We start from the raw sequence: 57671 nt of genomic DNA on the forward strand, positions 1-57671 counted from the left end.
TTATTACTGTTTGCGCAACTGAATGAAACCGAAAGTCTACGTGCTATTAGTGACACGCTATTATCAGACGACTTACAAAAAGCAACGTATTTAGAGTCCATCAGCTTTTCGCAGTTAGGTCGGCGATTAACCCAAGTGCCAACTGAGTTTTTCCAACGAATTTTTCTAGACTTAGTCGAGCAAATTCATGAGAAAATGAATTTTGAGCATAGGCGAAAAACCACAACACCACTGAAAATCATTGATTCCAGCACAATGCCATTAAACTTAAACAACCATAGATGGGCTGAATTCCGTAAAACAAAATCAGGTGTGAAGTTACATTTGCGCCTTGTTTACCTAGAAAAAGGTTGTTCCTACCCTGATAAAGCGGTGTTGACGAATGCGAAAGAACATGATCGTGGTCAGCTTGAAATTCTCATTGATGACACGGAGTGCATGTACGTGTTTGACCGAGGTTACTTAGATTATGAGCGCTTTGATCGCATGACAGATGACGGATTTTTCTTTGTCTCACGCTTACGAAAAAACGCTGTAACACGTGTGGTTGAATCATTTGAAGTACCTGAACAGTCATCGGTGTTATCGGATGAAATGATTCTGATTGGCAACACGCAAAATCGCGCTGAAAATGTATTTCGCCGTATCGAAGTACTGGATCCAAACGGTAAAGAACTACATCTGATGACGAATCGTTTTGATTTAAGTGCAGATGAGATCGCTGAACTGTATAAGTCACGCTGGGCAATCGAACTGTTTTTCAAATGGATGAAACAGCATCTGAACATTAAAAAGTTCTACGGGCAAAGCGAGCAAGCTGTGCATAATCAGGTATACATCGCAATGATCGTTTACTGCTTAAACGTGCTAGCAAAGCTTCACACAAACAGTTCACGGACATATTTACAAATTAGTAGGTACTTAAAAGCAACACTATGGAAACCAGCACGTATTTGGCTTCGAAAAATCGAAGGAAATACGGTACCCTAAGGATTTTGAACTGCAGTTGCCCTAGTCAAAGGTTATAGTAAAAAAATGGATGTTTACTATCTCTACTTAAGCGTCTTTCATTTTCTTCAAAAACGGAAGAATTAGAAAACAGAAAATTCAGTTAAAATTCATGCGACGTTAGTGACCATAAATATCAAAAATCAAACCTACAAATACCGATATACCTTCTAGTAATATACCCCAGAAATAAGTTAATACACTATGCGACAATCGATACAAAAAACTAAAAATGGGTGAATTGATTGTGAATTCGTCATTATTTTTTTAGCATCAATATAGTTCCAGTGTTAACAGTCTGCATTTTTTTATACATTATACTATCAATATTGCCTTGCGTCCGGAGGTTTTAAGGACTCCTGTACCTGTCGCTACGCCTTCGGTACAAAAGACATTTGTAACTGCCGTTTCACTTACGTTACATAAAAACACTTGCTGAAAGAAGTTAAATGTAAGCCATTATTAAGCATTAAAAGTGTTTTATTCTCCGTCTCCTTGTAATAACAAGAACAAGAGAGGTAGAATATACATACTAAAATATCGTATGAAAGCAGGGTCTGTATGAAAAAAGCCATTTTATTATTAATGTCTGTTCAATTCCTCGTCTATCTAGGATTTGGAATTATTATTCCTGTCTTACCAGAGGTTGTTGTTCAACAAAACTGGAATGATATACACGTTGGTGGTTTACTAACTGTGTACTCACTTGCAAGCTTCTTCACTGCACCACTTTGGGGCATGCTATCCGATAAAGTAGGACGGAAGCAACTAATTTTAATGGGCTTAGTTGGTTTTAGTCTAAGCTTTGTTATTTTCTCATTATTTATAGATAATCTAGCCATTTTATATGTCTCACGTGTTGTGGGTGGTTTATTCTCGGGTGCACTGTATACAGCTGTAACAGGCTTTATAGGTGATATGTCGAGTGAGGAGGATCGCAATAAATACATGGGTCTCATGGGCATGTCCATCGGGCTTGGTTTTATTTTCGGTCCAGCAATTGGTGGTATGCTCGGACACTATAGCCTGCAACTACCATTTATCGCTTCAGCAATACTAATTGCACTATTATTTATTTATGCAAGTTTCGTCTTAAAAGAACCTGAAAAACGAAAAGATACAAATAAACGTGCAATTGTGCCAAAAGGTGCTGGAACAATGCTGCAATACCGTGTACGTTACTTATTTATGTTCTCATTTTTAGTTACTTTTATGCTGGCGGGAGTAGAAGCTACATTCCAGTTGTTCCAAATTGAAAAAATTCAAATTACACCACTACAAATTGGTTATTTATTTATGTTTAGCGGCTTTGTAGATGCAGCTATTCAAGGTGGCGTTGTAAGACGCATTAAAAACGGAAGCGAAACAAATTGGTTAATAGGTGCACAAATTTTGACAGCTACCGGTATGCTTTTATTCACATTAACAACTAACTTATTTACGGCAGGCCTTGCCCTATGTGTCTTTACAGCGGGTAATGCACTTGCTAGAACATGTGTCGTTTCTCTTTCATCAAAAGAGTCAGGTGGCCAATATGGGACTGCTGCAGGCCTTTCTTATTCTATGGATAATTTAGGGCGCATCCTTGGTCCACTATTTTTCACATGGTTATTTACAGTTCAAGCTAATATCGGTTACTATACTTCGGCAGCAATAGCCATTGTTTCAATAAGTTTAATTTTTATCTATAAAGCTTCAAAAAAATCTTTACGACTTGAATAATTTGTGGATAAAAAGCCGTTACTTAATAGTAATTTAAAGTATATAGTACACTTCAAGGAATATTTAACTTCTTAAAGCGGAATATCGGAGGGCCTGTATGAACAAAACAACAAATCTTTTACTTCCCAAAGAGCTAGAATCGTTTCGTTTTGAAATTGAAGATACACTTCTTTCGGCGATGATTATCACACCATACAAACGTTCAACTACGTTAACGGAAAGTAAATTTGCTGGGGAACCTTATTTACCCTATTACCAGGCATATCCGAAAGATATTACAGGTGAGCCCATGCGGCTATTAGCTCAAATTAACTTTGCAGAAATGCCACCATTAAAGGATTTCCCATCTCAAGGGATTCTGCAATTTTTTATTTCATCCAATATTTTCGTGAACGCTGATCATTATCATGAGGATATTTTCCAGCAATTTTATAAAATACGTTTTTACCCTACCATAAATTCCGAAGCGGAAGTTCCAAGACAGGAATTTTTAGCACAAGCAGCAGATGATTGGTTCCCTATACATCAGGAGTTAGCTTTACAATTCCAACCAATCCAAGAACCTGTTTCTGCTTTAGATTATCGTGCGATATACTATTTACCAAACTTAATCCCTCCACAAGAAGACGTTGATTTACAGGAGATTTATCTACAATATTTTTTAGGAGCAGGAGCTAAAATTGGTGGCTATGCCTATTTTTTAGAGGAAGATATTCGCCACCAATCGCAACTCCTCCAACGATATGATGTGCTATTGCTCCAAATCGATTCTCATGATGAAATCGGTATTATGTGGGCAGATAGTGGAGTTGGGAAATTTTTCATCAATCGTAATAAGCTACTTCAAAAAGATTTCTCTGATATTTTGTTTCAATGGGAGCATTACTAAAAGGATTACCTCGCTTAGTTTTCGAGGTAATCCTTTTCAATGCTTATTACAAATTTCATATCTTCTTTCCATCTGTAAAGTAAGTTATACTAAATATATTGCAAAAATATAGTTAAGGCAGGTGTAGGAATGAGCATTTTTACAGATTTTGGATATACAATACCTTTAATTATGTTTATAAATATTTTAGCAGCAATGGTCATAATTTTTTTAGAACGTAAAGATGCTACTTCTACATGGGCATGGATTCTCGTATTATTTTTCATTCCAGTAGGTGGGTTTGTTTTATACTTACTGCTCGGGCGACAACTACGAAAAAAGCATTTGTTCCGTTGGGAAGGACGCAAGGATATTGGGATTGATAGCCTCATTAGCTATCAGACGGAAGCGATTCGAGATGATACATTCGAGTTTCGTATCGAAAATGCGGAAAACTATAAAGAAATGATTTATATGCATCTTAAAACAAATAATGCGGTGTTAACGCAAGACAACCACATTGAAATTTTTGATGATGGTGCTGATAAATTTGAGCAACTTCTTAAAGATATCGAGGCAGCGAAGGATCATATTCACATTCAATATTATATTTTCCGTCTAGATAATTTAGGTACACGCATTGTTGATAAACTTACTAAGAAAGCAAAGCAAGGAGTAAAGGTTCGGCTCTTGTATGATGAAATGGGCTCACGTAATGTTAAAAAACGCCATTTCAAGGAATTACTTAATGCAGGTGGTGAAGTTGAAGTATTTTTCCCATCCATTTTCCCACTGCTTAATCCTCGTTTAAATTTTAGAAATCACCGAAAAATCGTTGTGATTGATGGCCGTATTGGCTATATCGGTGGCTTTAATGTTGGAGATGAGTATCTTGGGCTACAGAAGAAGTTTGGTTATTGGAGAGATACACATTTACGTATTGAGGGTAGTGCCGTACATCCATTACAAACACGCTTTTTACTTGATTGGAATCAAGCATCCGATCAACAGAAAATGGGTTACTCAGATCGTTACTTCCCTGCCATTCCCCAAAAAGGCGATGTGGGCTTACAAATCGTTTCAAGTGGACCCGATTCTGACTGGGAACAAATTAAAATTGGTTATTTAAAGCTTATTAACATGGCAAAAAAATACATTTATATCCAAACGCCATATTTTATTCCTGATGTTAGTTTTTTAGATGCTATTAAAATTGCGACGCTATCAGGCATTGATGTAAGAATCATGATTCCAAATAAGCCTGATCATATGTTTGTTTATTGGGCTACCTACTCATACGTTGGAAAATTATTGAATGCAGGGGCAAAAGTTTATATTTACGAAAAGGGCTTTATCCATGCTAAAGCCATTATTATTGACGATGAAGCATCTTCAGTCGGAACTGCAAACCTTGATGTGCGAAGTTTCAGCTTAAACTTCGAAGTTAATGCCTTTATTTATGACTCAAAGGTTTCACATCAGCTTGCCGAGCTGTTTGAGAAGGATATTTTCGATTGTACTGAATTAACTTGGGAAATGTACCAAAATCGTTCTTCACTTATTAAATTTAAAGAATCAATTTCACGTTTACTAACACCTATTTTGTAGAACATAGAAAAAGGAAGAGAGCTGGCTCTCTTCCCTTTTTTATTTCACACCTAAATACTCTTCTAACGTTATATTTTGTTTTTTAATTTCTTTTGCCTTGTCACTGCCAACATAACGGTAATGCCATGACTCATACATATAACCTGTGATGTCCTCTTTATCTTTTGGGAATCGTAAAATAAAGCCGAAATCCTGAGCATGTGTCATTAACCATTGTCCCGCTGGTGTTTCGCCGAACTCCTCAGTCAACCATAAATCTTCCTTGCCACGCTCCCCAATATCAAAGGCCAAGCCAGTTTGATGTTCTGAGTATCCTGGGCGTGCACTATAACGATCAGCGGCAGCCTGTCCATCACGATTAACATAGTTATTATATAACTTTGTTTGATAATCAAAAGATCGATAGCCACTGAATGCTACTAAATCAAATCCTTGTTGTTTTGCAGCAGCCAACATTTGATCTAGGGCTTGGCGTGCCTCAGGATTCTCGCCTGGCGCAAAGGTAGATGGTAGCGGATATATCTTATTGGCTAGTAAGATACCATTAATATATGTCGGTTCAGTTGGTAACGTTTGATTTGGTAAATAGCCATTCTCATCCGGCTGTTGCTCAGGTTTCACAGGATTTTCGGTTGTTTTTTTCGGTTCTTCCATTGTAGGCGAGTCTTTTTCAGCTTGTTCTGTTGTAAGTTTTTGCTCATCTGATGCATTACTTTTTTGGTTATTTTTATAGTTATAAACTACAAAAATAGATACAATTAGTGCCACTGAAATCAAAGCCCCAAGGATAAGTGGTAGACGTTTGTTTTTCACTATTTTGACCCCTTTTATAGTTATCAAGTACTACAGTTTAGTTCTTAGTTCTTTATTTGTTAAAAAAAGAAGAACAAACCTACAGTAAGTACTGATTACAGTTTTACTTTATTGGTATAGTTTCATTTTAGCACTGTTCACAATTTAAAGTGTACGTTTTCACCGTAGATTTTAAAATTAGTCGGTTAGCCTGTGACAATGGTAATAAACACTGCTATAGAAGCAACCGTGAAAAAGATTGCCATGTATTTCATCCATTTTGCCTCTTTTATATAACCTTGCTCTTTAAAACTTTTGGCTCTAAAACCATTCGATAGGGCAAACATAATAGTCATAGCAAATACTGCAAAATTAAAATTACCCATGATCATAAATACAATAGCTGCAATACTAAAAAACGCGACTAGAATAGATGATAGCCACTTTTTATTCATCTTGCTGTCCTCCTAAAAAAATCGAGGCTACGCAGGCGCCTCGACATAAATTAATTTATGATTTTACTTTTTCCGGATGCTCCGAATAGAATTTTCGACCGATATATGTTTGAAGTATCAATAATGCACCGCCGACAGACCAGTAAAGTGGTAGAGCTGCCATAGATGTCATTGAGATAAAGACAATCATAATTGGTGAAATATAAATAAACATTTTCATTTGTGCTTTTTGTTGCTCTGGCACTGTCCATAATGACACACGTGCTTGGATTAAATATACAATACCCGCAATAATTGTCATAGCGGTATCAGGTGAACCTAAGCTAAACCATAAAAACTCATGTGATTTCACATCTGTAGAATATAAAATAGAGAAATAAAGACCCATGATAATCGGCATTTGAATTAACATTGGTAAACAACCCATATTGAGTGGATTGATGCCATGTTTTTGATATAATGCCATCATTTCTTGTTGATGCTGCATTTGTTCTTCTTTTGTCTTTGCTTCCTTCATTTTTTTCTGAACAGCTTCCATTTCAGGCTTAAACGCATCCATCTTCGATTTCATCAATTGTTGCTGACGATAATTTTTTAACATAATCGGCATTAAAATTAATCGAATAAGGACCGTAATTGCGATGATCGCTAAACCATAGTTACCTGAAAAAATAGTGTTACCGAAAAATTCCAGTAAAAATTCCATAGGTTTTACAAAAAGACCATAGAAAAAACCTTCTTTGTCTTGCACAGCTTGACAGCCACTAAGAACAAAAACGACAAGTCCAAGCATTGAAAATAGCTTCAATTTTTTCATTTTTCCACCTACTATTATTTATCAACTAAAGTGAAGTATACATTATAAGATCTATCTTTATCAAATAGCAAGTGCTACTAATTATTATTATCGCCCTACGTTGTCAGCATAAAAAAGATGCGAGAGCTTTAGCATTGCTAATACGTCCGCATCCTATTTATTCATCATATGTCCCTCTTTTCAGAGGATCTTTGAACACCCGCTGAAAAAAAATAGCTAAATGTTTTGAAGCTCAGACTCTGTCATCTCAAAACGATAAAATTCATGATGTAGCTCATCTCGGAAATGTTTGGGTGTTACCCCAGTATACTTTTTAAAGATGCGGGTGAAATAGCTTTGGTTACAGAAATGGAATTGGTCTGAAATAGAAGTAATACTTTTATTTGTGTGCCTTAGATAGTATTGAGATTCCTCTACTCGACGAACATTTAAATATTCAACTAGTGTAATCCCAACATGTTCTCTAAAAATACGTGATAAGTGACTAGTACTTATATGAAAATTATTTGCGATGCTTTCCACTGTTAAGTCATTTTCCAATTCATCATTTATATACATTATCACTTTATTAACGGTCTGATGACGAAAAGTCGGTTGCTTGCGATCTGCAATAAAATAGACAAAGAAATCTATTAAATCATCAGCGAATTGTAAAAATTCCGCGTCTTTCATCTGATTTTCGATCATATCATTACAAGCAACGTTAAAAGCAAACGCTTTCTTCGAAGGTACTTGGTTGTCTAGCAATTTACGAGCAACAATTGACGACAAAACAGAAAAATAGCTTCGAACAATTTTAATGACTTGTTTGCCAAAACGTATTGAAAGAATATCAATTAACTCATGCAAAGATTTCTTAGCCTTTGCAGATTCTAAATGGTAAATTTCAAATATTAATTTCGACTCAATATTAAAAAATTCTTCAACACCGATGTATTGGTTAATGCTATCGATTTCTTGGAAGTATCTTTTTGATATCGTTTCTGACATAGAATGTTGATGTAGTTGCATAATCTTCCCCATCTTTCCTCAGATTGCTCGAATCACTTTTACAAATTTTGACACCGAACTACAATAAGAAAATAGTTTTCCTTATTGACAATATAAACTGAGTCCTATTTCACAATTATATATGGCATATAACTTAAAAATAACCCAACTAAACCATCAGTTTACAATAAAAATAGACTATACAGTGAATTTTACCATATTCTGCGATTTTCTTTCAACCACATTTTGTCTTTCTCTCTAGTGCTAATTTATCATATATATATAGTAGAAACCTCGTAAACTTATGTTGCACAATTAGATTTTACCATATACATATCAAAATAAATTAGTAATTATTTAAATTTTGTTACAAATTATGTAAGGTTATAACACCTATATATTTCATTAATCGACATTTCTCTTTTTTATTCCGAAATCTTCTCTATATAATTTATACGAATATGTAGTAAAATAGATGATAATACTATTTTTAAAAGTTTAGACGAGGTGTTAATAGTGGATCCAAAACAGATAGAAGAAATTATGGAGATTATTAAGGAATTCTTCCCTGAGAATACTTCCATCGCAATTTCCGATACAAACGAATACTTGTATTACCAACCGAGCAAGAAAGTTGATTTAAAAATCAAGCCTGGCGATCCAATTAAAGAAGGTTCAGCAGCTCACAAAGCATTAAGCTATGGGCAAAAGATAAGCTCTTATATTGAACCTGATGTATTTGGCATTGCATATTACGGCATGAGTATTCCTTTAATGGAGGAAGGCGAAACTAAGGGTGCTATTACTGCTATCTTCCCACAAAAGCCATCAGCATTTTTAACGAACTACATTACAATTAAAATTGATGATTGCTGGTACCCAATCAAGCATGATCAAGTCATTTATCTTGAAACACAGCTCCGAAAAACATTTGTTAAAACAATGAGTCGTGAAGGTTATCACCGCTTAAACCTAAGTGATCTTGAGCTATTTTTAGCACCTGACTCATTTATACGTTGTCACCGCTCATATATTGTTAATATTGACTACATTGATGAAATTCAACCAGATTCACATTCAACGTTTTTATTAATCATGAAAGATGGTACTCGTATTCCTGTTAGCCAACGCTACGCAAGTTACTTCCGTCGTTCTTTAGGTTTCTAATCTTTTATAAGTACAGCGAACATTTTCTTATTGAAATTGTTCGCTGTACTTTTTTGCTCACTAAAACAAGCTTATAAGTGCTCATTACTTATATTAGTTGATTGGAGTGAGACTGGGCGACTCCTCGGGGATTAGCGATAGAGCGCCCAGTAGGAACAGAAATCAACCACACGTTATGGTGATGAGCCAAGGAATTCACAAAAAAATAATACAGCTCTACATTAAAACGTTTTCTCTGTCGAAAATTCAATTTTATGCTCATTTTTCCTGTTTTTACTCATTTTAATGCTATTTCTAAAGTTTTTGTGACAATTTGGTGATAGTATTATTCAAATGGTTGGAGTCATACTACAACCGAATAAACAGAAAATTCTTACAGAACTTTTTCTAGTTTTGTAACCGGTTTCCATCAATACTTTTTAGGGGAGGATTTTTTAATGGATGCAAATGTTCAAAAACGCCTAGGCTTAAAAGAACTTGAAAGTAAAATTGTTACTGCTGAAGAAGCTGCAGCGCTTATCTCTAACGGTGATGTAGTTGGTATGAGTGGATTTACTCGTGCGGGGGACGCGAAAGTTGTTCCTATGGCTTTAGTAGAGCGCGCTAAAAACGAAAAATTCAAAATTGATGTATATACAGGAGCTTCTTTAGGACCTGAAGTTGATAAATACCTAGCTGAAGCTGGTGCTATCCGCAAACGTGGACCATTCCAAGGTGATGCTGGTATCCGTAATTTAATTAACTCTGGGGATGTCCTTTATGTAGATGCTCATCTTTCACATAACGCTGAATTAGTTCGCCAAGGAATTATTGGACCAATTAAATATTTAATTCTTGAAGCTGTTGCTATTACAGAAGATGGACTTATTATCCCAACAAACTCAGTAGGTAACTCACCTATCTTCGCAGAATATGCTGAGAATATTATTGTCGAATTAAATATCTCTCACCCAGAAGCTTTAATAGGTATCCACGATATCTATGTACCAGCTGAGCAAGGTCAACGTGAAGCGATTCCAATGACTGATGCTATGCAACGCATTGGTGACATCGGTATTAAAGTAGACCCTGCTAAAATTAAAGCGATTGTTATTTCTGAAGAGCCAGATGCTCCTTCATTAATCGTTCCGCCAGATGAAGAAACACAAACAATGGCGAACATTTTATTAGACTTCTTCCGCGATGAAATTAAGGCTGGTCGCTTAACAAAACAATTAATGCCATTACAATCTGGTGTAGGTTCTGTTGCAAACGCTGTACTTGACGGCTTCGCAAATTCAGAATTTGAAGATTTAGTTGTTGCTTCTGAAGTACTTCAAGATGCAGTATTCAACTTAATTGATGCTGGTAAAGTTAAATTTGCAGCAGCTACTTCAATTACACTAACTGAAGAATTACAGAAAAAAGTATACGGCAATTTAGAAAAATATGCTGATAAAATTTGCTTACGTTCACAAGAAATTTCTAACCACCCAGAGCTTATCCGTCGTTTGGGTCTAATCTCAATCAACACTGCTCTTGAATTAGATATCTATGGCAACGTAAACTCAACACACGTATCTGGTACTCGTATGATGAACGGTATCGGTGGTTCAGGTGACTTTGCACGTAACGCACGTCTAGGTATTTTCGTTACTAAATCATACGCAAAAGGCGGCGCTATCTCTTCAATCGTGCCAATGGTTTCTCACGTAGACCACACTGAACATGATGTTGATGTAATCGTAACTGAGCAAGGTATTGCTGATTTACGTGGTCTTGCACCACAAGAGCGTGTACCTTTAATTATCGAAAACTGTGCACACCCAGATTACAAAGAACAACTTTGGGATTACTATAACCGTGCTCTAGAAGCAACTGGCGGCCATCAAACACCTCATATTTTAGAGGAAGCACTTTCTTGGCACGTAAATCTTGCTAAAAACAAAACAATGAAAAAAGAAGTTGCTAAAGCTTAATAACCCAAAGAACGCCTACTAAGTCAAATCTTATTAGGCGTTCTTTTTTGTCGAAAATGGTATAATAAAGTGATAGTTTTAAATTTGGCTTTCTCAGTAGTCAAATATTAAATGTCACCAAATACGTAATTTCCCGTCGGAGGAACTATGAAGAAATTTATATATTTAATTATATTCTTTTCATTTTTTGACCTATTTACCCAGCTTCCTGTCATGAGTACATATGCTGAATCCTTAGGAGCATCAGCCTTCTTAACTGGTCTAGCAGTAGGCATGTATTCTCTGTCCAATACAATCGGTAATATTATTTCTGGCTTTTTAACAGATCGTAAAGGTCCCTTTGTTATTTTAATCCTAGGACTATTAACGACAGGGCTATCATTATCACTATATAATTTAGTAGACGATCCTATTATTCTATTAATAGTCCGTTTTGTACATGGATTAGTTGCTGGTCTAACCATCCCTGCTGCATTCACATTTTTAGCAAATGCAACTGAGCAAGAAAAACGAGGTAAGGGTAGTGCTATTTCCGGAGCGTTCGTCGGCATTGCTGCCATAATCGGTCCTGCATTTAGTGGTATTTTAGCAAGTCGTACTAGTGTACCATTTGTCTTTAATATAACAGCAAGCTTTATGATTTTGTTAGGTATCCTTGCCTTTTTCTTACTAAAATCCAATCAAATAAAAAAACAACAATCTGAACCAAGTACAAACATTCCTATCAGTGTATTTTTTAAAAATACACTTACATTAAAGGCATTCTTAGGGGCATTCTTTTTAATGTTTTCTCAAGGCGTCATCGCCTATTTACTTCCTCTAAAAGTGCAATCTTTAGGCTTCGATTCACGTTTAAGCGGGACATTGATGAGTACCTTTGGAATTATTGCTGTACTTGTATTTATTTTGCCTACTAATCGTATTTTCGATAAGGTTGCTCCAATTAAAACTTTAGCACTTGGTATTGCTTTAATGGGAGTAAGTCAATTATTAATTAGTCAAGCAGATTCAAGTACATTACTTTATATTGCAATGGCTTGCTACGGTATCGGGTTTGGCTTCTTATTCCCGTCAGTTAATTCACTTTTAATCGACTCAACAACTGCTGAGATTCGCGGAAAAGCCTATGGTTATTTTTATGCATTCTTCTCACTAGGAGTTGTCTTAGGTTCCTCCTTGCTCGGATGGCTCTCACTAGGAATTGTCAGTGGCTTTATATTTACTGGCGTTGTCTTGTTAGTATTTGCAGCTATTATTATAATCACACACAAAAAACCTTCTCACGTTTGATATGCTCCCCTTTAGGTAGACAGATTAAAAAATAAAAATCTGTTTATCTAGGGGGCATTTTTTTATGGCTCGAAGTAACCACTCAAAAGATGAAAAATTAGCGGTTCTAAGACTTCTTCACAAAGGACAAAAGACAATTTCAGAATTAGCTACTATATTTCAGGTTTCTTATAAAACCATTGAAGAATGGAACTACAAATATGAAATAGATGGAGAAATTGGCCTTGAAGAGTCCACTTCTTGGAATTCTTACTCGAAAGAGCTAAAGTTAGCAGCTGTACAAGACTATTTATCTGGACAATATTCTTTAAAAGAAGTTACAAGAAAATACAAGATTTCTGACAAATCCGTTTTGAGAAATTGGATTCAAAAGTATAATAGTCATAGAGAATTAAAGGATACCGGTAAAGGAATGACAAACTCTATGACTAATAAAAGAACAACGACGTTAGAAGAAAGAATACAGATTGTAAATTACTGTCTAGAACATCAGAAAAACTATCAGCTCGCTGCAGAAACCTATGAAGTGTCTTATCAACAGGTGTATCAATGGGTCAAAAAATTCGAAGTAAATGGTGAAGAGGCTCTGCAGGATAAACGTGGTCGCAAGAAAGAAGAACAGGAATTAACAGCTGAAGAAAAATTTAAGCTAGAAATGAAACGTTTAGAACGTGAAAATGAACGATTACGCGCAGAAAATGCCTTTTTAAAAAAGTTGGAAGAACTCGAAAGGAGGAATCGTTAACAAGCGTTCGTTTACAAAATAAATATAGAGCGATTCAAGAGTTACATGCGAAAGAAAATCTGCCAGTAATCCTTTTATGTGATATTGCCGGTTTATCTCGTGCTGCCTATTATAAATGGCTACAACGTACACCAACAGATAGAGAGCTAGAGAATAAAGCGATTCTTCAGGATATCCAAGCTATTTTTCGACAAGTCGAAGGAATTTATGGATATCGAAGAATGACTTTAAATATCAATCGTAAATACAATAAAAAGTTCAATCACAAACGTATTTATCGATTAATGCAAATCAGTGGTTTACAATCCGTGATTCGCCGAAAAAGAAAGCGATATGTTTCTTCACCTGCACAACATGTCGCTGAAAATCGATTAAATCGTGAATTTACTGCAAGCAAACCCAACGAAAAATGGGTAACAGATGTGACGGAGTTCAAATTAGGAAATGGAAAGAAAGCTTATTTAAGCGCTATTCTAGATCTTTACGATGGCTCTATTATCAGTTATGTATTGGGGCATTCAAATAATAATGAATTGGTATTTAAGACGTTTGATTTAGCAATGCTTACTTTAAAAGATGGAGAACAACCGTTACTTCATAGTGATCGTGGCTATCAGTACACATCACATGGATTTAAAAGAAGAATAGATGGAGCAGAGATGATTCATAGCATGTCCCGTGTAGGCAAATGTATAGATAACGGACCAATGGAATCATTTTGGGGAACATTGAAATGTGAAAAGTATTATTTACATAAGTACCAAACATTTGAAGCGTTACAACAAGCGATTGAGGATTATATCCAGTTTTACAATAACGATAGATACCAAGAACGATTAAACGGCTTAAGCCCATTAGAATATAGGGCTAAAGCCGCTTAAAAGCTTTTTATTATTTCCACTGTCTACTTGACAGGGAGCAGTTCAGTTTAAATGAGAAGGTTTTTTATTTATTTCTTTTTTTCATGAATTTCTTCATGATAATAATGAATACCTGTATGTCCTCCACCTTCAGCAACCATTTCGTTTGAAGCTATTTTCGTTGGGGATGTTCCAGCTTCTGTCGCGACTTCAGTAGTTATACGTTCTGAAATGTTTGTGTGCATGTCCATATTCGTTGTATTCAGATAAGATCCCAATTTAGATTTTGCACCATTGAACATACTTAATGCTTTATCTCGGTTTTCTTTTTTACTTAAATAAGATGCTGCTAATCCAGCTAACCCTGCAATCACAACACCTGTTCCTTTACGTTTTGCCATTATAAATCCCTCCCAAAATAGTGGCTCGTATTATATCTTTTCCTTATTTTTATTAGACTAAACATAATTTTTATTTATGTTATAGCATATATAAGGTGAGAATTCTCTATCCCTTTCGTTTCTGTTAGATCGTTATAGTGAGGATCCTAATTTTGTAATTATTTATGATTATAAAGGATGAATAAAGGTAATTAATGTATTAATACTAGCAACAGGAGAGTGGTTATTATGAAAGATCTAGACTTAGTATATGATTGGGTAGATTTGGCTTCATTAATAGGTGGAGCGAGTCTCTTAACTGCACTAATTTATAGTATCCTTTTACTGTGAGGAGCATCTTGGATATTTTTCCACAGGAATCAATTATGCATTCATCTCACCACCTATAGAGCGGACGACTTCTGTACCTGCCACTTCGCTTTCGGTACAAAAAACTTTTGCTAAAAAAGTTAAAAGGCAATCTGCATACTTAACAATTGCAGATCGCCTTATTTTTTATTGTTTTACATCATCATAAGCATTAGATTTTTCAAATGCTGCAACTACATAGGAACAAACAGCTTCCATTTTATAGCCATTTCCACGGGCGTATGCCGCTGCATATTCTAATAATTTTTTGGCCACACCTTGTCCACGGAGCTTATCTGATACATATGTGTGATCCATTACCATTACTTGCCCCTTTTGTTGCCATGTAATTTCTGCTAACCTTTCCCCTTCTTGCTCATAGACAAAAGCAAGTTTATTTTCTGCTAGCTGCTGTAATTGAAATTCCATTTCTCATCACTCCTTTTTTTCATAGTAACATAGCCTTTTACATTTTTACAAAGATAGTGGGTGCACTTAAAAAATCCAATCCCTTGAACAAAGATGATAAAAATAAAAGAATCTGCTCACTTTCCTCTAGCAATCAGGAGGAAATGTTGCAGACTCTTTTCTATGAATTAATTAAACCATGAAGAAATTGTATCCTTTAAATTAGCAAAGAAATTTTGCACACTTGCCCAAAATCCTTCATCTTCCATAAGTGCGCCAAATTTCTCTTTTATTGTATTGCTAATATCATCTAATTGTTCAGACCATTTACTAAAATCAATGTCTAGCTTACTAATTTTGTCCATCAAATCAACTAGCAATTGACGGTCCTGTTCACTTAAATTAATTTCAAGCTTGTTTAATTGCTCTTGCACAATCTGTTCAACATCTTCTCGAGTTGCTGGCTTTGATTCTGCAATTTGTTTTTTGATTTCCGTTAGTAATTGTGCAACCTTGGCATCGTCCACCCCTGCTGATTGTGCAAGAGTAGTTGCAACAGATAGTTCTTCATTGGCAACATCTGTACGATCAATATCAAGTTTTTCACCTGTTGTTACTTCGTAGGCTTTGTAAATTCCCACAAGCGCTGAATGACCTGTTACTGCTTTTGGTGCAGCCACCTGTACTGTTGCATCTTCAATACCTGCTGTTAGCATTGCGTTTGCATACATTTCAGACGTAACTTGTGTAATATTTGATGGTGTAACAATCTCAATAACTAAACCTTCTCCTGCATTCTTGCGCGTAATTTTAGCAGAAGAATACATACGAGAGCTTGAATTACTATCTTTAATATATTTAACTAAGTCTTGACCTGATACTGTTATTTCTTCAATTTCAGGCTCTTCATCCACTTTTAATGATTTTTTAACAGACTCTTTTTCAGCCTCAGATAAGTTTGCTCCATATACGACGATCGGTACGCCTAGTTTTTCATCAATTGCTTTTGGTGGCGTATTATCAGCTGCAAAACTTGTTGCTGGTGCCATCACGCCAAATACTAACATAGTCGCTGTTAGTATTTTCATCCACGTTTTTTTCAAATTGTGTGACCCCTTTCGTTAGAAAACACATTTGGTCTGTATAATGTACGCCATTATACAGTAATTAGTACGAAAAAAAGACGAGAAGGTTTCAATGTTGTCTCTCGTCATTTCTTTTATTCTGGCAGTATCCCCACTCTTTAGCATCTCACTATTTCGTGGCTTCTTATGCCCTAAATTTCTTCAGTCCAACCGTTTTGCTGTTTCACTTTACCAGCTTTCAGCAGTGTTCCTAATGCACGTTTAAATGCAGCCTTACTCATATGGAACATTTCTTGAATTTCTTCAGGAGAGGATTTATCGCCAAAAGGCATTTTGCCCCCAACCTCTTGTAAATAGTTTAAAATTCGCTGAGCATCGTCAGAAATACGCTCATGCTTACGTGGTAAAAGTGAACCATTCATTGAACCATCATCTTTTACATCAATTATACGAACAACTACGTCTTGTCCAAGACGAGGTTCTGCATTACGCTCTGATTCATGGACAAAAATGCGGTACGGAATTTCTACGCCCAATAAAAATGAGCCTACTGGTAATAAACGATATGGGCGTGCCTTAATGTTTTTATTGTGCATGTCTTCAAATGCACCTTCATATAATTCCGAGATTTTTTCTTCAGTTGCTAAACGTCCAAATAAATCACCATTGCGATCTGTACGTAATGTCATAAATACATGGTCGCCTGGCGCTGGCCAAAGCTCTGTTATTGCAGGTAAATCTTCCGCTTTCACTAGCACTTCACGTGAAGTACCGATATCTACAAAAGCCCCTTCACGCTCGGCTACTCTTAGGACACGAGCCCAACCGTATTCACCTTGTACGAAAGTGGGGATAGCTGTCGTAGCCGCTAAATCACCACGACGATCCGCAAATAAAAATACTTCAAGGCGATCACCTACTGCAAGTGGCTCTGTTACCTCTGAAGCATTTAAAGGTAGTTCGTCAACTCCATTTGTTAAGATCCATTTCGATGCTTGTTGCTCTAATACAGTTAACGTAACAACTTCACCTGATTTTAATTCGTTCATATTGTCTTCCTTTCCTTCACACCATCATTTTCGCAAAAAACTTTATAGATTATGTTGTATCTTAGTTGCCTCTAGTTTTTTCGCGATGTCCGGATTTTCTTCCATTACCTGTACAAGATCCGCAATTCGGTCGATTGAATTCCAACTTAAATGATGTTCGATTCCTTCTACATCATCGTAAATACGCTCTTCATCTACACCAATGATTCGCAAAAATTGCTCTAGAAGCTCATGGCGCTGTACAAGACGTTTTCCAAGCTTTTCTCCTTTGGGCGTCAATGTAAGTCCACGGTATTTTTCATAAACTAAATAACCATCTTTATCTAATTTTTGAACCATTTTTGTAACAGAAGAAGGAAGAACAGATAATGCTTCAGCAATGTCAGACACACGGGCATACCCTTTATTAGCGATTAATAAATATATTTGTTCGATATGGTCCTCCATACTAGGTGTTGGCATATCCTATTCCCTCTCTTTCCTTTTCTTACTCTCTAGTTTACTACAAGCTTGGCTTAAAAGTTAACTGAAAATACATATGCCAGAAAAACACTACATGGGCAATCAAAAAAGGGCCAGCTTCATCTAGAAGTTGGCTCCACTTTATGTCGAGGATGCTTATTTACCACATGTAATGCATGAATAATCTCTTTATTAATTCGTTCGATATTTTCAGGAGTATTTATCACTTTAAACGCTTCATCTCGGGATTCCAAAGATGTAACATACTTACTAGGCAATGCATTCAGTGTAAGTGCCACTGCATCAAGTTCACAGATTTCACATTTACAAAATGTTTGATATTCCGGTCCTCGTAGTAGAAAGCTTACTAAACCACGCACAATTTCCTCTGTAACATTTACTAAAATAGGATCTGACATATTCAAACCATCGCCTCGTTTATATTATTGTTACATTATTCCTGAAACCATAATAGCGGTAACAAGGTTTTTTTTCAAGAATCACTAGTAGTATAAAAACGACTAGCTTCTTAGCGAGATTAATGACCTACATTTGTCACCGAATCACATCTTATTTACTACTTCTTAGTTTTGATTAATCGTAATGAATTAAAAACAACTAGTAATGTAGCGCCCATATCTGCAAAGATTGCAATCCATAATGTTAACCATCCCGGGATAACGAGTAACAGGGCCACTACTTTTAAGACTAGGGCAAATATAATGTTCTCTTTAATGATGCGTAATGTTTTTCTACTTAAACCAATTGTATATGGAAGTTTCGATAAATCATCACCCATTAATGCGATATCCGCTGTTTCTAGTGCTGCATCAGTGCCAGCACCTCCCATTGCAATGCCAACATTGGCTGAAGCAAGTGCGGGTGCATCATTGACACCATCTCCTACCATCGCCACTGCGCCAAACTGTGCACGTAAATCTTTAATGGCCATTAATTTTTCTGCTGGTAATAAACTTGCTCTCACATCTGTCATTTTTAAAGAAGTTGCAATTGCCTGTGCTGTTGGTTCTGCATCGCCTGTCAGCATAACTTTATGCTTTATTTTTAGACCATTTAACTTATCCAAGACATCTTTACTCTCTTGACGTAATTGATCAGCAATTCCAATCATCCCAATATACTGATCATTACTAACAGCTGCTACAACTGTTTTACCCTGTTTTTGAAGTTTTTTAACCTGTTCTTTTACCATCTCATCAACAGTCGTTAAAGTAGCAATCCATTTTAAGCTTCCTACATAGATTATTTGGCCATTAACCGTTGCATAAGCGCCCATACCTGTTACGGATTGAAAGTCTGTCGGTATAAGCTCTGTTAAATTTTTATCATGCAATGCCTGCAAAATAGCTTTAGCTAATGGATGTTGCGATTGTTTTTCAACTGCTGCTACCAGCTGTAAAACACATTCCTCAGACATCCCTTTCGCTGTAAAAATATCCGTTACAGCAGGTTTCCCTTTTGTCAGTGTACCTGTCTTATCAAATGCTATTGCTTCAATATGACCGAGCTGCTCTAAATGAATACCTCCTTTAATAAGAACGCCTTGTCTAGCGGCATTCCCAATTGCTGTAACGATAGCAACTGGTGTAGAAACAACAAGTGCACATGGACAACCTACAACAAGGACTGCTAATCCTTGATAAATCCAATGTTGCCAATCACCTATAAATAAAGGTGGTATAACGGCCACTAGTAAGGCAATAATCATAATTGCCGGTGTGTAGTATTTCGCAAAGCGATCAACGAACTGCTGTGAAGGTGCTTTTTCTGCCTGTGCCTCTTCAACAAGATGAATAATTTTTGCAATTGTTGTGTCCTCTACTCGCTTTGTCACACGTACCTCTAAGGCACCTTCTTCATTTAAAGTACCTGCAAATACTTCATCATCGACCGTTTTATTAACAGGAATAGATTCGCCTGTAATCGCTGCCTGATTCACTGCTGACAATCCACTCACTACAATTCCGTCCATAGCAATCTTCTGACCAGGTTTAACGATTAAAATATCCCCAATTTCAATTTCCTCAGTTGGTAGCTCGAATTCATGGAAATGCTCACCATGTGCCCGCTTTACTGTTGCCGTTGGAGGAGCGATATCCATAAGCTGACGAATTGATTGACGTGCTTTATCCATCGAATACGCTTCAAGTGCCTCACTAACCGCAAACAAAAAGACAACAACAGCCGCTTCTTCCCATTCTCCTATAATAGCCGCACCTATTATGGCAATGGTCATCAGCGTCTTCATATCAAATTCAAAGCGTGCTAGATTGCGGAAGCCTGTTTTAAAAATGCCAATTCCCCCAACTAGAATCGCGATAATAAACATCCCAATAGCCAGTGGATCCGTTTCACTACGTATTGCCCCAAACACATATCCTAGCACTACAAATAACAAGGAAATACCAGCTAATATATTTTCTATTTTTCGATAAAAAGGTGTTGATTTTCCAAGTGTTTTTACTGTTGAATGGGATACTTTTATGCCGTCGAAAGCACCTGCCTCTTCAAGTTGATCAACGCCAATATCACCAATAACTGTTATTTTTGAAGCACCGAAATTAACTTGTGCATCCTGTACCGCTGGAATAGCTTTCACATTTTTTTCGAACTTTGCTGCACAGCTGGCACAAGACAAGTTTTGTAGCCTGTATTCTTGTTTAGTTGGCGTCGCTCCCATTTACAATCCCCTCTTTCACATGTTCATAGGCAACCGTTACAATTTGATACACATGCTCATCAGCTAAAGAGTAATACATCTGCTTTCCTTTACGATACGATTTTGCTAAGTTATTATCTTTCAAATAACGTAAATGATGCGATGCTGTTGCTACTGACGAGCCAATAATGGAGGCAACATCACAAACACATAATTCATCCTCGACCGTTAAGGCATATGCAATCTTGAGTCTTGTTTCATCAGATAATGCTTTTAAAAATTTTGCTACTCCTGATAGATCTGGCATTTGCTGTTGTACCTTTTTGACCGCTTCTTCGTTAACATGCGTTACTTCACATACTTCTTTTTGCATTTCCTCACCTCATTCAAATGTTCGTTTGATTGTTTTCACTATAGCATAATATTCCATCATATTCAAATGAGTGTTTGAATGTAAATGATGTATATCTTTATTACTCCAATTAATTTTAAATTCACATAAGCAAAAAAATCAGTGCACAAAATGTACACCGATTTTTAATAGACACTAGTTATTAAGCTGTAATTCGATTGGACAATGGTCACTACCCATAATATGTGAATGAATATTTGCCACATCAATTTTGTCTTTTAATCTCTCAGACACAATAAAGTAATCAATACGCCACCCAATATTACGCTCGCGTACTTTATTCATATAAGACCACCATGTATAGTGATCTCTTGTATCTGGATGCATATAGCGGAATGAATCCACAAAACCACTTGCCAATAGCTCAGTCATTTTTGCACGTTCTTCATATGTAAAACCTGAATTACCAACATTCGACTTTGCATTTTTTAAATCAATTTCCATATGTGCAACATTTAAATCGCCACAGTATACTATCGGTTTCTTGGCATCTAGCTCTTTTAAATATAGCGCTAACCGATCCTCCCACTCTAAACGAAGAGGTAATCTAGCTAAATCACGCTGTGAATTTGGGGTATAAACATTCACTAAGTAAAAATCTTCATACTCTAATGTAATAATTCTCCCCTCTTCTTGTGATTCATCCTCACCAACGCCATAACGTACTGCAAGTGGCGTATGCTTTGTAAAAATCGCTGTACCTGAATAACCTTTCTTCTGTGCATAATTCCAATATTGCTCATATCCCTCAAGTGAAATCTCCACTTGTCCAGCCTGACACTTCGATTCTTGAATACAGAAAAAATCTGCATCTACGTGATTGAAAAAATCTAAAAACCCTTTACCCAAGCAAGCTCGAATTCCATTGACATTCCAAGATATAAATTTCATTTACTGTTTCACTCCTCAAAAAACGCCCTCCGCCATTAGCGAAGAGCGTAGAGTTTTATAAGTCATCACCAACGATTTTTACTTCTGTTTCTAAATCGATGCCAAATTTTTCTTTAACTACTCGTTGTACCATGTCGATTGTTGCAATATAGTCAGTAGCCGTTGCATTACCTTTATTAACAATAAAGCCTGCATGCTTCGTTGATACCTCTGCATCACCTACACCTTTACCTTGTAAGCCACTATCTTGAATAAGCTTACCTGCAAAGTGACCTGGCGGGCGCTTAAAAACACTCCCTGCAGATGGGTATTCTAACGGCTGCTTAGATTCTCGCTGAAACGTTAAATCAGCAATTTTTGCATCAATTTCTTCCTGCACACCTTTAGCTAATTGAAATTCGGATGATAATACATAGTAACCTTTTTTAGCAATGATACTTTGACGATAACCAAGTTCAAGCTCTTCTTTCGATAATATTAAAATGTCGCCTTCTCTTGTTAGCACTTTTGATGAAATAATAATATCCTTAATTTCGCCACCATATGCACCTGCGTTCATTGCCATAGCTCCACCTATTGAACCCGGGATACCACATGCGAATTCAAAGCCTGTTAAAGATGCTGTTGCTGCAAGCTTTGATACATCTTTTATAAGCGCACCGCTTTGCGCGTAGACATGGTCACCATTAATATGAATTTCATCTAAAAGTGAAAATGTAACAACGATTCCTCGATGACCGCCATCACGAACGACCATATTAGATCCATTACCTAACATTAATAATGGTATATTATTCATGTTAGCATAACGAATAACCGTTGCTGCCTCATCCTCTGTTTCAACAAGAACGAAAACATCCGCTTTACCACCTAATTTTGTCATAGTATATTGCTGTAATGATTCATCTAACTTAATATTGGCCGGATTAACGCTCTGTGCTAAATCCGTCACCCATTGTTCTTTTGTCATGAAGCTAATTCCTTTCTAACGTCCTTCTTACTCCTACACTAGTATGGATATAGAACCCTAATTTGACAAGTGAAATGAAGGGTATTTTTTATCTCGCCTTAACAGACAGCGAGGCTACCTGTGCAGAGATGATGAATATCATAAAGAAAATTCGTGGTCATTCCTAGTGACATAAATAGCCGATTGTTCACCCACCATCAAAATTCCAATAGACCTACACTAAAGCCAACTCGTTGCCCATGATTCAATATTGCGGATTGCCCCTTCTAATGCCCGACCTTTATCTGTTAAAGAATATTCTACACGCACTGGTACCTCTGAATACACTCTGCGTTCAACAAGCCCTTCTTTTTCTAGCTCTTTTAAACGTTCAGATAATAAACGACCACTAACAGGTAATGCAGATTCAATCTCATTAAAGCGCTGTGGTCCATCTAATAATTGATATAAAATTAGCCCTGTCCAGCGTTTTCCGATTAAATCCATTGCTTTAGCTAAACGAGGACATAAATTTGTCTCATTCATTATTTTCACCTCTTATGTACTCTATTGTAACGATTAATTTAAGAAAAGTAAATTTGAAGTAACTTATTTACTTATCGTAATTTATTTATTATTTTATATTTAATTACCAAAAATAATTTATAAGTTTTATTAATGGAAAACTATGTACCTCTATGCTCAAATAAAGCAAGGATATAGAAATTAACCTTGGCCGACCACTTCATGGATGACCATGGAATCTAATGACTACATACTACTTATAGATGCACCCGCCTTTAAAATTATGACCACTTTATTAAGAGCGATCGTCTAGAATTAAAAATGAGTGGTCGTGATTATGGGCAACTTGCAGATGGAGATTTTGCCATGTTAACATTTCAAGGAACAAGGTATCAGACCTTTGAACGACATAAAAAGGAGAGCAGCGATTCATTCACACTCTCCTTTTCATTTTCATTATTTAATTAAATATTTACCAAAGCCGCCTTCTGTATCTCCTAAATATTCGATATTGCTGCCTGCAGGAATGACTTTTTGTGCATCCTTAGCAGAGTGGTAAATAATTTTTGTATTTGCTGGGAATGGTGCAAATGACCAGTTATTATCCGCAGCAGGATTAATTGTTTTGTTTTCCATGATGTAGTCAATAACAGCTTGGCGATTTTCGTACGCATAATTTGTTACATTAGAGCCATCTGTATTTTTGAATGTAGCACCATAAGAACCACCAACACGGTAGTTGTTTGTAATAATGATGAATTCTTGATTTAGATCAATTGGTTTACCGTTATATTGTACGTTTTTAATACGGTTTGCTTTTTCGTCTACTAAGTCACCACGACGATCATATTTAGGCGGTGAAGTTACATCAATTTGATATGTTAAACCATCTAATACATCAAAATTGTAAGAACGTGCTTCTGGGTCAATAATGTTTTGTTCTTCCGTTTTATTCGGATCGATTGTAGCAAATATACCAGCAGCCATTTCTAACCATTCAATGGCTTGTGCTCCTGTTACTTTAATCGTTGAAACAGTATTGTCAAAATGATAGATGTCTGCCATATTTTTAATCGCAAGCGGACCTACAGGAATGTTTGTATAATCTGCAGGGTTGTTACGTGAGCCTGCTTTGAAAGGTGCACCAGCTGAAAGAAGTGGTGTGTTTTCATCAGCAGTACCTTTTAATTCTTTTTCAACAAACCATTTTTGAGCTTGCGTCACGATTTGAATTGAAGAATCGTCTTGAACCATTGAGAAGTAACTATGAATCGGTGCTTTTGTCTCACCAACAGGTTGACGAATATACTTTAACGTTCCTTCATGCGCTTCTTTAACTGCATCTAAAACTGCTTTAGATGGTTGTAAGCCTTCTTGTTTAATAGAACGGATAGAACCTTGTCCATCCACTACAGCCCATTTAGAACCTTGTTGTTCTAGCTTTAAGTCGATGACTCCAAGATAGCTACCATAGCTTCCTGCCATTACAGTAGGTACACCGTTAATTGTACCTTTTTCTTGGTCAACATTTTTCAGATTTTTATAGTCCCCTGGGAACGTTAAATGAGAGTGACCTGTAATTAAAGCATCGACACCCTCAATCTCAGAGATCTGGTATCCAACGTTTTCGGCACCTTTTACATAAGTGTCCTCACCAATACCAGAGTGTGAAAGAACCACGATTACGTCTGCTCCAGCCTTTTGCATTTCTGGTACAACTTCTTTTACCGCTTCAACTGGTTCTTGCATTTCTACCTTACCTGCTAAATGGATCGCATCCCATTCAACAATTTTCGTAGGTACGATACCTGTAACACCAACTTTAAGTGTGTGCTTTTTACCCGTATTATCTACAACCTCTTTATCAAGAATGACATAAGGTGAAAACATACGTTTTTTTGTTTTAGCATCGTAAGTGTTAGCATTTACGACTGGATATTTTGCATCATTTAATACTTCATCTAAAAACTCTAAGCCATAGTTAAACTCATGATTCCCTAAAGTTCCACCATCATATTTCAGTACGTTAAGTGCTGCTATAGCTGGATGAACCTCCCCTGGCTTTAAAGGGTTTTCTAGCGCTTTATAAGATCCTAATGGCGTTCCTTGAATTAAATCGCCATTATCAAATAATAATGTATTCGGGTTCTCAGTACGAGCTTGTTCAATTAATGTAGCAGTGTTTGCTAAACCTACAGTAGCTGATTCAGCATCTAAGAAATAATTGTAATTTACAAGGTTTGTATGAATATCTGTTGTACCTAAAATTTGAAGATCCACTGTAGTTGCAGATGTAGGTAATTTGTATTCAGCTACAAAACGTTCAACAATGCTTTGCATTTGCTCAGTTGTTACATAGTCACGAGGACGAATTGTGTTATCCTCAAAGCCTTGTAATATGTTTGCTGCAACAGCATTTGCTAAATCTTGCTTATGTGTGCTAGCAACTTGATCTGCATCTTTAAACTGATCTAATACAGAAAGTGGAGCGTTTTCATTGACTAATCCACGAGCAGAAATAACAAATGCTTGTTGACGTGTCAATTTATCGTTTGGACCAAACAATGTCGCAGTTTTACCTTTAATAAGTTTTAGTTCTACTGCTTTTTCTACATACGGGGCTAAATCCTTAGGGACATCAGTGAAGGCAAGATTAGAACCATCACCTAGCTCGACATTTAAGCTTTCCACTAATTCTTTCACGTAATCTCCACGTGTCACATCGTTTGATGCAGCATTTGCGGAAAATCCAAATGGCAACACCGTGAATAGAATAAGTAACATCGCAAAGAATTTAGTTATTATTTTCTTATTCATGTAACAGCCTCCTATAAATCTAATATTTTCCTACGATTTCTATTATATTATACTAATCTGTATTTTTACTGAATAAATAGTCCTAATTGTATGTAATTTTAGAAGAATAGCTAAACACTTTACCTAAAAATGATCGATTAATATTATGACATAATCATTTATTATAATCTGATGTTATTAAATGTAAATCAATAAAAAGTGCCTAGTACCAATACGTCAGACCTCCTTACCACTACCGTACCTCTATGAAAGAAGTAAAAAAAGTCCTCTCAAATTAGAGAGAACTTTTATCAATAAATAATTTATTATACATTTACAGTTTGTAAAGATTGAGCTACTTTTTTTACTGCCTCTAGGCCATTTGCAATAATCTCTTGAGCTTTATCTGGTGAAGCATTATGACCTTCAATGATCACTTCTTCAATAATTTCCATCCCAAATATGCCACCAACAACGTTTTTAATGTAGTTAACTGACATTTCCATTGGCTGAGCTTCTGGTAATGAATAGTAACCGCCACGAGCATTTAAAATAATAGCTTTTTTGTCAGTCATTAAACCTACTAATTGACCGTTTTCATTATATTTAAATGTATAACCAGATTGGAATACATAATCAATGAAAGTTTGTAAAGTTGCTGGAATTGTTAAGTTCCAAAGAGGGAAAGCAAACACGACTACGTCAGCTGCAGTTAAAGCATCCATAGCTTTTTGTTTAGCCGCTAAAAGACGGGATTCAATGTTAGTTAACTCTTCACCATTTTGTACTTTACCAAAAGCATTGAAAAGATCTTGACCGAAATAAGGCATGTCTTCTGCGAATACGTCAAAAGTCGTTACATTTACACCTTGTAGATTTTCTATAAATGTGTCATACATTTTTGTTGAAATACCGTCAGGACGGTTGTTAGCTTTTACTACTAATACGTTCATTATATAAATTCTCCCTTTAAATTCACAGTTTAATTTATCTCGAATTCAAGATATATTAGTATCTTAAAAAATTCTCTATTAAAAGTCAACGCTAGTAGACTCAGACTTTTGACTGAAATGTTGGAAGTGACGGGTTCACCATTAATCTGATCAGCTTCCTTCCAAAAGTAATCGGGTCCTATTATTTTTTACTTTTCTCCGACAGAATTAAAATTTACAGCTATCATCTGTACAAACTCCACCATCTTCAGACCCTGCGACCTTTAATCCAGATTGTAAGCCTTCTTCCTCTGCTACTTTACGCAAAGTTTCTTCAAAAACTTCTTGAGGTTGTGCTCCTGAAATACCGTACTTACGATTTAACACAAAGAACGGTACGCCTCGTACGCCAAGTTGTAGCCCCTCTTGTATATCAGTCTCTACCTCTGTTTTAAAATCATCGCTAGAAAGTACCTTTGTCACTTCTTCACGATTCAAACCTACTTGCTCAGCAATATCGATTAATACGTCATCCTGCCCGATACGCTTTGCTTCGATAAAATAATTGTGTAACAATGCTTCTACCAGCGCTGTCACATCCCCTTGCTGTTCCGCCCATTTTACTAAACGATGTGCTTTTAATGTATTTTCTTCCATTAGCTTATCGAAGTTATAGTCCAGACCAACCTCTTTCGCACGAGCAGCAACACCTTGCGCCATTTCCTTCGCTTTTTCTAGCGTCATCCCGTACTTATTCGCTAAATATTCATACGTAGACAAATTTGTATCTTCAGGCGTTGTTGGGTCAAGTTGATAACTTTTATAAACGAGCTCCACCTGTCCTGCAAAACCAGTATCCTGAATAGCCTGCTCTAATTGTTTTTTACCAATATAACAAAATGGGCATACATAATCTGACCAGATTTCAATTTTCATAACGAGTCACGCTCCTTTTGCTACATTGTAGCGGCAATCCTGACATTAAGGCAATTTTTCTGCTTCATTGCATAAATTTTCAAATCAATCTACATACTGAACTTAAAAACAATGTGAGGTTTATGTATGACACAATCTCTTTGGCTGGCAACAACTGATCCCGTCTCCCTAACATCTCTTCCTGCATCAACGACTTGTGATGTATGTATAATCGGTGGAGGCTTGACGGGACTATACACTGCCTATGTCTTAGCAAAATCCGGTGTAGATGTAGTCTTGCTTGAGGCAAATTCTCACATCAGTCATGGTACGACTGGTAACTCAACGGGAAAATTAACTGCGCAACATAGCTTAGTTTATGGCAATCTAATAGAAAAACTTTCTGTAGATGAGGCACGGCTCTATTATCAGCTCAATCAACTGGCTGTTGAAAAGGCTTTACAGTTGCTCCCTAAGAAGAGTATTCAACAAGTAGATTCATTGCTTTATTGCCAAACTAAAGAAGGCTATGCCCAATTATTAAAAGAATGGAATGCCTATAAAGTATTAAATATTACGGCGAAAATCACTTCTGATACAGAGCTTCCCTTTCCGATAACAAAAGCGCTAAGTATGTCCCAGCAAGCTCAAATAAATCCTGTAGAGGTTTGTAACTTCCTTGCAAAAGAAGCGCAATCGTTGGGAGCAAAGATTTATACAAATACCCGTGTTCAGCATTTAAACATACCACAAAATAACTTACAAACCGCAAGTGATATGTCGGTTCAATATAACAAGCTTGTTTTGTGCACACACTATCCCATCGAAGCCTTTAAAGGGCTACAGCTTTTTAAACTATCTAACAGTCGCTCTTATATGGTTGCTGCTAAAATTACTGATACCCTGCAAGGACAATATTTATGCGTAGATACTCCTACTCGCTCTATTCGGACGGCTACCATTAACGACGAGCATTATTTAGTATTAGGTGGTGCTAATCATATTGCAGGTGAAACAACTAATACGGAGCCCTATTATGAAGCTATTCAAAATGAAATGAAGGGGCATTTCGATCAGGATCCAATCTATCGATGGTCAGCGCAAGACATTGAAACACCTGATATGGTACCTTATGTCGGCAGGATTACGCAGTCCTTGCCTCATGTTTTCATTGCAACTGGCTATCGAAAATGGGGAATTTCTAATTCTTTTGTAGCTGGAGATTTACTATCCTCTCTAATAACTGGGGCAAGGAATGAGGATGGAGCAATGGCCCTTTATTCACCAGCACGTACGAAATTTGGCGCTCAGTTCATGCAAATGCTAAAGGTAGGCGGCTTCGTTGCAAAGGAGTTTGTATCTGGTTATATTAGACATGGCAATGCACCAACTTGCACGCATTTAGGCTGTAAAACAAAATGGAATGAAGCCGATGAAACTTGGGATTGCCCTTGTCACGGCTCCCGTTTTAATGCCCAAGGTGAAGTACTTGAAGGCCCTGCTGTGCATCCATTAAAGCTAGATTAAAAAAAGAGGTTGCCTTTTTTAGGGCAACCTCTTTTCCATTATTTCAATGCGTCAGTTAAAACTGGAACGATTTGTTTTTTACGAGATACGACACCTGGTAAAATTACTCGATTATTTACAAGCTCAGCACCAAATCCTTTTGCTGCAGCCTCTGCTACTTGTCCAATAGCAACAGCTGTTGAGTCATTGTTTAAAATATCTGTTACAACGAAGAAGAATAGGTCTAAGCCATTTTCAGCTACATTTTTGTTTAACAAAATTTCTAGTTCCTCTTGGCGGCCAAGCACATCGTTAATATCGACTGCGTTTACCTGAGCTACTACAGATTTATATTCTCCGAATTGGAATTCTTTTGCATCTAAAGATAAAAGATCTTCTAATGATTTATCTGAAAGGTCAGCCCCTGCTTTAAGCATTGCTAATCCGTATTCAGCAACATCAACACCTGCAATTTTAGCTAGTTCCTCACCAGCTTTTACATCTTGTTCTGTGCAAGTTGGAGATTTGAATAATAATGTATCAGAAACGATGGCAGAAAGCATTAATCCAGCGATATTTGCAGGGATTTCTACGCCATTTTCCTTGAAAATTTTGTTTAAAATTGTTGCAGTACAGCCTACAGGTTCTGCACGGTAATATAGTGGATCAGCCGTTTGGAAGTTAGCAATACGGTGATGATCGATTACTTCTGTAATTTGTACTTCTTCAATGCCATCAGCTGATTGCTGGAATTCATTGTGGTCTACAAGAATTACTTTTTCTGCTTCCCCAACTACCGAAGAAATTAATCGTGGTGCCTCAAAGCCAAATTTGTCTAATGCAAATTTTGTTTCATTATTCACTTCCCCAAGACGTACAGCTTCCGCATCTACTCCGATTTGTTGCTTTAAATATGCATATACAATAGCAGACGTAATTGTGTCTGTATCTGGATTTTTATGTCCGAAAACTAAAACTTTACTCATTAAATTTATTCCTCCTAAATGGCAATAACATTTGCATTTTATTTTATCATACCTTATGAGCTAACATGATATAAAGTGAAAGTTTGTCTTTAATAGGTTCTCCTACATCTTCATGTATTTATACGTTTTAACAAATAGTCATCCTCGATGACTATTTCTTAATCATCATTAAATTTATTATATTTATCTACTTTTTCCATCCCATTTTTAACATTTAATAATAACAATATATAGTTCATTAAAAATTTTTACTATAAATAGATATATAGTTGCGTTTTTATATTTAAGAAACCATAATTTTATGCTATCATCAGGTATCTATATTTTAGGGTATACAGGAAATGGGGATTACGATGACAAAGAAGATGGAAAAAAAGTATATTCCTTTAGCAAATTATTTTGAAGTAGCATTACAACAAGAAATTACTTTATCTTTTAACGAACTAGAAAATATTATGGGACAAGCTTTACCAAATGCAGCATACTTAAATAGAAGCTGGTGGAAGAAAACAAAACCCCCTCTTTCTCACTATTTGTCATGGACAAATGCAGGCTACTATGTAATTGATGTAAAGCTCGGCACTAGCGTAACTTTCTCGCGTACACAAATGAAGACTACAAGCAATATTAAAAATGAAGATCACCAATCTGCATACATAATTCGCGCATTGGAAGCATCAGACGCTAGATCATTTATTCATTTGCAAGAAGAAATTTTCCAACAAACTGACTTCATGTATAACATGCAAAATGAATTAGATCTTACCGTTCAACAGCTTCGTAAGGATTTAGTCTATTGGAAACAGCTGAAAAACCGTACGATTTTACTCTGTATATTAAATGGTATTTTTGCTGGCTATGCCGTCATCCATGGATATAAACATTCTAAAGTTAAGCATGTTGCAGCAGTCCACTTAGCTGTTAAAGAAGAGTATCAACAACAAGGAATCGGTTCAGCTCTTATGAAGGCAGTTGAAAGCTGGTCTAAACAGCGACATATTTCGCGCTTAGAATTAACTGTTATGGAGCATAATGATCGTGCTTTAAATTTGTTTAAAAAACTAGGGTTTCAGCAAGAAGGTATTCGATTAAATGCTATTAAACTAAATGATGCCTTTATTAACGAATATAGCTTAAGTAAAATTTTATAAGCTTCTTTTTCAAAGATGTCTAAAAATTATTTGGACATCTTTTTTATGTATAGCCCTGTAATAAAAAAAAACGCATAGATACGTATCGTACATTTTCTACGCGTTAATATATACTTAGAAAACTTGCTTTTCTCTTGCCGCATCTAAGAATAATAAATTATTTTCTACTTGCTCATACGATTGCTGATATTTCTCATATTGCGCCTTATCCTGACTAACCATTTCCTCAATTAACGCATGTAAAAACGAAAACAAAACTGGAATAACGTCCAATGCAGATTGCTTTTTCATACCAAGTGTAAATAACGCACTTGCATATTCCCGAAAAGACGACAACGCCGAACAGGTAATGGCAATAATTCTTGCCTTTTTCTTCTTTGCAATTTCTACAATCGTTTGAATATCATTAGAATGCTTGTCCCACGAAAAAACTATTAACGTTGTTCGCTCCCCCATACTGTTAATTTGCTGTACAATATCATCAGATTCTGAGCGAAGCTGTTTCACATTTGGACGTAAAGTTGTCAGTGTGGACGATAACCAATTTGCTATGGACGCAGCTTGACGAGTACCTAAAATGTAAACATTATCTGCCTCATGCATCCATTTCGAGCTTTTTTGAAGCATATGATCGTTTATCAAATGAATTGTATCTTGAATATTTTGAATATCACGTTGCATTACCTTACCAAAACTTGAAGTATTCCCCTTGCTTGAAGAATATGTAGGTTGAAGACTCAGCTCATCATTTTGAGTCATTAAGTAGCTTCTAATTTCATCTTGAAGCTCTACATAGCCCGATAAATCCATCGCATAACAAAAACGAATAACTGTCGATTCACTAACATTCGCCTGTCTACCAACTTCAGCTGCTCCGTTCCCAATTACAGCTGAAGGGTTATTCATAACAAATTGTGCAACTTTACGCTGTCCCTTCGACAACCTAACAAATCTTCTTTTTATTTCTTCATTAATACTCATTTCTAACAACCTTTCTTTCAATGAAATTTCAAGAATGGAGATTGTTTCCTACTGACGCTAAATTATGATTAAAAATACAGTATCACGATTACAATTTGAATACAATGACTTTTCAGAAAAATCTTCAATGCTTTAACTTGCTAATATAATAGTTCGCGAAAAATGACATTGCATCAATGTTATTCATAGTATCTTTATCAACATAATCTAACAGCTATAATTTTGTATGGATTTGTAATTCTAACAGATACATAAAATAATTTGTATAAAAATTTATAATATCTTATTTTTATGTATTTAATAAAGAAAATTAATTACGCTTTATTGTATCGGCATCATAAGCATATAAAAATGTCTTGGACGATAGTTAATCCAAGACATTTTCCATTTTATTATTCTAATTCGATTTGCTTCGTCTCTTTCCCTAAAAACAGTACACCGACAACTCCGATAATGATAGATCCACAGAAAATCGCAAAGATAAAGCCAATATCATAGCCAGCCGTTAATAAAGAACCTACTAACAGAGGTCCAAAAATACCACCAATGCGCCCTACAGCTGCTGCCATTCCTGCACCTGTACCTCGAATAATGGCAGGATACTGCTCTGGTGTGTAAGCATAAAGTGCACCCCATGCCCCTAAGTTAAAGAACGATAAAAACATCCCTGACCCTAATAGTACTGCTATTGTTTCAGCATTACCAAAAATGAAAGCACTTACAGCTGTACCCATTAAATAGGAAACAAGTACAAACTTCCGTCCAAATTTTTCTATAAACCATGCTGCTGTAAAATAACCAGGTAGCTGCGCAAACGTCATAATAAGAACATATTTAAAGCTCGTAATCATATCAAAGCCCTTACCAACCATTACACTTGGTAGCCATAAAAACATACCGTAATACGAAAATACAACCGTAAACCATAACACCCATAACATAAGTGTCGAGCGTGCATATTTTTTAGACCAAACATCTCGAATATTTTGTCCAACGCTTCTTTTTTTTGACTCCGCCTTCACTGTAAATTGTGGTGAATCTGGTAAGTGCCAACGAAGATAAATTGCATATAATGCCGGAATTGCTGTTAACAATAAAGCAACTCGCCATCCCCATGTAGGAATAACGAAGTACGAGATTAGTGCAGCGATTAACCAACCGACTGCCCAAAAGCTTTCCAGTAAAACAACCACTCGCCCACGCTCTTTTGCTTCTACACTCTCAGAAACTAGCGTTGATGCGACTGGTAATTCTCCTCCTAGCCCCATGCCTACCAAAAAACGTAGTGCCATAAAAGCTGCTAATGTAGTTGTAAATGCAGACAAGCCACTTGCAATAGAGAATAATACAAGCGTCCACATAAAAATTTGCTTACGTCCCACTTTATCAGCAAACACGCCGAAAACCAACGCTCCTACAGCCATCCCAATCGAGTTAATGCTACCTATCCAGCCCGATTGACTTGGTGTTAATCCCCATTCAGCTGCTAATGCTGCAATAACGAATGATAATATTCCTACATCCATTGCATCGAAAAGCCAGCCTACACCTGCTACTCCCAAAAGTTTATTGCGAGAAATAGATTGTTGAGACTTACTCGCTGTTACTCTATTTGTTGTCATTTTAACCACCTGTCTTTACACTTGACTTTACATTGTTACATTTACTATACAGTTGTTTCAAGAAAGTGACAAGTAAAATTCAAATTACCGAATTGTTTCGACAATTTATGAAATGCTATTGAAAACATAGGGCAATTTGCGTTAAAATGTCTTTTATACAAAAACAACTGTTCTTTCTATAAGAACAAAAGGAGATCGTAAACGTTATGTGGAAAGGCCTTATTGAAGAATATAAACAATTTTTACCCGTAACAGAAAACACACCTGCCCTAACTTTAAACGAAGGTAATACACCTCTTATACATTTAGTAAATTTATCTAAAAAGCTTGGCATTGAACTCTATGGAAAAATCGAAGGTGCAAATCCAACAGGCTCATTTAAAGATCGTGGTATGGTATTTGCCGTTGCAAAAGCTATCGAGGACGGTAGTAAGTGCGTTATTTGTGCCTCTACTGGTAACACATCTGCAGCAGCAGCAGCTTATGCAACACGTGCTGGAATTCAGTCTATAGTTGTTATCCCTAAAGGAAAAGTAGCCCTAGGTAAGCTAGCTCAGGCGACAATGTATGGTGCAAAAATTATTGAAATCGATGGTAACTTTGATGATGCATTGAATATTGTTCGCCAAGTGAGTGAAACAACTCCTGTGGCACTTGTAAACTCTGTAAATCCATACCGTATAGAAGGTCAAAAAACAGCATCATTTGAAATTGTAGATGCTTTAGGAGCGGCTCCAGATTATCTATGCATCCCTGTCGGTAACGCAGGTAATATAACGGCATACTGGAAAGGCTTTAAAGAATATGACGCTGCAAAAGGCTCTGGTCTACCAAAGATGTTTGGCTTTGAAGCTGAAGGTGCAGCTGCGATTGTAAAAGGTGAACCAATTGCAAATCCGGAAACAGTGGCAACTGCGATTCGTATCGGTAATCCTGCAAGTTGGAAATTTGCCGAGGCTGCCCGTGATGAATCAGGTGGAATTATTGATTCGGTTACAGACGAAGAAATTTTAGCTGCTTATAAATTAATTGCTGGCACTGAAGGAATTTTCGTTGAGCCTGGTTCGGCGGCTTCATTAGCTGGTGTTATTAAATCAGTTGAAAATGGCAAAATTGCAAAGGGCTCTAAAGTTGTTACAATATTCACTGGTAATGGCTTGAAAGACCCTGATACTGCAATGAACGTCTCAACTGTAGATGTTGTCTCACTTAAAAACGATGAAGAAGAAATTCGAAAATATATCGAGGGCGTACTATGAGTAACATGTGGCAAATCTCAGTTCCTGGGAGCACAGCCAATCTAGGACCTGGCTTTGATTCAATAGGACTCGGCTTGTCTCTTTACTTAAAACTAACTGTGTCTTTACAAGATAGATGGGAAATTATCCACCTTGACGATAATGGTCCTAAAGAGTTTGAGCTTGAAGAACACTTACTATACGTGATTGCCAAAAAAATTGCTGATCAATACGGTAAGCAGCTACCTGCCTGCCGTGTTGAAATGGCAAGTGAACTTCCTTTAGCCCGTGGTTTAGGGAGCAGTGCTGCAGTAATCGTTGCTGGAATTGAACTTACTAATCAAGTCTGTGCGCTAGGCTTAACTGTACAGGATAAACTCAATTTATCCTCACAAATCGAAGGACACCCAGACAACGCAACAGCTTCCGTATTAGGAGGATTAACAATTTCATCAATGGATGAGAACGGTGTTGTGGATACACTCCATGTAAATGATATTGATGCTTCCTTTGTTGTATATGTACCTGATGTCGAACTAAAAACAAGTGAATCTCGTTCTGTTTTACCAGAACAATTTGATCGAGCATATTCGGTGCATGCTTCTGCAAATGCTAATATGTTGGCTGCGTCATTAATGGCTCGTGATTTTGAGCGTGCAGGACACTATATGGAAACAGATTTATTTCATGAGCCTTTCCGTGCCAAACTAATTCCACAATATAAAGAAATTCGTGCAGCCGCAAAGGCTAACGGTGCATTTGGAACAGCCTTAAGCGGCGCAGGACCAACGCTGATTTCCATCATCCCTACTGCTATTGCACAGAATTTCGTAAATGCCATGGAAAATCAATTCCAAGAGCATCAAATTATCTTAACAAAAGCCGATGAATATGGTGTACAGGTAAATTTTGGACGTCTACTATAAAAGTAGGCGTTTCTTTTTGAAGGAGGAAGTAGCTTGAAACCAATTATATTCTGTGATTTTGATGGCACGATAACAGAAACTGATAATATCGTCTCACTTATGACTCAATTCGTACCCGAGGAATCTGAGAAAATTGCTAAAGCAATGATGAAACAAACAATATCCTTTAAAGATGGCGTATCAGCAATGTTCGAGCTATTATCAACTAAACAAAAGGATACTGTTATTCAATATTTACTGGATACAGCCATTATACGTGAGGGCTTTGGTGATTTCGTTCGTTTTGCACGAGAAGAACATATTCCGTTTTACATTGTTAGTGGTGGTGTCGATTTTTTCATTGAGCCACTACTAAAAAAATATGGCCCCTTTTCTGGTATATATTGCAATAGCGCCGATTTTTCAGATCAACAAATTAAGCTAGTCTTTCCCAATAGCTGCGATGAAGAATGTGAGAAATTTGAGACACAGGGCTGTGGCTGTTGCAAACCAAGCGTCATGCGAAAAGTGGCACAGAGCGATCATTTTAAAATCGTGATTGGAGATTCCCTTTCTGATTTTGAGGCTGCAAAACAGGCAGATTTAGTACTTGCTAGGGATTATCTTATTAAACGCTGTGAAGACCTTCATATTCCTCACAAGCACTTTGAGACATTCTATGATTGCTTAGACGCTGTAAAAGAGCTTATTAAGGTAAACAAGGCTATTTCAAAATAACCATAACAAAGGGAGCCTGTCTCCATTTAAGACGGCTCCCTTTGTAAGTTCATGATTTATTATTTACTTTAAAGTGTCTTTTGCGACGTTCATACCAAATGACACAGATTATGAACCAAGTATAACCCATACTCCATCCAGCCAATACATCTGAAGCAAAATGACGAGCTCCAGCAACCCGAGACAAGCCAATAAGCACTGTTAATATAATTGCCCCAAGCCAAAGCAACGTCTTACGTCCCTTACTATTATTCTCCGAAAATATATAAGCAATTGTAAATAAATACAAGATACCTGTCATAGAATGCCCTGATGGAAAGCTAAAGGATGTTAATTGTTCTTCAATTTCAGGTCTTGGTCGTTGTACCCATTTTTTCAATAATTGGTTAAGAACGTTTCCAGCTGCAATTGTTAATAAAACAAATAATATAGCTCGGTAATTTTTTTTCTTCCATGCTAAATACACAACTAATAATATCGCTACAGTTACTACAAATGCCGGTTCTCCTATATAATGAAAAAACTCTATAAAACGATTACCGAAAAATAGATCTGCCATTTTATTATCAAAATTAATGATCCACTTACTTTCATAATTAGCACGTAACACAAAAAAGGTAATTAGCGTTAATATCGCCAAAGGATATGCCCATTTCTTCACTTCATACTTCACCTCAAAACTAGTCATGCCATGTTGTTTTATTTTTCACATCATAACATATTTAAGTAAGTTAGAGGTAAATTTACTATTTAACTCAACGAGCTCCCTCTTTCTAGGGTAATGACAAATGTTTTTTTGTCAGGTTTATTAAAATAATTTGAAAGTACCAACGCAACGATAAATAAGATTGCAACAATAGATATTATCTTTCTAAACAAAATAAACACTTCCTCATCCCTCAATATCAAATTCAGTTTGAATTATTTTAATAATACAGGATCAAATAGCCAATCCATTGGTCCAAAGTTTGTATCCTTCTCGCCTTTTACCTCACGAGATATATTGTTTTGAATAACCAATTCTCTAAATTTTCTACTAAACAAAGTTTTTCTATACAAATATCTTCCATCATGGCTCCATTCTGCCGAGAAGAATATATCACCTGTTAAGTTTGTTAAATTTTCATACTTATAACTATCAGGTCCGTTGATAACCCCACTTAATCCGCAACGACACGGAGGTTGCTCTGTCGCAAAATACAACTTAACTCTTTCAGTGCTACATTCAGGTAATACTTGTGTCGGTATAATTTGAAAAGCTTGTTGCTTCCCTTCTTCCGGTCCTTGATGAATTACCTCTAAAAGATCATAGCCTCTAATATTCTCTCGCTTCATTAAGTTCACTAATTCTTGTGAAGCTACCCAATATCCACTCACATGTACTAGATGGCGATCTCTCATTTGTGTTGTATCTATCACCAATGGTGAAAGTTGCTCTTTTTCTAAAAGTCCACAATGTTGGCAATAGGTGCTTATAGAAAATAAAGTCCCTCTATCTTCTATAAACATATCAGGTGAGTTACCTGTTGAGTTTAATGTAAACAATGGTGCTTGCTCATATTCACTCTCCGAAAAATCAAAGTAAAAACGTTCTCCAATTGAAACAATCCCTAATTCGCGTTCCAATGATTTATATAATGCTGCTACATGTTCATATGTTAAATTTTCATTTAATGTAAAAATAGGATTAAATGATGCCTTTAAATTCTTTTTTCTTATTTCAGGGGCATCAATACAAATCCCATAGCGATTATACACTTTAATGACTTGCTCTTGACTAGATTCATCTATAGAAAATAAATTTTCAAGTTCTACTTTCAAAATACACGCCTACCTTTATATAAAGTTTTATGGTGAAGTATGTTGACTAGCTAGTATCTTAAAAAATCTACAATCTCTACTTTATTCATAGATAGCCAGGCTGCTTATTTTAAACGAAATCTTATATATATTATTACTCACTATAACAAATCTACTTACCACGATTATCTTAAGCGTACCAGTACTAACACCGATATTTCAACGGTGGGTTTACGCCATTTTTTTGGCGGTGTTGCCCCAATTTTTGGCGTGATTTGGCGGGCATCAAAAAACACCGCCAAAAAATGGCGGTGTTTCAAAACAATATAGGTATTTAACATTATAATTAAAGAAAAATTAACCAATTTAATAGATAGTATTTTAAATTCACCCAAACCTTAACAAATGTCATCTGCAACTTTTGAACAAGAACCAAAAAATACCAACATCAATAACTTTAACATATAGCTAAACTATAGTAAATTCATTCTTTCTGCAAGATTTACAGCATCGGTACGAGAATCTACATTCAACAAAGAAAACAACTGTGTTAAATATCTCTCTGTTGTTCGCTGAGGAATATTTAACTCTAATGCAATTGCTTTGTTCGTATGTCCTTTTGCAATCAATCTTAAAATTTTCTTTTCTTTTTCATTTAAGTGGATATCGAGCTTCGCATCCTGCAGTTTAAATCGATTATCGAGAAAATCCAAGAAATTTTGCGGTAAAACAATTTCACCATTTGCAATAGCTCGTACAGTTCGTAATATTTGTTCTTTGGAGGCTGTTTTAGCTAAAATACCTTCTATTTTTCGTTCCAAAATAAGTGGATAATAATCTGTAATATCATCACCTGTATAAAGGATAATTGAAGCATTTGACTGGATAGCTTTTATGTTGCGGGCTAAGTTAATACCATTTTCAAATGGCATATTTATATCAATTAAGTAGATATCATACGGCTTGTTTTTAATTCTCTGTATGACATGAGTTGCATCACTTTCTGTATCAACTATAATATCTTCATTTTCTTGAAATAATTTTTTCGTTCCCTCTAACACAATAGGGTGATCATCCACTATAAGCATCGTAATCAAGTGTGTCACTTCCTTCTTTTACTGTAATTCTAATAGACATTCCTTCATTCACTTGTGAATCAATGTAAAAATACCCGTTAAAGGCCTTTACACGCTCTTGCATACCCCGAATTCCCATCGATTCTGCCACAATAATATCATCAACATTACAGCCTACACCATCATCCTTATAAATAATTTTAAAACCATCGCCAGTTTCTTGAAGATGAATGGCAACTGTTGTTGCATAGGAATGTTTCATAGCATTGTTGAGTAATTCTTGAAATAATCGATAGATCATTAAATTCATACGCTCATCCTCTAAATAAAGACGATCTATCTTATAAAACAACTCAAAGCTTGCTCTTTCTATTACTTTACGAATTAGCTTTTCTAATGCTGCATTTAGCCCTAATGTATCTAATAATGGAGGCTTCAAGTTTTCACAATAAGCTCTTAATTCATGTAAAGACACAACCATCTGCTTATGAATCTTCACAAGTTTTTGTTGAATATCGGCAGGATCCTTTGCATTTACCAGAACATCAACTTCCCGAGCAATATGTAGCTGTTCTTGTAAATTAGTGTCATGTAATTCTTGAGCTAATTGATATTTCTCCTCTTCAAATCTTAACCATAGCAGCTTGTTTAACCAAGGTAATTGACTATCATCTGCCTGTCTCATATGCTTTAGTTCCTCTAACAGTTCTTCCACCATCTTTGTATTTTCAATAAAATTATTTACATATAATAAAAGCAATTCAAGCCATAGAAGCTCTTCATCTTTTATATGAATCGAGTTATTATGTTCCAATACTAAGGCTCTTTTAAAATGAGCATCTTGATGGAGAAAGGCTAAGTAGATGTTCTCAATTTTCCGTATTTCCCCTAATTTTATATCCTCTATTAACGCTGGATTAATTGAAAGCCTTCCCTCAATCGTTGAAGTAAATTGATTAGTGTCATAGTCATAGGTTAATACAAATACCTGCTCTAGCTCAAGATGTAATGAAACCTCATGTGCAAACTTCTCTAGAAGCTCATTTATTTTAATCGTTTTACCAATTCTATCTACAGCAGTATATAGTTGATGTATATAATCCCCTTTTGTCGAAAATAAAATTTTCCGTTTTCGATAATCGACCTTCTCTTTTATGTAAAAAAGAAAAATTAACGATGTAAAAGTAAAGCATGAAACACATGTTAATACGGGTATAGTTAAATATTTTCCTGCAATCCAATACAAACCTACTGTAAACCATAACGTAAATATCAATGAAAAGATTATATAATAACGAAGTCTTGTAATATGGTATTCAATATCAAATAATCGTTCTGCTAACTGTGTAAAGATAAAGCTAAAAGGAATAAGCAATAAAAATAAAGAGCTAGTTTCACCTGAAAGAATATGCTTATCAAAAAAAATTTCAGGGAGTGAATACAAAAAAAGAAATGGCAGAAATGGTATCAGTATACTACTTAACAATATTTTCAACTTAGGTGATTTATATTTGAAATAGCTTAGTAATAAGATACTAAGTATAAGAAGAAGAAGAATAAAGAAAAGGGTTAATACTACATCATTAAAAAAATAATAAGAAGTTGGATAGAAAACACTAATACTGGCCAGTAAAAAAGCGATTACTGGGAATATATAAAAGAATTTAATGTTATTTGTAAACAGCCAATTTATTTTTATAAATAAATGATAATCTCTTAAAAAATGTAATAATAAGACTAAACATAATATCATACTGCTACGATTTACTATAATCCCAATTCCGTTTACTCTACTAGATACTCCACCACTTACATAAGCTAATGCAACAGTTAGCATAAAAAGAATAAGTAAGTTAGTAAGCTTTGTATTTTTTTGATTAAAATGTAGATAGAACGTAATGAATAGAGTTAAAACATAATAACAAGCTGGAATTAAGAATATATAGTAGAATTGGTGAGGAATATCTAAATGTTTGATATGTATGTCTTGTATATCTCCATTTGGCTTCATTATTGTTATTTTATTAGCCGCCATTATTTTAGATTTATATTTTAGCTGATTTAGATGATCCATTGGCACATCATCTACTCTTAAAATAACATCATCTGATGAGATATTTCTCCATCCCGTCCAGTCTTTATAATAGGGCTGCGTTACTCCCCACTTGCCATTCTCTTTTTCTACCTTAATTTCTAATAACGGCACGCTATAACTCACATAATTCAGATAAAGACCAATCACTAAATAGAGCATTATAGCGGGCCAAAATAACTTACTACTCAACGTTTTTACTCCCAAAATTTACTATCCAATTCTATTTCACTACTAAACGCATCTAAAGTTGCTTTTTGTTCTACAGACGAAATTCCAATCAATGAGGCTTTTTGTGTTTTTAATGGAGCAACTAGGTCTGGATTTTGTTCTAGATATTGAATTACATTCATCAAACAACTCTCTCCTCATTTCATTAGTTTTTTTAGGAAGTCTTTACCTAATTCGTTTATAGCCACATTTTCAAGATGATTTAATGCTTTAAACTTGTAAACATTTTTTATAGTAATGGCATATCGTATTGCACCACCATGTGTCAACTCGTTCTCTGTAGCATTATTATCCAAAATTGCCTCTATATCACCGTTGTAATAATTTATTACAGCTTTAGAAACATCATTTTTCTGTGATAAAAGATAAATAATAGGCAATGAGTATCTTTTATTTAGCAGATCATTTTTAGGTCCCCAAGCTTTTAAACTTTGAACATCATTTTTGATTTGTTGGATAATACCTATGTATTTCCCATACTCCTCAACCTCGGAAGATATTTCTCCTTTTGCAAGCACTTCACCAATTAAACAACCCATTGCTGTTAAAGAACCAGACTTTTGGTCAATCATTTGTAAATATGATTGCTCATCCCTACAAATATTAAGTAAATCTAGCTGCTGACCATTTATACTCCGTAATGCATATTCTTCTAGTATCTGAATAGCAGAACCTTTATGTTCGAAAGAAGTTCCACTTATAATTCTAGAAGCCATAACTAGCATAGATATAGCAACATTTAATGATAATTCAGGTGTTTTACTCCAGCTATAGTTCGAATCCTGATCCTGTATGTCATCGATAATATCAAAGGACAAAATTAAAAGTTCAATCGCTGCAGCAATTTTATAAATGTCCTCGTTCAAACAATCTGTAAATGCTTCATAATGCCAATAACAAATTTCACCAAACGAATAACCAACTTCTTTTTTTTCTTCCTTAAAGCTTTTAAGCATTGATCGTAGTTCATAACCTATCAATGCCTCGTTTTTAATAAGAATGTCCAATGATTCATTAATCCGTTCGTTCAGTCCCTTCAATATTCCTCTCCTCCCCTAAATATATTATCAAATAGTATACAGATTAATGGGAATTAATACTATACAAAAAATATAAAGTAAATATTTTACATATGTACTCATCATCAAAAGTAGTAATGATATATGTTAAAACGTATAGCATGCACATTAAGTTAGTTGGCGTTTAGCCGGTCAACTCTTTAGGAATCAGCGGTACAGATGAACTCTGAAGCGAGCTACTAGAGGAACGAAGGTGTAAAGCACTCAGTAAAAAACGAAAATCAACCCCACGTTATGGCGATGACTCTATATACCGCCAAAAAGTGGCGGTATATCTGGAAACCACGCCATTCTTTTGTTAAGGAATAGTGAAAAAAGTGGCGGTGTTGTATGATTGACCGCCATTTTTTGGCGTAAACCTAACATTGAAATGGCGTCCTCACTGATGATACGCTTACATTAAGCTAAGACAAATTTATTGTATTGCACGTTACACTATCTCTGATTAATTCAAAACTAAAATATTGGAACAATTTAAAACTACTAGCAAGGAAAATCGCCAATACTGGGAGTGATTGAAATGAAAAATGAAGTAAATGAAAACATTCTAATACTTACGGCAACTTTTTCCTGTACAATTCGTGTCTCTGATGAAGAAATCAACATTAAAAAGCTTTCGAATGAACAGCAATATATTGAGCAAATAATTATTCATGCCGAGCAACAAGCGTACCAAGAAACGTTAGCAGAGTATAATAACCTGTCTACATTTTCAAATCTTATTTGCGATATTCCTGGATTTGAGGATACTTTTTTGCAAAAGCTCGACAATTTTATTGAGCCCTATGGAATTTTAAGAGTATCTGAAGCAAGTCTGTCTATGTTGCCTTTAATAGGTCCATTTACGTCAGGATTGAACATACATTCGCCTATAATCTATACGTCTCCAAGCTGTAGTATCATCAATGCAAGAGGCTATCGCTCTAGCACTTCCTCTAGTATAAATGCTGTAAAAATAGGCGAATCGGTCGGCTTACCTGAATATCTCAATAATTTAGAATTAGAAATGGATAGTTCCTCTTCAGGGAAATCTATTACTGTGATGGAAGTAAATTGGACACCTAAACGATCGACTACCCATTTTATAGGGGTTTCCATTAATGACAGCGGAATTTCTTTTAACATTACTGCGGCATTTAATTCATGGAATAAAGCGTCCATTAAACACTAGGTTTAGGTTTTAAGCGTCATTAAAACAGTTATGGTGGTTAACCATTGTTATCCATCCTAATTATTTAACCTAGACACATTTATATCGAGGCATAATTAATTTATTTTCGTGCGCCCACTGCTATAAATAATGGGGATGGCACAGTTGCAAATGCGCCTCCCCATCCTATCTGACTTTCTATCCGTCACTTTTGTTTCTACTTACATACTACAAAGGAGAGACGGCCTGCTATGCCTCTACGCAGAACCAAAAAAGTGCCTCAAATGAATTTTGAGACACCTCTAATTATTAACCTTTTACATAATAAACTTCTTGACCGCTTTCGATCATATAATCGGGTTTCGGTTTACCTGCACTTGCTTTATGACCAGCAACATGCTCAGGGTTCTTCTCCCAATTTTTCCATGCCTCTTCTGATTCCCAACGAATCACAATTAGCACTTCCTCATCACCACGGCGTACTTTTTTTAAGAGTACTTGCTTATCAATAAAACCTGGTTGTTGTTCAAGTAATGTTGGACCATCTTCTTTTGCACCAAAGCGCTCAATAATTTTATCCGAATGCCCTTCTGTAACGACAATACGTTTAATTTGTACAAACATATTATTCAAACGCCTTTAAAACGTCATCAATTTTTTGAGTTTCAGAAGTTAAACCACCTCCAGATAAATACCAAACTTGTGAATCTAAATAGAAGATTTTATTGTTTTTCGCAGCGTTAGTAGCCCCAACGATTTCGTTTTCAATCGCAGCTTTCGTACCAGACTCACCTTCAGGGTTTACAGCAGAGTCACGGTCAACAACAAATAAAACATCTGGATTTGTCTCACGGACATACTCGAAGCTTACATTGTCACCATGTGTTTCAGCTTTAATGTTTTCATCAGCAGCTTTTACACCATATACATCATGAATTACACCAAAACGTGAACCAGGACCATATGCAGATAATGAACCTTCAGATCCTAAAACGATTAGAGCTTTTTCATCAGATGAAGCTGTTTTAGCTTTAACTTCTTCTACTTTTGCTTCGTATTCAGCAAATGCATCAGCAGCTTCTTTTTCTTTACCAAAGATTTTACCAGCTAATTCAGTATTAGCTTTGAATGATTCCATGAAATTAGCATTATCTACACCAACATATACAGTAGGCGCAATTTTAGATAATTCTTCGTAAGCAGGAGCTTGACGACCAGAAATGAAAATAATATCTGGATTCATTGAAGATAATGCTTCAAAATCAGGCTCTTTTAAAGATCCCACATTTACATAAGTTGTATCTGAATATTTGCTTAAATAGCTAGGAACTGTTTTTTGAGGAACACCCACAACTTCGACGCCTAAAGCATCTAAAGTATCAAGGAAACCATAGTCAAATACTACAACATTCTTTGGTTGTTCTTTAAGCGTTACTTCTTCAAATGTACTCTCACCATTAGTGCTACCTGGAATAGTAATTGGGTAAGCTGAAGCTCCTTCCTTTTTCTCTTCAGCAGGCTTACTATCAGTTTTAGAATCTGCATCCTCTTTTTTTGCATCGTCCTTTGAGCCGCAAGCAGCTAATACTAATAGCATCATCGCCATTAACACAGTAAGAAACTTCCAATTTTTCATTGTAAAATTGCTCCCTTAACATTATTATTTATTATTCAGATGGATATAACCATCCGTTATTACTTCTATGAGTTAAAATACACGCAAATACGACAACCATTCTGTTCTTGAACGGGGATATCCATATCATAGATTTCCTTAAGCGCATCAGAGTTAATGATGTCGTTTGTTGGACCGTCTTTGACAACACGTCCATTTTTTAATGCGACAATATGGTCAGAGTATACGGAAGCAAAGTTAATATCGTGTAATACGATGATAACTGTTTTCCCTAGCTCATCAACCAGCTTACGCAAAATTTTCATGATTTGCACAGAGTGCTTCATGTCCAAATTATTGAGCGGCTCATCAAGCAAAATATAGTCTGTGTCCTGTGCAATAACCATTGCGATAAATGCACGTTGACGTTGACCACCTGATAATTCATCCAAATAATTGTGCTGCATATCATCTAAATTCATATATTGAATTGCCTCGTCTACCTTTTGCTCATCCTCTGGCTTTAAATTCCCCTTTGAATAAGGAAAACGGCCAAATGAAACAAGTTCACGAATTGTTAGGCGTACATTCATATAATTTGACTGCTTTAAAATCGATACACGCTTCGCAAAATCGTCCGACTTCCAATGACGTACCTCGGATTTATCGAGTAATACTTCTCCAGTATCTGCATTAAGTAAACGGCTTACCATTGAAAGCAATGTTGATTTACCTGCACCATTCGGTCCAATAAAAGACGTAATTTTCCCTGGTGCAACGTCGACACTGACATCTTGAATGACCGGTTTTTTTCCAAAATACTTGGAGATTGCTTTTACTTGGATCATCCTGCTGACCTACTTTCCTTCAATAATAAGTAGATGAAGTACACACCACCTACAAAGTTTATAATAACGCTAAGTGTTGTATCGAAATTAAAAATACGTTCGACCATCCACTGTCCACCGACTAAAGCAATAACACTCATCACACAAGAACCTGCGATTAACACAGAGTGCTTGTACGTCTTAAAAAATTGATACGATAAATTTGCCACGATTAAGCCAAAGAATGTAATAGGTCCAACAAGAGCTGTAGAAACGGCGATTAGCACCGAAGATACTATGAGCATACGCTGTACAAGCTTATCATACGGTACCCCTAGGTTAATTGCTGTATCACGACCAAGAGACATTACGTCTAATTGGTTCATGTGACGCCAACCATAAATAAAGGTAATGATTATGACAACAGCTGCAAGCCACACTAAATCCGAATTCACATTATTGAAGCTTGCAAACATTTTACTTTGTAAGCTTAAAAACTCATTCGGGTCTATTAATACTTGGAAGAACGTTGACACGCTTCCTAAAAATGTTCCGACAATCATACCGACAAGCAGCAAGAAATAAATCGGGCGTTTTCCTTCCTTGAACAATACACGATAAAAAATTAACGCAAAGACAACCATGGCTAAAACAGCTAGTAAGAAATTGTATTTGGCGTTAATGACGAATATCGACATCGAGCCAAAGAAGTAATAGATGAACGTCTGAACCAACATATATAATGCATCAAGTCCCATTACACTTGGCGTTAAAATACGGTTATGTGTAATCGTTTGGAAAACCACTGTTGAATAAGCAATCGCAATTCCCGTTAACGACATCGCAAACACTTTAATAAGGCGACGTGGAAACGCATAATGATAGTTACCATTAAGTTCATAAAATACATATAGTAAAATAGAAGCTACAGCCAACCCTAGTAAGATCAACATTTTTGTACGGTTACGCATATGCTTTCCCCCTAAACAACATAAATAGGAAGATCGCACTTCCGATGACGCCTACCGTCATACTAATTGGAATTTCATAAGGGAAAATCAGTACACGCCCTATAATGTCACATATTAATAAGAACGACATCCCGAGTAACGCTGTATGAGGCAATGTCTTAGCGAGATTATCCCCTTTGAACAAGGAAATTATATTGGGAATGATTAAACCAAGGAATGGAATCACGCCAACAGTAAGTACCACTGTCGTTGAAATAAGTGCTACTAACACTAAACCTAAATTCATAACGAATTTATAGGAGAGACCAAGGTTTTTTGCAAAATCCTCCCCCATTCCAGCCACTGTGAAGCGATTCGCATACATGTAAGCTATAATCAGCACGGGTACACTTATGTATAAAAGCTCATAACGACCTTTCATCATTAATGAGAAATCTCCTTGTAACCATGCAGAAATGTTTTGGATAATATCCGCCTTATACGCAAAGAACGTTGTAATCGACGAAAGGATATTCCCAAACATTAAGCCAATAAGCGGTATAAAAATCGCATCTTTAAACTTTATTCGATTTAATATTTGCATAAACAATAATGTGCCGGCTAAAGCAAATATGAAAGCGAAGGTAATTTTTTGAAAATATGTGACATTTGAGAAAAACATCATCGAAATTAGTATACCCAACTTAGTAGCATCTAAAGTACCTGCTGTTGTTGGTGACACGAACTTATTCCTACTTAAGCTTTGCATAATTAAACCAGCAATACTCATACCTGCACCTGCTAACAAAATTGCTACAAGTCTCGGTATACGACTAATTAAGAATAGTCTAGTTTCTTCTGATTCGAAGTCTAAAAGGTCGCTAGGTTTAATATCTACTACACCGATAAATAGTGACACAATTGACAACACTACAGTTGCTGTTAAAAGATATCTTATTTTCATTGTAATCCCCGGTAGATTCATTTTTGCTCGTAATTGACTTTTTGATGAAAACGATTATCATTACTTACGATTCTCATTATAAGCATGTTTCTATTCTCAGTCAACCTTCAATTGAGAATTGTTATCGTTTTATTCAAGAAACCATAAAAACCACGCTATAATAACGTAATTTTTGTAGTTTCTATTATTTCCGAGGTTGAATAGCTCTACATTTCCCATACATATAAAAAGGTAATTGAGAATAACATACTAATTCCTTCTCAATTACCTCATCAATTAAGCCATTTGTCGAACTCCTCTGAGCCATGCAACAACAATAAAAACTACTAAAACAAAACCGACATACCCCATTACAGCATATAACTTTGCTACAAGCGTCGTAAAACCAGCAAGGCTTGCTAAAAAACCCAAACCACCAATAAAGACAGCAGCTATTTTAAAACTAGGCCTGCTTGGTTTTAAAAATCTTACCATGAAAGAATAGAACATCCCCACTGCTGTATTATAAATCATCCCTAATAGAGAAATTGACATTAGTAGACCGACTAGAGGATGAATCTCATTTGCTAAGACTAGCATCGGTATATCTATACCAACGATTACATTCATTTTCGCAAGAAGGGAAAGGTTAATAAGCAAAATTAAAGCTCCTAGCAAAATCCCGCCAATAACGCCTCCCATCCCTGCCACTTTCTCATTGCGGATAGATCCACACATAACAGTTAATAGCGAAAAACATACACCGATATTAAAAGACATATACAGTAAGGCCATAACCCACCAACTTTTAGAGCTTGGCTGTGCTTGCCGTGCAATAACAGCTTGTTCTACAAAAGTTAAATCCATCGTAGCTAATGAATAGACCGCAATGATCGATACAATTGTTAACAGATAAGGTGTGGCAATAGCAATAATGTTTATAATGCTTTTCATATTCATCATAACTGTCGCTATTGTAAGTACAATCATGCAAATACTCCCCAGCCAAACTGGCAGTCCAAACATTTGATGAAAAGTAGCACCCGCTCCTGCAAACATGATTACTGCTACACCAAATAAGAAGAGCGACAGTAAACAATCCATCACAAAACCTACAGTATTGCCTGAAATTTGATAAATCAAATCCTTATGTGATTTCGTACGTAGCCTTGAGCTAATTTGTGCAATGCACATCCCTACTAAAGCAAATCCAATCGTAGCAATAAGTGCACCATAAATTCCATAAAAGCCATAGCTCGTAAAATATAGTACGATTTCCTGTCCTGATGCAAACCCCGCACCGACGATAATTCCTACATAGGCACCACCGATTTGCAAACTTTTTTTCAATCAGTTCTCTCCCCGTTTATCCTATTATTGGGATCATCATCAAAACGTGTGGTTGATTTCCGTTCCGACTGGGCGCTTTGTTGTTGCTGTCGTTGCACTTTCGCGCAGATAAACCATTTGCCGCTGTCGCTTCGCTTTCGCGCAGATAAACATTTGCCGCTGTCGCTTCGCTTTCGCGCAGATAAACATTTGCCGCTGTCGCACAGAGCAAAGCTTCTTGGGGGCGTCCAATGAGCCGCTTGGGCCAACAGATGTTTTTTGCGCGAAAGCGTAGTGCTAACGAAGCGGCAGCAGAGGGTTTTGTTTGTGCGAAAGCGCAGCGACAGCAACAGCACCGATGTTGGTCACGAAGGCTTTATCACAGGACGTGATGGTTTTATACTTCGTTCCTCTATCGCTTATCCCCAAGGAGTCACCCAGCCTCCACTCCAATCAACTAATTTACATAGTAGACATTTTTCCAAAAGTCATTTACAACATTTGGTGATGAACCTATTATTGATAGACCTTCTTACTGATTGTTAGCTTATCAATCACCTTCATATTAGGTGTGTATCCAATTCCGGCCGTTTGTGGCACATGAATATAACCATCTTCTACAATTACTTCAGGTGTAATGATATCCTCATACCAATAATGGCTAGAGCCGGCAGTATCTCCGGGCAATATAAAATTCGTGAGTGATGTTAATGCAATATTATGCGCTCGTCCGATTCCCGCCTCTAACATACCGCCACACCAAACAGGAATATTATTCGCTTCGCATAAATCATGAATTCTCCTAGCTTCTGTTAAACCGCCAACACGCCCTATTTTGATATTGATCACACCACAACTACCAAGCTCTATCGCTTTTCGAGCATCCTCATAGGAGGTGATGCTTTCATCTAAGCAAATAGGCGTTTTTAACTTTCTCTGCAGCTTAGCATGATCGACAATATCATCTACCGCTAATGGCTGTTCAATCATTAATAAATTAAATGCATCAAGTTGCTGCAATACATTCATATCATCCAATGTATAAGCCGAATTAGCATCTACCATTAATGGTAAATCTGGCATCTCAGCTCGAATAGCACGAATAACTTCTACATCGTGGCCAGGCTTAATTTTTACTTTTACTCGTTTATAGCCTTTATTTACATGACTTTTTAATAAATCAATTAATGCCTCTGTAGAAGATTGAATACCTACGCTCACGCCTACCTCTATTCGCTCCTTATCTCCACCTAACGCTTGAGCAAGTGATTGTTTTGTTTGCTGAGCATAAATATCCCATATAGCCCCTTCAATAGAGGCCTTCGCCATGCAATTACGACGAATAGTGGAAAACAATGTACTGACTTCATCTGGATGCCCAATCTCTTTATGTAACAAGATGGGTATCAAAAAGTCTTCAAGCATATGCCATGTTGTTTTTAATGTCTCTTCTGTATACCAAGGCGTTACAAAGGCAACAGCTTCTCCCCATCCTACATTCCCCGATTGATCTTTCGCTTCTATAAGTAAGAATTCTTTTTCATCAATTGTGCCAAAACTCGTTGAAAATGGTGCTTTCATAGGCATTTTTATATGTCGCACTGTAATCTGATCTAGTTTCACAAAAATTCACTCCTTATCCTTATTATAAAGCTAATAAGGAGCGTCTGACTAACAGATAGCTATGCACATATTCATCATGCTTCTTCATTCGAACTATCGCATAATTTTGGTCAAATAATGTCGTTAAAATAGTACGAACTTTATAACGCCAGTCCTCCGCAAGCTTAGGACTCTCTACTTTTATCTTTTGTAAAAATTGAGGAATAGGTAATAAATAGGCGTCCTTATAAAAGGATTGATCTCGCTGAAATTCACTATCAATATCGAGTACAGGTAAACCATCCACCGTCAAAGACCACGATACAATTCCTTCAGCTTCTTCTTCCAATTCGTCCAGGGAATCCTCCATCTGATCGCGTTCAATCCACCACTCTATTACAATACGATCTGAAGGTAGTCCCTCGTTAAAATCATCCTGGAGTGGACCATAATAATCATTTTCATACTGATAACTAAAAGCATTGAGCTTCAAAAATGATAAATTAGCCATCCGTGCTTCTAGCGGATCAAATAGCCATCGCACAAGTTGAAATCCATGTTCTTTTGCATATTCCTGCTGGGCATGCTTTAATAATTCACCTACACCTTGTTCACGATATGTTTTCTCCACCCCAATCATGTGTGAGTGTAAATACATCATCCCTTCACGGCAACCAACAAAACAATAATTAAAGCCAATTAGCTTTTCACCCAAATATGCCCCAAGCACAAGTCCACCATTTTGTACAACTGCTAACAATTGATGCAAGGGAATAGCCTGACTCCCCCAAATTTCCGCGTTCAAAGTTTGTACTTTCGCAATCTCTGTAGATGTCATTATTTTTTGTATGCGAACTCTTTTTAACATTATGCTGAACCCTCCTTTGTTTTCCCCGATGCCAGTGCTAACAATACTGCTCTTGTAAGGATCTCAACTCCTGTTACTAGCCTTGCCTGCTTAAATTTCATCTTTGGATGATGTAATCCTGGTGTTAACCCACAGCCTAAACCTAACATTGTAGATTTTAAATGCGGCCTTTGAACGGCATAATGATGAAAATCTTCCCCTCCTGGTGTACGTACTGGCTTTCTTAGTTTCGACAGCCCCACCGCTTGGACAATTGCCTGTTCCATAATATTTTGAGCAGTTAGGTCTACCTCAGCTGCTACTACATTTGCTACAGTACGTAATTCAATCTGTACCTTATACAAAAGCTTAGCGGAGTCAATGACTCGCTTTACTCCTTGGACAAGGGCATCCATCACATCATTTTTTTGAGCGCGAATATCAATGGTGAACGATGCATTACCAGGAATAATATTGCCAGCGTCTCCTCCAGCTTGGAATTTTGTCATCTTAATTGATACTGGAACCATTGGATCTGTATGAATCGTTCTTAAATCTTCGATAATAGTCGCCCCTACCTCAATCGCATTTACGCCGAGATGCGGTCTTGCAGCATGGGCATCTTCTCCAATAATTTCTCCTTCGAGCAATCGAGAGGCTCCATGATACAACGCAGCACAATATGTACCATCTTCAAGCTCATGGACAGGTCTTACATGAACACCAAATAAAAAGTCTAAATCATCAATGATTCCTTCTTTTAAAACAGCTAAAGCACCTGTCCCTTTTTCTTCAGCTGGTTGAAAAATAACACGAATTGTACCGTTGAATGATGGAGCAAGCTCTTTCAAAAGTAATAGCGCACCAATTGCCATCGTCATATGACCATCATGCCCACAGGAGTGATTCGCCCGAAATTCGCCATCTACCTCCTGCCATAGCGCGTCAATGTCCGTACGCAAACCAACTTTAGGCTCACCATTTCCCACATCAACATAAAGCCCTGTAATGTTTTTAAAGCGCACCGGCGAAAAACCTTCACGTGTTAGTAAATCAAAAATATAATTTGTGGTTTCTACCTCATGCCAGCTTATTTCCGCATTCGCGTGTAAATACGTGAAAATCTCCATTAATCTCGGCCTCAAACGATCCAAAGCTTCCTTCACAGCGCCAACCCCCCTGAATTTTCGTACTATTAAGATTATTATAACTAAAATAAAATCTTTTCTACAAACTTATACCCACATTCAGCAAATCTATTACACGATAAAATCAATCACTTTCAGATTGTGATAAATTGATCACATCTATAAAGCTGGATTCATTTCCGTTCCGACTCAGCTCTATCGTAAAGCGTCCGATGAGCTGCTTGGAGCAACACGCGGGGTTTGTGCGAAAGCGTAGCGGCGGCAACAGATGGTGGTTGGGGCGAAAGCGTAGCGGCGGCAACAGATGGCGGTTGGGGCGAAGCGTAGCGGCGGCAACAGATGGCGGTTGGGGCGAAGCGTAGCGGCGGCAACAGATGGCGGTTGGGGCGAAACGTAGCGGTGGCAACAGATGGCGGTTGGGGCGAAGCGTAGCGGCGGCAACAGATGGCGGTTGGGGCGAAGCGTAGCGGTGGCAACAGATGGCGGTTGGGGCGAAGCGTAGCGGCGGCAACAGATGGCGGTTGGGGCGAAGCGTAGCGGCGGCAACAGATGGCGGTTGGGGCGAAGCGTAGCGGTGGCAACAGATGGCGGTTGGGGCGAAGCGTAGCGGCGGCAACAGATGGCGGTTGGGGCGAAGCGTAGCGGTGGCAACAGATGGCGGTTGGGGCGAAGCGTAGCGGCGGCAACAGATGGCGGTTGGGGCGAAGCGTAGCGGCGGCAACAGATGGTGGTTGGGGCGAAAGCGTAGCGGTGGCAACGCGATGTTGGTCACGAAGGTATTATCACTGGACGTGATGCTTTATGATGTTCTATTTAATAGTTAATCCGTCACTTTGGCTCTTCTTTCCGTCGCTCTGAGTTCTATCCGTCACCTTAGCTCTTCTTTCCGTCGCTTCAATGGTTCTATCCGTCACCTCGGCTCTTCTTTCCGTCGCTCTGAGTTCTATCCGTCACTTTGGCTCTTCTTTCCGTCGCTTCGATAGTTCTATCCGTCACCTTAGCTCTTCTTTCCGTCGCTTCAATGGTTCTATCCGTCACCTTAGCTCTTCTTTCCGTCGCTTCAATAGTTCTATCCGTCACCTTAGCTCTTCTTTCCGTCGCTCTGAGTTCTTTCCGTCACTTTGGCTCTTCTTTCCGTCGCTTCAATGGTTCTATCCGTCACCTCGGCTCTTCTTTCCGTCGCTCTGAGTTCTATCCGTCACCTTGGCTTTTCTTTCCGTCGCTTCAATGGCTCTATCCGTCACCTTAGCTCTTCTTTCCGTCACTTTAGCTCTTCTATTCTCCACTCCAACTCTTCTAAATGTTTCATGCCCCTTAATACAAAAAAGGTGCAAGTACAGTTATTTGAATAACTGTACTCACACCTTTTAATTAGTTAATACCTCGCATAGCTTTTGAAATGATAGGCGAAAGTAATAATATTATAATCCCTAAAACAATAGATAAGAAACCTAAGAAGCCGAAGTAAGTGAATTCGCTTACCGCTTCATAAACCTTAACAAGCTGTGCGTTAATAGCTTGCGCTGCGGCACTTGTTAAAAACCAAAGTGACATTGTTTGTGCAGCAAAAGCCTTTGGAGCCAATTTTGTAGTGGCTGATAACCCTACTGGAGATAATAATAGCTCCCCAACTACAACTAAGAAGAATGACAGTACTAACCACCATGGACTTACTAAAGTTTCTCCACCTGATAAATATGCTGGAATCATCATAACTAAGAATGATAATCCTGCGAAAAATAACGAAAATGCAAATTTACGTGGTGTAGATGGTTGTTTATCACCCAATTTTAACCATAACATTGCAAATAATGGCGCCAACGTAATGACGAATAATGGGTTTAATGATTGGAACCATGAAGATTGAAGCTGGAAGCCGCCAATATTCAACTGTGTACGTGAATCAGCATACGTAGCTAAAATTGTAGCGCCCTGCTCTTGGATTGCCCAAAACATCACTGCTGATAAAAACAACGGAATATATGCAAGTAGACGAGACTTCTCATCTTTTGTTGTTTTTTCACTGCGATACATAACAATAAAGAACACTGTTGGAATGATAATCCCAAGAGCTGTAATAATTAAACTAAAAACATCCACTGTCAATACACCAGTTTTAATGCCAATACCACCTACGATGATGATCAGTAAAGCAGCAATTGCGAATCGTGTAAAGACTTTTTTTCGCTCTTCAGGCTTTAATGGATTGTTTACTTGTAAGCCTGCTACACCTAGATATTTTTTCTCTGTTAATTTATATACAATTAAACCAATTAACATCCCTAACCCTGCTACACCGAAGCCAAGGTGGAAACTATACTTTTGTCCAATTGTTCCGACAATAAATGGTGCAATGAATGCTCCCATATTAATACCCATATAGAAAATTGAAAAACCTGCATCACGACGATTATCAGCTTCAGCATAAATATCTCCAACAACGCTAGAAACATTCGGTTTTAATAAGCCTGTCCCGATGACAATAAAGGCCATTGAAGCAAATAACATGCCCACACCACCAGGTAACGCTAGCAGTAAATGACCAATCATAATGAACACGCCACCATAGAAGATAGTTCTACGTGTACCTAACAGTCGATCGGCAATCCAGCCACCAATTATTCCCGACATGTAAACAAGTGAGCCGTAGATGGCCATAATGGAGTTCGCTGTTCCACGATCCAGACCTAGACCGCCTTCATTCAATTCATAATACATAAAGAAAATCAGAATTGCTCGCATACCGTAGTATGAGAATCGTTCCCAAAATTCTGTGAAAAATAATGTAAAGAGCCCTTTAGGGTGTCCGACAAAGCCATTTTGAGGGACGGATTTTACAATTTCATCTTTAGTAGACATAAAAATATCCTCTCCCAATTTCATTATTTAATAAAAATATTATTACCCATTGATAAGGATAAAAAACTTTGTTTTATCATACTAAAGTGTTTTAAAAACTTTTTCAAGAGTTTTAAAAAATGTTGAAAATTTATCACTTTTCTATAAATTCTGAACGTTTTTCCTGCAATTATACCAAAACCATTGATATTCCTAAGTTTCTTTACTCCTTGATACCCACTAAATTACAAACCTCACATAAAATTATTCTAAAATACATTATAGTCAGATTTTTCGTTATTTTAACAAACAAGCTAGGATTATCTAAAATTTCATGCACCGCGACATAAAACTGCTTTCACGACGACGCATTTTAACAAAAAAAAGCATGCTAGAAGCGAAGTACCTCTGGCATACTTTTAGATCAATGATGTAGTTGATTATTTAATTACATATTGCTGATATTTTGCATAATCCGCTTCTTTTACCTCTAGTGTTAGTAACGTACCATTTTCTTCATATGCTGTTTCATAGACAGAGGCATGTTCATTTAAATAAGATACAATATTCCCCTGTTCATACGGAATAAGCATTTTACATGTTATATAATCAGAGAAAATATGCTGACGTATCATTTGCAGTAATTCCTCTAATCCAATCCCTTGCTTCGCTGAGATCCAAATATTATCACCGCTGACAACAGGGTATGGGACGTTTGCTATATCAGCTTTATTATATACATAAATTGTCGGAATCCCCTCAACACCGACCGCTTTAAGCGTTTCATTTGTTACTTCCATCATAAAGCCATGCTCAGAATTAGAAACATCCACAACATGTAGTAATAAGTCGGCATCACGAGCTTCTTCTAATGTTGAGCGAAA

At 36.7% G+C, this 57671-nt stretch carries 59 protein-coding genes (2 of these 59 only partly in view); 20 read left to right on the forward strand and 39 right to left on the reverse strand.

From position 1 onward, the window contains the following. The 4 genes from AB9L17_RS22750 to cls all read left to right on the forward strand — a co-directional run. Positions 1 to 990, forward strand: the 3' portion of a protein-coding gene (locus AB9L17_RS22750; RefSeq protein WP_375199823.1) for an IS4 family transposase. The gene continues 135 nt to the left of window position 1, outside the view; the window shows 990 of its 1125 coding nt (coding positions 136-1125); its start codon lies off the left edge, out of view; the stop codon is at positions 988 to 990. A gap of 579 nt (positions 991 to 1569) precedes the next feature. After that, on the forward strand, positions 1570 to 2730 hold the full coding sequence (locus AB9L17_RS22755; RefSeq protein ID WP_223553953.1) for an MFS transporter: 1161 nt from the start codon (positions 1570 to 1572) through the stop codon (positions 2728 to 2730). Positions 2731 to 2827: 97 nt separating this feature from the next. Then, positions 2828 to 3619 carry a YwqG family protein gene (locus tag AB9L17_RS22760; RefSeq protein ID WP_068986744.1) on the forward strand — a complete coding sequence of 264 codons (792 nt, stop codon included), beginning with the start codon at positions 2828 to 2830 and terminating at the stop codon, positions 3617 to 3619. A 129-nt stretch (positions 3620 to 3748) separates the two neighbouring features. Then, positions 3749 to 5206, forward strand: coding sequence for a cardiolipin synthase (gene cls / locus AB9L17_RS22765; protein WP_068986743.1), 1458 nt, complete (start codon positions 3749 to 3751; stop codon positions 5204 to 5206). 39 nt (positions 5207 to 5245) lie between these two features. Here cls and AB9L17_RS22770 read toward each other — a convergent pair whose 3' ends face one another. The 4 genes from AB9L17_RS22770 to AB9L17_RS22785 form a co-directional block, all read right to left on the reverse strand. Further along, a complete protein-coding gene (locus tag AB9L17_RS22770; RefSeq protein WP_068986742.1) occupies positions 5246 to 6019 on the reverse strand; it encodes a M15 family metallopeptidase in 774 nt (257 codons plus the stop codon). A gap of 185 nt (positions 6020 to 6204) precedes the next feature. Then, positions 6205 to 6453, reverse strand: a complete 249-nt coding sequence (locus AB9L17_RS22775; RefSeq protein WP_068986741.1) for a hypothetical protein — start codon at positions 6451 to 6453, stop codon at positions 6205 to 6207. Positions 6454 to 6508: 55 nt separating this feature from the next. Further along, entirely contained in the window at positions 6509 to 7270 is a 762-nt protein-coding gene (yidC, locus tag AB9L17_RS22780; RefSeq protein WP_068986740.1) for a membrane protein insertase YidC, read from the reverse strand. Between the two features lie 216 nt (positions 7271 to 7486). After that, on the reverse strand, positions 7487 to 8281 hold the full coding sequence (locus tag AB9L17_RS22785) for a helix-turn-helix transcriptional regulator (RefSeq protein ID WP_068986739.1): 795 nt from the start codon (positions 8279 to 8281) through the stop codon (positions 7487 to 7489). A 495-nt stretch (positions 8282 to 8776) separates the two neighbouring features. Between AB9L17_RS22785 and AB9L17_RS22790 the strand changes: the two genes are divergently transcribed. From AB9L17_RS22790 to AB9L17_RS22805, 4 genes are all read left to right on the forward strand, one after another. After that, a complete protein-coding gene (locus AB9L17_RS22790) occupies positions 8777 to 9427 on the forward strand; it encodes a LytTR family DNA-binding domain-containing protein (protein ID WP_053593997.1) in 651 nt (216 codons plus the stop codon). A 437-nt stretch (positions 9428 to 9864) separates the two neighbouring features. Next, complete coding sequence (locus AB9L17_RS22795) at positions 9865 to 11385, forward strand: succinate CoA transferase (RefSeq protein WP_068986738.1); 1521 nt, start codon at positions 9865 to 9867, stop codon at positions 11383 to 11385. 147 nt (positions 11386 to 11532) lie between these two features. Continuing rightward, complete coding sequence (locus tag AB9L17_RS22800; protein ID WP_068986737.1) at positions 11533 to 12675, forward strand: MFS transporter; 1143 nt, start codon at positions 11533 to 11535, stop codon at positions 12673 to 12675. 64 nt (positions 12676 to 12739) lie between these two features. Further along, a protein-coding gene (locus AB9L17_RS22805; RefSeq protein ID WP_375199824.1) for an IS3 family transposase occupies positions 12740 to 14301 on the forward strand; the annotation gives its coding sequence in 2 pieces (ribosomal slippage) (positions 12740 to 13397 and positions 13397 to 14301; 1563 coding nt in all). 68 nt (positions 14302 to 14369) lie between these two features. Here the strand turns inward: AB9L17_RS22805 and AB9L17_RS22810 are convergent. The 11 genes from AB9L17_RS22810 to AB9L17_RS22860 form a co-directional block, all read right to left on the reverse strand. Then, entirely contained in the window at positions 14370 to 14681 is a 312-nt protein-coding gene (locus tag AB9L17_RS22810; RefSeq protein WP_068984884.1) for a hypothetical protein, read from the reverse strand. A 495-nt stretch (positions 14682 to 15176) separates the two neighbouring features. Beyond that, complete coding sequence (locus tag AB9L17_RS22815; protein WP_068984885.1) at positions 15177 to 15458, reverse strand: GNAT family N-acetyltransferase; 282 nt, start codon at positions 15456 to 15458, stop codon at positions 15177 to 15179. Positions 15459 to 15625: 167 nt separating this feature from the next. Next, entirely contained in the window at positions 15626 to 16540 is a 915-nt protein-coding gene (locus tag AB9L17_RS22820; protein WP_068984886.1) for a DUF1002 domain-containing protein, read from the reverse strand. A gap of 173 nt (positions 16541 to 16713) precedes the next feature. Next, positions 16714 to 17571 carry a CvfB family protein gene (locus AB9L17_RS22825; RefSeq protein WP_068984887.1) on the reverse strand — a complete coding sequence of 286 codons (858 nt, stop codon included), beginning with the start codon at positions 17569 to 17571 and terminating at the stop codon, positions 16714 to 16716. 42 nt (positions 17572 to 17613) lie between these two features. After that, the gene (mntR, locus tag AB9L17_RS22830) at positions 17614 to 18033 is read right to left on the reverse strand and encodes a transcriptional regulator MntR (protein ID WP_068984888.1); all 420 of its coding nucleotides are present in this window, start codon (positions 18031 to 18033) and stop codon (positions 17614 to 17616) included. A 119-nt stretch (positions 18034 to 18152) separates the two neighbouring features. Next, positions 18153 to 18452 (reverse strand): late competence development ComFB family protein, encoded by a 300-nt coding sequence (locus tag AB9L17_RS22835; RefSeq protein WP_375200828.1) that lies wholly within the window; start codon positions 18450 to 18452, stop codon positions 18153 to 18155. Positions 18453 to 18610: 158 nt separating this feature from the next. Further along, on the reverse strand, positions 18611 to 20734 hold the full coding sequence (locus tag AB9L17_RS22840; protein WP_068984890.1) for a heavy metal translocating P-type ATPase: 2124 nt from the start codon (positions 20732 to 20734) through the stop codon (positions 18611 to 18613). Then, on the reverse strand, positions 20715 to 21086 hold the full coding sequence (locus AB9L17_RS22845; RefSeq protein ID WP_068984891.1) for an ArsR/SmtB family transcription factor: 372 nt from the start codon (positions 21084 to 21086) through the stop codon (positions 20715 to 20717). The genes AB9L17_RS22840 and AB9L17_RS22845 overlap by 20 nt, the downstream gene beginning before the upstream one ends. Positions 21087 to 21260: 174 nt before the next feature. Then, on the reverse strand, positions 21261 to 22016 hold the full coding sequence (locus tag AB9L17_RS22850) for an exodeoxyribonuclease III (protein WP_068984892.1): 756 nt from the start codon (positions 22014 to 22016) through the stop codon (positions 21261 to 21263). Between the two features lie 55 nt (positions 22017 to 22071). Next, positions 22072 to 22986, reverse strand: coding sequence for a UDP-N-acetylmuramate dehydrogenase (gene murB / locus AB9L17_RS22855; RefSeq protein ID WP_223553956.1), 915 nt, complete (start codon positions 22984 to 22986; stop codon positions 22072 to 22074). 219 nt (positions 22987 to 23205) lie between these two features. Next, on the reverse strand, positions 23206 to 23511 hold the full coding sequence (locus AB9L17_RS22860; RefSeq protein WP_068984894.1) for a winged helix-turn-helix transcriptional regulator: 306 nt from the start codon (positions 23509 to 23511) through the stop codon (positions 23206 to 23208). Between the two features lie 273 nt (positions 23512 to 23784). On the opposite strand from AB9L17_RS22860, the gene AB9L17_RS22865 reads away from it, so the two are divergent. After that, positions 23785 to 23958, forward strand: a complete 174-nt coding sequence (locus AB9L17_RS22865; RefSeq protein ID WP_375200829.1) for a hypothetical protein — start codon at positions 23785 to 23787, stop codon at positions 23956 to 23958. Here AB9L17_RS22865 and AB9L17_RS22870 read toward each other — a convergent pair. The 3 genes from AB9L17_RS22870 to AB9L17_RS22880 all read right to left on the reverse strand — a co-directional run bounded on the left by AB9L17_RS22870 (position 23947) and on the right by AB9L17_RS22880 (position 28154). Next, positions 23947 to 26307: a bifunctional 2',3'-cyclic-nucleotide 2'-phosphodiesterase/3'-nucleotidase gene (locus AB9L17_RS22870; RefSeq protein ID WP_068984895.1), complete on the reverse strand. Its 2361-nt coding sequence runs from the start codon at positions 26305 to 26307 to the stop codon at positions 23947 to 23949. The genes AB9L17_RS22865 and AB9L17_RS22870 overlap by 12 nt on opposite strands. Before the next feature lie 305 nt (positions 26308 to 26612). Continuing rightward, complete coding sequence (locus AB9L17_RS22875) at positions 26613 to 27239, reverse strand: FMN-dependent NADH-azoreductase (protein WP_223553960.1); 627 nt, start codon at positions 27237 to 27239, stop codon at positions 26613 to 26615. A gap of 207 nt (positions 27240 to 27446) precedes the next feature. After that, the gene (locus tag AB9L17_RS22880) at positions 27447 to 28154 is read right to left on the reverse strand and encodes a DsbA family oxidoreductase (protein WP_068984897.1); all 708 of its coding nucleotides are present in this window, start codon (positions 28152 to 28154) and stop codon (positions 27447 to 27449) included. A 126-nt stretch (positions 28155 to 28280) separates the two neighbouring features. On the opposite strand from AB9L17_RS22880, the gene AB9L17_RS22885 reads away from it, so the two are divergent. Continuing rightward, complete coding sequence (locus tag AB9L17_RS22885; RefSeq protein WP_223553962.1) at positions 28281 to 29660, forward strand: FAD-dependent oxidoreductase; 1380 nt, start codon at positions 28281 to 28283, stop codon at positions 29658 to 29660. Between the two features lie 38 nt (positions 29661 to 29698). On the opposite strand, the gene AB9L17_RS22890 is transcribed toward AB9L17_RS22885, so the two are convergent. Beyond that, positions 29699 to 30625 carry a manganese-dependent inorganic pyrophosphatase gene (locus tag AB9L17_RS22890; RefSeq protein ID WP_068984899.1) on the reverse strand — a complete coding sequence of 309 codons (927 nt, stop codon included), beginning with the start codon at positions 30623 to 30625 and terminating at the stop codon, positions 29699 to 29701. 353 nt (positions 30626 to 30978) lie between these two features. On the opposite strand from AB9L17_RS22890, the gene AB9L17_RS22895 reads away from it, so the two are divergent. Beyond that, complete coding sequence (locus AB9L17_RS22895) at positions 30979 to 31776, forward strand: GNAT family N-acetyltransferase (RefSeq protein WP_068984900.1); 798 nt, start codon at positions 30979 to 30981, stop codon at positions 31774 to 31776. 114 nt (positions 31777 to 31890) lie between these two features. Here the strand turns inward: AB9L17_RS22895 and AB9L17_RS22900 are convergent, their stop codons facing one another. Next, positions 31891 to 32757 carry a MurR/RpiR family transcriptional regulator gene (locus tag AB9L17_RS22900; protein ID WP_068984901.1) on the reverse strand — a complete coding sequence of 289 codons (867 nt, stop codon included), beginning with the start codon at positions 32755 to 32757 and terminating at the stop codon, positions 31891 to 31893. A 392-nt stretch (positions 32758 to 33149) separates the two neighbouring features. Beyond that, positions 33150 to 34379, reverse strand: a complete 1230-nt coding sequence (locus AB9L17_RS22905; RefSeq protein WP_375199825.1) for an MFS transporter — start codon at positions 34377 to 34379, stop codon at positions 33150 to 33152. Between the two features lie 206 nt (positions 34380 to 34585). On the opposite strand from AB9L17_RS22905, the gene thrC reads away from it, so the two are divergent. From thrC to AB9L17_RS22920, 3 genes are read left to right on the forward strand one after another with little or no spacing between them, the layout of a single operon-like run. Beyond that, positions 34586 to 35638 (forward strand): threonine synthase, encoded by a 1053-nt coding sequence (gene thrC / locus AB9L17_RS22910; RefSeq protein ID WP_068984903.1) that lies wholly within the window; start codon positions 34586 to 34588, stop codon positions 35636 to 35638. Next, positions 35635 to 36543, forward strand: a complete 909-nt coding sequence (gene thrB, locus AB9L17_RS22915) for a homoserine kinase (RefSeq protein WP_068984904.1) — start codon at positions 35635 to 35637, stop codon at positions 36541 to 36543. Before thrC ends, thrB begins: the two co-directional genes overlap by 4 nt. 33 nt (positions 36544 to 36576) lie before the next feature. Further along, positions 36577 to 37260, forward strand: coding sequence for a 2-hydroxy-3-keto-5-methylthiopentenyl-1-phosphate phosphatase (locus tag AB9L17_RS22920; protein ID WP_068984905.1), 684 nt, complete (start codon positions 36577 to 36579; stop codon positions 37258 to 37260). Positions 37261 to 37309: 49 nt separating this feature from the next. On the opposite strand, the gene AB9L17_RS22925 is transcribed toward AB9L17_RS22920, so the two are convergent. From AB9L17_RS22925 to AB9L17_RS22950, 6 genes are all read right to left on the reverse strand, one after another. Next, entirely contained in the window at positions 37310 to 37921 is a 612-nt protein-coding gene (locus AB9L17_RS22925; RefSeq protein WP_223553966.1) for a phosphatase PAP2 family protein, read from the reverse strand. A 260-nt stretch (positions 37922 to 38181) separates the two neighbouring features. Further along, positions 38182 to 39081, reverse strand: a complete 900-nt coding sequence (locus AB9L17_RS22930; protein WP_223553968.1) for a hypothetical protein — start codon at positions 39079 to 39081, stop codon at positions 38182 to 38184. A gap of 452 nt (positions 39082 to 39533) precedes the next feature. Further along, a complete protein-coding gene (locus AB9L17_RS22935) occupies positions 39534 to 40148 on the reverse strand; it encodes a response regulator (protein ID WP_223554057.1) in 615 nt (204 codons plus the stop codon). Further along, the gene (locus AB9L17_RS22940) at positions 40132 to 42390 is read right to left on the reverse strand and encodes a sensor histidine kinase (protein ID WP_223554059.1); all 2259 of its coding nucleotides are present in this window, start codon (positions 42388 to 42390) and stop codon (positions 40132 to 40134) included. Before AB9L17_RS22940 ends, AB9L17_RS22935 begins: the two co-directional genes overlap by 17 nt. A gap of 35 nt (positions 42391 to 42425) precedes the next feature. Beyond that, entirely contained in the window at positions 42426 to 42584 is a 159-nt protein-coding gene (comX, locus tag AB9L17_RS22945; RefSeq protein WP_068984909.1) for a competence pheromone ComX, read from the reverse strand. Positions 42585 to 42596: 12 nt separating this feature from the next. Continuing rightward, positions 42597 to 43499: a polyprenyl synthetase family protein gene (locus tag AB9L17_RS22950; protein ID WP_068984910.1), complete on the reverse strand. Its 903-nt coding sequence runs from the start codon at positions 43497 to 43499 to the stop codon at positions 42597 to 42599. 559 nt (positions 43500 to 44058) lie between these two features. Here AB9L17_RS22950 and AB9L17_RS22955 point away from each other — a divergent pair. After that, entirely contained in the window at positions 44059 to 44709 is a 651-nt protein-coding gene (locus AB9L17_RS22955) for a hypothetical protein (protein ID WP_223553969.1), read from the forward strand. Between the two features lie 288 nt (positions 44710 to 44997). Here AB9L17_RS22955 and AB9L17_RS22960 read toward each other — a convergent pair whose 3' ends face one another. The 7 genes from AB9L17_RS22960 to AB9L17_RS22990 form a co-directional block, all read right to left on the reverse strand. After that, complete coding sequence (locus AB9L17_RS22960; RefSeq protein ID WP_068984912.1) at positions 44998 to 45312, reverse strand: antibiotic biosynthesis monooxygenase family protein; 315 nt, start codon at positions 45310 to 45312, stop codon at positions 44998 to 45000. Position 45313: 1 nt separating this feature from the next. Beyond that, positions 45314 to 46324: a siderophore ABC transporter substrate-binding protein gene (locus AB9L17_RS22965; RefSeq protein WP_375199826.1), complete on the reverse strand. Its 1011-nt coding sequence runs from the start codon at positions 46322 to 46324 to the stop codon at positions 45314 to 45316. A gap of 65 nt (positions 46325 to 46389) precedes the next feature. Then, positions 46390 to 47151: an ABC transporter ATP-binding protein gene (locus tag AB9L17_RS22970; protein ID WP_068984914.1), complete on the reverse strand. Its 762-nt coding sequence runs from the start codon at positions 47149 to 47151 to the stop codon at positions 46390 to 46392. Continuing rightward, the gene (locus AB9L17_RS22975; protein ID WP_068984915.1) at positions 47148 to 48101 is read right to left on the reverse strand and encodes an iron chelate uptake ABC transporter family permease subunit; all 954 of its coding nucleotides are present in this window, start codon (positions 48099 to 48101) and stop codon (positions 47148 to 47150) included. The genes AB9L17_RS22970 and AB9L17_RS22975 overlap by 4 nt, the downstream gene beginning before the upstream one ends. Beyond that, on the reverse strand, positions 48094 to 49044 hold the full coding sequence (locus tag AB9L17_RS22980) for an ABC transporter permease (RefSeq protein WP_068984916.1): 951 nt from the start codon (positions 49042 to 49044) through the stop codon (positions 48094 to 48096). The genes AB9L17_RS22975 and AB9L17_RS22980 overlap by 8 nt, the downstream gene beginning before the upstream one ends. A 276-nt stretch (positions 49045 to 49320) precedes the next feature. Then, on the reverse strand, positions 49321 to 50373 hold the full coding sequence (locus AB9L17_RS22985) for a hypothetical protein (RefSeq protein WP_375199827.1): 1053 nt from the start codon (positions 50371 to 50373) through the stop codon (positions 49321 to 49323). Positions 50374 to 50412: 39 nt separating this feature from the next. After that, complete coding sequence (locus AB9L17_RS22990) at positions 50413 to 50577, reverse strand: hypothetical protein (RefSeq protein ID WP_223553971.1); 165 nt, start codon at positions 50575 to 50577, stop codon at positions 50413 to 50415. Positions 50578 to 50603: 26 nt separating this feature from the next. On the opposite strand from AB9L17_RS22990, the gene AB9L17_RS22995 reads away from it, so the two are divergent. After that, positions 50604 to 50744 carry a hypothetical protein gene (locus tag AB9L17_RS22995; protein WP_223553973.1) on the forward strand — a complete coding sequence of 47 codons (141 nt, stop codon included), beginning with the start codon at positions 50604 to 50606 and terminating at the stop codon, positions 50742 to 50744. Between the two features lie 124 nt (positions 50745 to 50868). Here the strand turns inward: AB9L17_RS22995 and menC are convergent, their stop codons facing one another. From menC to AB9L17_RS23010, 3 genes are read right to left on the reverse strand one after another with little or no spacing between them, the layout of a single operon-like run. Beyond that, positions 50869 to 51975: an o-succinylbenzoate synthase gene (gene menC / locus AB9L17_RS23000; RefSeq protein WP_223553974.1), complete on the reverse strand. Its 1107-nt coding sequence runs from the start codon at positions 51973 to 51975 to the stop codon at positions 50869 to 50871. Between the two features lie 22 nt (positions 51976 to 51997). Beyond that, complete coding sequence (locus tag AB9L17_RS23005) at positions 51998 to 52822, reverse strand: GNAT family N-acetyltransferase (RefSeq protein WP_068984919.1); 825 nt, start codon at positions 52820 to 52822, stop codon at positions 51998 to 52000. Then, entirely contained in the window at positions 52822 to 53967 is a 1146-nt protein-coding gene (locus AB9L17_RS23010; RefSeq protein WP_223553976.1) for a M20 peptidase aminoacylase family protein, read from the reverse strand. Before AB9L17_RS23010 ends, AB9L17_RS23005 begins: the two co-directional genes overlap by 1 nt. A 131-nt stretch (positions 53968 to 54098) precedes the next feature. Here AB9L17_RS23010 and AB9L17_RS23015 point away from each other — a divergent pair, with 131 nt between their 5' ends. The 4 genes from AB9L17_RS23015 (at position 54099) to AB9L17_RS23030 (ending at position 55198) form a co-directional block, all read left to right on the forward strand. Then, on the forward strand, positions 54099 to 54311 hold the full coding sequence (locus AB9L17_RS23015) for a hypothetical protein (protein ID WP_223553977.1): 213 nt from the start codon (positions 54099 to 54101) through the stop codon (positions 54309 to 54311). Positions 54312 to 54603: 292 nt separating this feature from the next. Continuing rightward, positions 54604 to 54744: a hypothetical protein gene (locus AB9L17_RS23020; protein WP_223553979.1), complete on the forward strand. Its 141-nt coding sequence runs from the start codon at positions 54604 to 54606 to the stop codon at positions 54742 to 54744. Positions 54745 to 54782: 38 nt separating this feature from the next. Further along, positions 54783 to 54932, forward strand: a complete 150-nt coding sequence (locus AB9L17_RS23025; protein ID WP_223553981.1) for a hypothetical protein — start codon at positions 54783 to 54785, stop codon at positions 54930 to 54932. Continuing rightward, entirely contained in the window at positions 54905 to 55198 is a 294-nt protein-coding gene (locus AB9L17_RS23030) for a hypothetical protein (protein WP_223553982.1), read from the forward strand. The genes AB9L17_RS23025 and AB9L17_RS23030 overlap by 28 nt, the downstream gene beginning before the upstream one ends. Before the next feature lie 122 nt (positions 55199 to 55320). Here AB9L17_RS23030 and AB9L17_RS23035 read toward each other — a convergent pair whose 3' ends face one another. Next, a complete protein-coding gene (locus AB9L17_RS23035; protein WP_068984921.1) occupies positions 55321 to 56808 on the reverse strand; it encodes a peptide MFS transporter in 1488 nt (495 codons plus the stop codon). A 419-nt stretch (positions 56809 to 57227) separates the two neighbouring features. Beyond that, positions 57228 to 57671, reverse strand: the end of a protein-coding gene (hflX, locus tag AB9L17_RS23040; RefSeq protein WP_223553984.1) for a GTPase HflX. Its footprint extends 843 nt past the window's final position; 444 of the gene's 1287 nt are visible here — the last part of the coding sequence; the start codon falls outside the window, past its right edge — the gene reads right to left on this strand; it ends in the stop codon at positions 57228 to 57230.

It is taken from the genome of Lysinibacillus sp. RS11, from assembly GCF_042019215.1.
GTDB lineage: Bacteria > Bacillota > Bacilli > Bacillales_A > Planococcaceae > Lysinibacillus > Lysinibacillus xylanilyticus_A.

What these genes read in the sequence shown, in the direction of transcription:
- AB9L17_RS22860 (WP_068984894.1), bottom strand. Translation starts at nt 23,511, where the DNA reads ATGAATGAGACAAATTTATGTCCTCGTTTAGCTAAAGCAATGGATTTA.
- AB9L17_RS22980 (WP_068984916.1), bottom strand. Translation starts at nt 49,044, where the DNA reads ATGAAAATAAGATATCTTTTAACAGCAACTGTAGTGTTGTCAATTGTG.
- AB9L17_RS22970 (WP_068984914.1), bottom strand. Translation starts at nt 47,151, where the DNA reads ATGATCCAAGTAAAAGCAATCTCCAAGTATTTTGGAAAAAAACCGGTC.
- AB9L17_RS22775 (WP_068986741.1), bottom strand. Translation starts at nt 6,453, where the DNA reads ATGAATAAAAAGTGGCTATCATCTATTCTAGTCGCGTTTTTTAGTATT.
- mntR (WP_068984888.1), bottom strand. Translation starts at nt 18,033, where the DNA reads ATGCCAACACCTAGTATGGAGGACCATATCGAACAAATATATTTATTA.
- AB9L17_RS22755 (WP_223553953.1), top strand. Translation starts at nt 1,570, where the DNA reads ATGAAAAAAGCCATTTTATTATTAATGTCTGTTCAATTCCTCGTCTAT.
- AB9L17_RS22975 (WP_068984915.1), bottom strand. Translation starts at nt 48,101, where the DNA reads ATGCGTAACCGTACAAAAATGTTGATCTTACTAGGGTTGGCTGTAGCT.
- AB9L17_RS22800 (WP_068986737.1), top strand. Translation starts at nt 11,533, where the DNA reads ATGAAGAAATTTATATATTTAATTATATTCTTTTCATTTTTTGACCTA.
- AB9L17_RS22885 (WP_223553962.1), top strand. Translation starts at nt 28,281, where the DNA reads ATGACACAATCTCTTTGGCTGGCAACAACTGATCCCGTCTCCCTAACA.
- AB9L17_RS22895 (WP_068984900.1), top strand. Translation starts at nt 30,979, where the DNA reads ATGACAAAGAAGATGGAAAAAAAGTATATTCCTTTAGCAAATTATTTT.
- AB9L17_RS22835 (WP_375200828.1), bottom strand. Translation starts at nt 18,452, where the DNA reads ATGTCAGATCCTATTTTAGTAAATGTTACAGAGGAAATTGTGCGTGGT.
- AB9L17_RS22935 (WP_223554057.1), bottom strand. Translation starts at nt 40,148, where the DNA reads ATGCTTATAGTGGATGATCACCCTATTGTGTTAGAGGGAACGAAAAAA.
- AB9L17_RS22880 (WP_068984897.1), bottom strand. Translation starts at nt 28,154, where the DNA reads ATGAAAATTGAAATCTGGTCAGATTATGTATGCCCATTTTGTTATATT.
- AB9L17_RS22965 (WP_375199826.1), bottom strand. Translation starts at nt 46,324, where the DNA reads ATGAAAAATTGGAAGTTTCTTACTGTGTTAATGGCGATGATGCTATTA.
- AB9L17_RS22760 (WP_068986744.1), top strand. Translation starts at nt 2,828, where the DNA reads ATGAACAAAACAACAAATCTTTTACTTCCCAAAGAGCTAGAATCGTTT.
- thrC (WP_068984903.1), top strand. Translation starts at nt 34,586, where the DNA reads ATGTGGAAAGGCCTTATTGAAGAATATAAACAATTTTTACCCGTAACA.
- AB9L17_RS22810 (WP_068984884.1), bottom strand. Translation starts at nt 14,681, where the DNA reads ATGGCAAAACGTAAAGGAACAGGTGTTGTGATTGCAGGGTTAGCTGGA.
- cls (WP_068986743.1), top strand. Translation starts at nt 3,749, where the DNA reads ATGAGCATTTTTACAGATTTTGGATATACAATACCTTTAATTATGTTT.
- murB (WP_223553956.1), bottom strand. Translation starts at nt 22,986, where the DNA reads ATGACAAAAGAACAATGGGTGACGGATTTAGCACAGAGCGTTAATCCG.
- AB9L17_RS22905 (WP_375199825.1), bottom strand. Translation starts at nt 34,379, where the DNA reads ATGACAACAAATAGAGTAACAGCGAGTAAGTCTCAACAATCTATTTCT.
- AB9L17_RS22900 (WP_068984901.1), bottom strand. Translation starts at nt 32,757, where the DNA reads ATGAGTATTAATGAAGAAATAAAAAGAAGATTTGTTAGGTTGTCGAAG.
- AB9L17_RS22960 (WP_068984912.1), bottom strand. Translation starts at nt 45,312, where the DNA reads ATGTTTGTACAAATTAAACGTATTGTCGTTACAGAAGGGCATTCGGAT.
- AB9L17_RS22940 (WP_223554059.1), bottom strand. Translation starts at nt 42,390, where the DNA reads ATGCTCTATTTAGTGATTGGTCTTTATCTGAATTATGTGAGTTATAGC.
- thrB (WP_068984904.1), top strand. Translation starts at nt 35,635, where the DNA reads ATGAGTAACATGTGGCAAATCTCAGTTCCTGGGAGCACAGCCAATCTA.
- AB9L17_RS22955 (WP_223553969.1), top strand. Translation starts at nt 44,059, where the DNA reads ATGAAAAATGAAGTAAATGAAAACATTCTAATACTTACGGCAACTTTT.
- AB9L17_RS22845 (WP_068984891.1), bottom strand. Translation starts at nt 21,086, where the DNA reads ATGCAAAAAGAAGTATGTGAAGTAACGCATGTTAACGAAGAAGCGGTC.
- AB9L17_RS22795 (WP_068986738.1), top strand. Translation starts at nt 9,865, where the DNA reads ATGGATGCAAATGTTCAAAAACGCCTAGGCTTAAAAGAACTTGAAAGT.
- AB9L17_RS22875 (WP_223553960.1), bottom strand. Translation starts at nt 27,239, where the DNA reads ATGAACGTATTAGTAGTAAAAGCTAACAACCGTCCTGACGGTATTTCA.
- AB9L17_RS22870 (WP_068984895.1), bottom strand. Translation starts at nt 26,307, where the DNA reads ATGAATAAGAAAATAATAACTAAATTCTTTGCGATGTTACTTATTCTA.
- AB9L17_RS23005 (WP_068984919.1), bottom strand. Translation starts at nt 52,822, where the DNA reads ATGTTAAAAAGAGTTCGCATACAAAAAATAATGACATCTACAGAGATT.
- AB9L17_RS22825 (WP_068984887.1), bottom strand. Translation starts at nt 17,571, where the DNA reads ATGAACGAATTAAAATCAGGTGAAGTTGTTACGTTAACTGTATTAGAG.
- AB9L17_RS22815 (WP_068984885.1), bottom strand. Translation starts at nt 15,458, where the DNA reads ATGGAATTTCAATTACAGCAGCTAGCAGAAAATAAACTTGCTTTTGTC.
- AB9L17_RS22995 (WP_223553973.1), top strand. Translation starts at nt 50,604, where the DNA reads ATGAGCCGCTTGGGCCAACAGATGTTTTTTGCGCGAAAGCGTAGTGCT.
- AB9L17_RS22840 (WP_068984890.1), bottom strand. Translation starts at nt 20,734, where the DNA reads ATGGGAGCGACGCCAACTAAACAAGAATACAGGCTACAAAACTTGTCT.
- AB9L17_RS22785 (WP_068986739.1), bottom strand. Translation starts at nt 8,281, where the DNA reads ATGCAACTACATCAACATTCTATGTCAGAAACGATATCAAAAAGATAC.
- AB9L17_RS23035 (WP_068984921.1), bottom strand. Translation starts at nt 56,808, where the DNA reads ATGTCTACTAAAGATGAAATTGTAAAATCCGTCCCTCAAAATGGCTTT.
- yidC (WP_068986740.1), bottom strand. Translation starts at nt 7,270, where the DNA reads ATGAAAAAATTGAAGCTATTTTCAATGCTTGGACTTGTCGTTTTTGTT.
- AB9L17_RS22890 (WP_068984899.1), bottom strand. Translation starts at nt 30,625, where the DNA reads ATGAGTAAAGTTTTAGTTTTCGGACATAAAAATCCAGATACAGACACA.
- AB9L17_RS22850 (WP_068984892.1), bottom strand. Translation starts at nt 22,016, where the DNA reads ATGAAATTTATATCTTGGAATGTCAATGGAATTCGAGCTTGCTTGGGT.
- AB9L17_RS23020 (WP_223553979.1), top strand. Translation starts at nt 54,604, where the DNA reads ATGGCGGTTGGGGCGAAGCGTAGCGGCGGCAACAGATGGCGGTTGGGG.